At 33.3% G+C, this 57,671-nt stretch carries 60 protein-coding genes, 2 tRNA genes, 2 pseudogenes, 2 riboswitches and 1 other annotated feature (2 of these 67 cut by a window edge); of the genes and pseudogenes, 34 read left to right on the top strand and 30 right to left on the bottom strand.

What is annotated here, in order from left to right; genetic code table 11:
- The 7 genes from EDD62_RS07015 to EDD62_RS06985 all read right to left on the bottom strand — a co-directional run.
- A protein-coding gene (locus EDD62_RS07015; RefSeq protein WP_077141055.1) for a primase alpha helix C-terminal domain-containing protein crosses the window boundary here: on the bottom strand, positions 1-218 show its 5' portion. It extends 643 nt beyond the left edge of the window; 218 of the gene's 861 nt are visible here — the first part of the coding sequence; its start codon is at positions 216-218; its stop codon lies beyond the left edge, outside the window.
- Between the two features lie 139 nt (positions 219-357).
- Positions 358-609 carry a hypothetical protein gene (locus EDD62_RS07010; RefSeq protein ID WP_077141056.1) on the bottom strand — a complete coding sequence of 84 codons (252 nt, stop codon included), beginning with the start codon at positions 607-609 and terminating at the stop codon, positions 358-360.
- Position 610: 1 nt separating this feature from the next.
- Positions 611-955 (bottom strand): hypothetical protein, encoded by a 345-nt coding sequence (locus tag EDD62_RS07005; protein ID WP_123808068.1) that lies wholly within the window; start codon positions 953-955, stop codon positions 611-613.
- Between the two features lie 19 nt (positions 956-974).
- Positions 975-1,202, bottom strand: coding sequence for a hypothetical protein (locus EDD62_RS07000; RefSeq protein ID WP_077141058.1), 228 nt, complete (start codon positions 1,200-1,202; stop codon positions 975-977).
- A gap of 13 nt (positions 1,203-1,215) precedes the next feature.
- The gene (locus EDD62_RS06995) at positions 1,216-1,491 is read right to left on the bottom strand and encodes a helix-turn-helix domain-containing protein (protein WP_123808067.1); all 276 of its coding nucleotides are present in this window, start codon (positions 1,489-1,491) and stop codon (positions 1,216-1,218) included.
- A 173-nt stretch (positions 1,492-1,664) separates the two neighbouring features.
- The gene (locus EDD62_RS06990; RefSeq protein WP_282957927.1) at positions 1,665-2,264 is read right to left on the bottom strand and encodes a BRO-N domain-containing protein; all 600 of its coding nucleotides are present in this window, start codon (positions 2,262-2,264) and stop codon (positions 1,665-1,667) included.
- Between the two features lie 77 nt (positions 2,265-2,341).
- Positions 2,342-2,569 carry a helix-turn-helix transcriptional regulator gene (locus tag EDD62_RS06985; RefSeq protein WP_211329117.1) on the bottom strand — a complete coding sequence of 76 codons (228 nt, stop codon included), beginning with the start codon at positions 2,567-2,569 and terminating at the stop codon, positions 2,342-2,344.
- Positions 2,570-2,680: 111 nt separating this feature from the next.
- Here EDD62_RS06985 and EDD62_RS06980 point away from each other — a divergent pair, with 111 nt between their 5' ends.
- Genes EDD62_RS06980 through EDD62_RS06970 form a run of 3 tightly spaced genes read left to right on the top strand, consistent with a single transcriptional unit; the run spans position 2,681 to position 5,690 of the window.
- On the top strand, positions 2,681-3,451 hold the full coding sequence (locus tag EDD62_RS06980) for a helix-turn-helix domain-containing protein (protein ID WP_077141061.1): 771 nt from the start codon (positions 2,681-2,683) through the stop codon (positions 3,449-3,451).
- A 3-nt stretch (positions 3,452-3,454) separates the two neighbouring features.
- Positions 3,455-4,696: a tyrosine-type recombinase/integrase gene (locus EDD62_RS06975; protein WP_077141062.1), complete on the top strand. Its 1,242-nt coding sequence runs from the start codon at positions 3,455-3,457 to the stop codon at positions 4,694-4,696.
- A 1-nt stretch (position 4,697) separates the two neighbouring features.
- Positions 4,698-5,690 carry an Abi family protein gene (locus tag EDD62_RS06970; protein ID WP_123808066.1) on the top strand — a complete coding sequence of 331 codons (993 nt, stop codon included), beginning with the start codon at positions 4,698-4,700 and terminating at the stop codon, positions 5,688-5,690.
- A gap of 215 nt (positions 5,691-5,905) precedes the next feature.
- Here EDD62_RS06970 and guaA read toward each other — a convergent pair whose 3' ends face one another.
- Both guaA and guaB read right to left on the bottom strand, forming a co-directional pair.
- Entirely contained in the window at positions 5,906-7,447 is a 1,542-nt protein-coding gene (guaA, locus tag EDD62_RS06965) for a glutamine-hydrolyzing GMP synthase (protein ID WP_123808065.1), read from the bottom strand.
- A 19-nt stretch (positions 7,448-7,466) separates the two neighbouring features.
- Entirely contained in the window at positions 7,467-8,936 is a 1,470-nt protein-coding gene (gene guaB, locus EDD62_RS06960; RefSeq protein ID WP_123808064.1) for an IMP dehydrogenase, read from the bottom strand.
- Positions 8,937-9,049: 113 nt separating this feature from the next.
- Positions 9,050-9,151: riboswitch (purine riboswitch) on the bottom strand.
- Between the two features lie 305 nt (positions 9,152-9,456).
- Here guaB and EDD62_RS06955 point away from each other — a divergent pair.
- The gene (locus EDD62_RS06955; RefSeq protein WP_170152795.1) at positions 9,457-10,371 is read left to right on the top strand and encodes a DUF2382 domain-containing protein; all 915 of its coding nucleotides are present in this window, start codon (positions 9,457-9,459) and stop codon (positions 10,369-10,371) included.
- 96 nt (positions 10,372-10,467) lie between these two features.
- On the opposite strand, the gene EDD62_RS06950 is transcribed toward EDD62_RS06955, so the two are convergent.
- From EDD62_RS06950 to rpmH, 14 genes are all read right to left on the bottom strand, one after another.
- A complete protein-coding gene (locus EDD62_RS06950) occupies positions 10,468-11,022 on the bottom strand; it encodes a YfbU family protein (RefSeq protein WP_123808062.1) in 555 nt (184 codons plus the stop codon).
- Between the two features lie 215 nt (positions 11,023-11,237).
- Positions 11,238-11,477: a 30S ribosomal protein S18 gene (gene rpsR, locus EDD62_RS06945; protein WP_077141067.1), complete on the bottom strand. Its 240-nt coding sequence runs from the start codon at positions 11,475-11,477 to the stop codon at positions 11,238-11,240.
- 31 nt (positions 11,478-11,508) lie between these two features.
- Positions 11,509-12,093 (bottom strand): single-stranded DNA-binding protein, encoded by a 585-nt coding sequence (gene ssb, locus EDD62_RS06940; protein WP_123808061.1) that lies wholly within the window; start codon positions 12,091-12,093, stop codon positions 11,509-11,511.
- 28 nt (positions 12,094-12,121) lie between these two features.
- On the bottom strand, positions 12,122-12,412 hold the full coding sequence (gene rpsF, locus EDD62_RS06935) for a 30S ribosomal protein S6 (RefSeq protein WP_077141069.1): 291 nt from the start codon (positions 12,410-12,412) through the stop codon (positions 12,122-12,124).
- 157 nt (positions 12,413-12,569) lie between these two features.
- Positions 12,570-13,664 carry a redox-regulated ATPase YchF gene (ychF, locus tag EDD62_RS06930; RefSeq protein WP_123808060.1) on the bottom strand — a complete coding sequence of 365 codons (1,095 nt, stop codon included), beginning with the start codon at positions 13,662-13,664 and terminating at the stop codon, positions 12,570-12,572.
- 30 nt (positions 13,665-13,694) lie between these two features.
- Complete coding sequence (locus EDD62_RS06925) at positions 13,695-14,609, bottom strand: mechanosensitive ion channel family protein (protein WP_170152794.1); 915 nt, start codon at positions 14,607-14,609, stop codon at positions 13,695-13,697.
- Positions 14,610-14,624: 15 nt separating this feature from the next.
- Positions 14,625-15,533 carry a ParB/RepB/Spo0J family partition protein gene (locus EDD62_RS06920; RefSeq protein WP_123808059.1) on the bottom strand — a complete coding sequence of 303 codons (909 nt, stop codon included), beginning with the start codon at positions 15,531-15,533 and terminating at the stop codon, positions 14,625-14,627.
- Positions 15,526-16,287: a ParA family protein gene (locus EDD62_RS06915; RefSeq protein ID WP_077141071.1), complete on the bottom strand. Its 762-nt coding sequence runs from the start codon at positions 16,285-16,287 to the stop codon at positions 15,526-15,528. Before EDD62_RS06915 ends, EDD62_RS06920 begins: the two co-directional genes overlap by 8 nt.
- Positions 16,288-16,304: 17 nt before the next feature.
- On the bottom strand, positions 16,305-17,138 hold the full coding sequence (locus EDD62_RS06910) for a ParB/RepB/Spo0J family partition protein (RefSeq protein WP_123808058.1): 834 nt from the start codon (positions 17,136-17,138) through the stop codon (positions 16,305-16,307).
- Between the two features lie 26 nt (positions 17,139-17,164).
- Positions 17,165-17,875, bottom strand: coding sequence for a 16S rRNA (guanine(527)-N(7))-methyltransferase RsmG (rsmG, locus tag EDD62_RS06905; protein ID WP_123808057.1), 711 nt, complete (start codon positions 17,873-17,875; stop codon positions 17,165-17,167).
- On the bottom strand, positions 17,868-19,751 hold the full coding sequence (gene mnmG, locus EDD62_RS06900) for a tRNA uridine-5-carboxymethylaminomethyl(34) synthesis enzyme MnmG (protein WP_123808056.1): 1,884 nt from the start codon (positions 19,749-19,751) through the stop codon (positions 17,868-17,870). Before mnmG ends, rsmG begins: the two co-directional genes overlap by 8 nt.
- A gap of 12 nt (positions 19,752-19,763) precedes the next feature.
- Entirely contained in the window at positions 19,764-21,143 is a 1,380-nt protein-coding gene (mnmE, locus tag EDD62_RS06895; protein ID WP_123808133.1) for a tRNA uridine-5-carboxymethylaminomethyl(34) synthesis GTPase MnmE, read from the bottom strand.
- A 137-nt stretch (positions 21,144-21,280) separates the two neighbouring features.
- Positions 21,281-21,649, bottom strand: a complete 369-nt coding sequence (gene rnpA, locus EDD62_RS06890; RefSeq protein WP_077141075.1) for a ribonuclease P protein component — start codon at positions 21,647-21,649, stop codon at positions 21,281-21,283.
- A gap of 138 nt (positions 21,650-21,787) precedes the next feature.
- Positions 21,788-21,925: a 50S ribosomal protein L34 gene (rpmH, locus tag EDD62_RS06885; protein ID WP_000240855.1), complete on the bottom strand. Its 138-nt coding sequence runs from the start codon at positions 21,923-21,925 to the stop codon at positions 21,788-21,790.
- Positions 21,926-22,506: 581 nt separating this feature from the next.
- Here rpmH and dnaA point away from each other — a divergent pair.
- The 14 genes and pseudogenes from dnaA (at position 22,507) to EDD62_RS06815 (ending at position 41,534) form a co-directional block, all read left to right on the top strand.
- On the top strand, positions 22,507-23,889 hold the full coding sequence (gene dnaA, locus EDD62_RS06880) for a chromosomal replication initiator protein DnaA (protein WP_077141076.1): 1,383 nt from the start codon (positions 22,507-22,509) through the stop codon (positions 23,887-23,889).
- A gap of 175 nt (positions 23,890-24,064) precedes the next feature.
- The gene (dnaN, locus tag EDD62_RS06875) at positions 24,065-25,195 is read left to right on the top strand and encodes a DNA polymerase III subunit beta (protein WP_077141077.1); all 1,131 of its coding nucleotides are present in this window, start codon (positions 24,065-24,067) and stop codon (positions 25,193-25,195) included.
- A gap of 117 nt (positions 25,196-25,312) precedes the next feature.
- Positions 25,313-25,534, top strand: coding sequence for an RNA-binding S4 domain-containing protein (locus EDD62_RS06870; RefSeq protein WP_192843528.1), 222 nt, complete (start codon positions 25,313-25,315; stop codon positions 25,532-25,534).
- Positions 25,531-26,661: a DNA replication/repair protein RecF gene (gene recF, locus EDD62_RS06865; protein ID WP_077141079.1), complete on the top strand. Its 1,131-nt coding sequence runs from the start codon at positions 25,531-25,533 to the stop codon at positions 26,659-26,661. Before EDD62_RS06870 ends, recF begins: the two co-directional genes overlap by 4 nt.
- Entirely contained in the window at positions 26,654-28,573 is a 1,920-nt protein-coding gene (gene gyrB / locus EDD62_RS06860) for a DNA topoisomerase (ATP-hydrolyzing) subunit B (RefSeq protein WP_077141080.1), read from the top strand. The genes recF and gyrB overlap by 8 nt, the downstream gene beginning before the upstream one ends.
- Positions 28,574-28,594: 21 nt before the next feature.
- Positions 28,595-31,084: pseudogene (gene gyrA / locus EDD62_RS06855) on the top strand (DNA gyrase subunit A); the annotation flags it as partial.
- A gap of 142 nt (positions 31,085-31,226) precedes the next feature.
- Positions 31,227-32,894 (top strand): acetolactate synthase AlsS, encoded by a 1,668-nt coding sequence (alsS, locus tag EDD62_RS06850; protein WP_123808054.1) that lies wholly within the window; start codon positions 31,227-31,229, stop codon positions 32,892-32,894.
- Between the two features lie 10 nt (positions 32,895-32,904).
- Positions 32,905-33,606: an acetolactate decarboxylase gene (gene budA / locus EDD62_RS06845; RefSeq protein ID WP_123808053.1), complete on the top strand. Its 702-nt coding sequence runs from the start codon at positions 32,905-32,907 to the stop codon at positions 33,604-33,606.
- A gap of 70 nt (positions 33,607-33,676) precedes the next feature.
- Positions 33,677-33,875, top strand: a binding site (T-box leader).
- 45 nt (positions 33,876-33,920) lie between these two features.
- Complete coding sequence (gene serS, locus EDD62_RS06840; RefSeq protein WP_123808052.1) at positions 33,921-35,198, top strand: serine--tRNA ligase; 1,278 nt, start codon at positions 33,921-33,923, stop codon at positions 35,196-35,198.
- A gap of 141 nt (positions 35,199-35,339) precedes the next feature.
- Entirely contained in the window at positions 35,340-36,263 is a 924-nt protein-coding gene (locus EDD62_RS06835; RefSeq protein ID WP_123808051.1) for a DUF2232 domain-containing protein, read from the top strand.
- Positions 36,264-36,272: 9 nt separating this feature from the next.
- The gene (locus tag EDD62_RS06830; protein ID WP_123808050.1) at positions 36,273-38,243 is read left to right on the top strand and encodes a DHH family phosphoesterase; all 1,971 of its coding nucleotides are present in this window, start codon (positions 36,273-36,275) and stop codon (positions 38,241-38,243) included.
- On the top strand, positions 38,240-38,686 hold the full coding sequence (rplI, locus tag EDD62_RS06825) for a 50S ribosomal protein L9 (protein ID WP_123808049.1): 447 nt from the start codon (positions 38,240-38,242) through the stop codon (positions 38,684-38,686). Before EDD62_RS06830 ends, rplI begins: the two co-directional genes overlap by 4 nt.
- A 22-nt stretch (positions 38,687-38,708) precedes the next feature.
- A complete protein-coding gene (gene dnaB / locus EDD62_RS06820) occupies positions 38,709-40,103 on the top strand; it encodes a replicative DNA helicase (RefSeq protein WP_123808048.1) in 1,395 nt (464 codons plus the stop codon).
- A 141-nt stretch (positions 40,104-40,244) separates the two neighbouring features.
- The gene (locus tag EDD62_RS06815) at positions 40,245-41,534 is read left to right on the top strand and encodes an adenylosuccinate synthase (RefSeq protein ID WP_123808047.1); all 1,290 of its coding nucleotides are present in this window, start codon (positions 40,245-40,247) and stop codon (positions 41,532-41,534) included.
- 49 nt (positions 41,535-41,583) lie between these two features.
- On the opposite strand, the gene EDD62_RS06810 is transcribed toward EDD62_RS06815, so the two are convergent.
- Positions 41,584-42,450, bottom strand: a complete 867-nt coding sequence (locus EDD62_RS06810) for a YitT family protein (protein WP_123808046.1) — start codon at positions 42,448-42,450, stop codon at positions 41,584-41,586.
- A gap of 118 nt (positions 42,451-42,568) precedes the next feature.
- Between EDD62_RS06810 and EDD62_RS06805 the strand changes: the two genes are divergently transcribed.
- The 8 genes from EDD62_RS06805 to rlmH all read left to right on the top strand — a co-directional run bounded on the left by EDD62_RS06805 (position 42,569) and on the right by rlmH (position 48,979).
- Positions 42,569-42,643: transfer RNA gene (locus EDD62_RS06805), tRNA-Glu, on the top strand.
- 7 nt (positions 42,644-42,650) lie between these two features.
- Positions 42,651-42,723 (top strand) — tRNA-Asp (locus EDD62_RS06800).
- A gap of 96 nt (positions 42,724-42,819) precedes the next feature.
- Complete coding sequence (yycF, locus tag EDD62_RS06795; RefSeq protein WP_077141090.1) at positions 42,820-43,533, top strand: response regulator YycF; 714 nt, start codon at positions 42,820-42,822, stop codon at positions 43,531-43,533.
- Between the two features lie 23 nt (positions 43,534-43,556).
- Positions 43,557-45,392, top strand: a complete 1,836-nt coding sequence (gene walK, locus EDD62_RS06790; RefSeq protein ID WP_123808045.1) for a cell wall metabolism sensor histidine kinase WalK — start codon at positions 43,557-43,559, stop codon at positions 45,390-45,392.
- Positions 45,382-46,701: a YycH family regulatory protein gene (locus tag EDD62_RS06785; RefSeq protein ID WP_123808044.1), complete on the top strand. Its 1,320-nt coding sequence runs from the start codon at positions 45,382-45,384 to the stop codon at positions 46,699-46,701. Before walK ends, EDD62_RS06785 begins: the two co-directional genes overlap by 11 nt.
- Positions 46,701-47,495: a two-component system regulatory protein YycI gene (locus tag EDD62_RS06780; RefSeq protein WP_123808043.1), complete on the top strand. Its 795-nt coding sequence runs from the start codon at positions 46,701-46,703 to the stop codon at positions 47,493-47,495. The genes EDD62_RS06785 and EDD62_RS06780 overlap by 1 nt, the downstream gene beginning before the upstream one ends.
- A 6-nt stretch (positions 47,496-47,501) precedes the next feature.
- Positions 47,502-48,287 (top strand): MBL fold metallo-hydrolase, encoded by a 786-nt coding sequence (locus EDD62_RS06775; RefSeq protein WP_414731062.1) that lies wholly within the window; start codon positions 47,502-47,504, stop codon positions 48,285-48,287.
- Positions 48,288-48,499: 212 nt separating this feature from the next.
- Entirely contained in the window at positions 48,500-48,979 is a 480-nt protein-coding gene (rlmH, locus tag EDD62_RS06770) for a 23S rRNA (pseudouridine(1915)-N(3))-methyltransferase RlmH (protein ID WP_123808042.1), read from the top strand.
- 49 nt (positions 48,980-49,028) lie between these two features.
- Here rlmH and EDD62_RS09210 read toward each other — a convergent pair whose 3' ends face one another.
- Entirely contained in the window at positions 49,029-49,166 is a 138-nt protein-coding gene (locus EDD62_RS09210; RefSeq protein WP_170152793.1) for a hypothetical protein, read from the bottom strand.
- A gap of 203 nt (positions 49,167-49,369) precedes the next feature.
- Here EDD62_RS09210 and EDD62_RS09390 point away from each other — a divergent pair, with 203 nt between their 5' ends.
- Positions 49,370-49,501: a hypothetical protein gene (locus tag EDD62_RS09390; RefSeq protein ID WP_282957924.1), complete on the top strand. Its 132-nt coding sequence runs from the start codon at positions 49,370-49,372 to the stop codon at positions 49,499-49,501.
- Positions 49,502-49,528: 27 nt separating this feature from the next.
- Complete coding sequence (locus EDD62_RS09350; protein WP_331463355.1) at positions 49,529-49,900, top strand: cyclic GMP-AMP synthase DncV-like nucleotidyltransferase; 372 nt, start codon at positions 49,529-49,531, stop codon at positions 49,898-49,900.
- A gap of 189 nt (positions 49,901-50,089) precedes the next feature.
- Here EDD62_RS09350 and EDD62_RS06760 read toward each other — a convergent pair whose 3' ends face one another.
- On the bottom strand, positions 50,090-51,004 hold the full coding sequence (locus EDD62_RS06760; RefSeq protein ID WP_123808041.1) for an Abi family protein: 915 nt from the start codon (positions 51,002-51,004) through the stop codon (positions 50,090-50,092).
- A gap of 374 nt (positions 51,005-51,378) precedes the next feature.
- Here EDD62_RS06760 and EDD62_RS06755 point away from each other — a divergent pair, with 374 nt between their 5' ends.
- The 3 genes from EDD62_RS06755 to EDD62_RS06745 all read left to right on the top strand — a co-directional run bounded on the left by EDD62_RS06755 (position 51,379) and on the right by EDD62_RS06745 (position 53,103).
- Positions 51,379-52,005 (top strand): DUF4004 family protein, encoded by a 627-nt coding sequence (locus EDD62_RS06755; RefSeq protein WP_170152792.1) that lies wholly within the window; start codon positions 51,379-51,381, stop codon positions 52,003-52,005.
- Positions 51,983-52,705, top strand: a complete 723-nt coding sequence (locus tag EDD62_RS06750; RefSeq protein ID WP_123808039.1) for a hypothetical protein — start codon at positions 51,983-51,985, stop codon at positions 52,703-52,705. Before EDD62_RS06755 ends, EDD62_RS06750 begins: the two co-directional genes overlap by 23 nt.
- Positions 52,706-52,896: 191 nt before the next feature.
- Entirely contained in the window at positions 52,897-53,103 is a 207-nt protein-coding gene (locus EDD62_RS06745) for a Fic family protein (protein WP_249037347.1), read from the top strand.
- Between the two features lie 79 nt (positions 53,104-53,182).
- Here the strand turns inward: EDD62_RS06745 and EDD62_RS06740 are convergent, their stop codons facing one another.
- Positions 53,183-53,413: a hypothetical protein gene (locus EDD62_RS06740; protein ID WP_123808038.1), complete on the bottom strand. Its 231-nt coding sequence runs from the start codon at positions 53,411-53,413 to the stop codon at positions 53,183-53,185.
- A 70-nt stretch (positions 53,414-53,483) separates the two neighbouring features.
- Positions 53,484-53,588, bottom strand: a riboswitch (SAM riboswitch).
- Positions 53,589-53,689: 101 nt separating this feature from the next.
- Here EDD62_RS06740 and EDD62_RS06735 point away from each other — a divergent pair.
- Positions 53,690-54,034, top strand: a complete 345-nt coding sequence (locus EDD62_RS06735) for a DoxX family protein (protein WP_123808037.1) — start codon at positions 53,690-53,692, stop codon at positions 54,032-54,034.
- A gap of 53 nt (positions 54,035-54,087) precedes the next feature.
- Here the strand turns inward: EDD62_RS06735 and EDD62_RS06730 are convergent, their stop codons facing one another.
- Both EDD62_RS06730 and EDD62_RS06725 read right to left on the bottom strand, forming a co-directional pair.
- The gene (locus EDD62_RS06730) at positions 54,088-54,918 is read right to left on the bottom strand and encodes a CatB-related O-acetyltransferase (RefSeq protein WP_249037346.1); all 831 of its coding nucleotides are present in this window, start codon (positions 54,916-54,918) and stop codon (positions 54,088-54,090) included.
- Complete coding sequence (locus EDD62_RS06725) at positions 54,902-56,437, bottom strand: glycosyltransferase (RefSeq protein ID WP_123808036.1); 1,536 nt, start codon at positions 56,435-56,437, stop codon at positions 54,902-54,904. Before EDD62_RS06725 ends, EDD62_RS06730 begins: the two co-directional genes overlap by 17 nt.
- Before the next feature lie 215 nt (positions 56,438-56,652).
- Here EDD62_RS06725 and EDD62_RS09435 point away from each other — a divergent pair.
- A pseudogene (locus tag EDD62_RS09435) lies at positions 56,653-56,772 on the top strand (KxYKxGKxW signal peptide domain-containing protein); the annotation flags it as partial.
- Between the two features lie 212 nt (positions 56,773-56,984).
- Here the strand turns inward: EDD62_RS09435 and EDD62_RS09345 are convergent.
- On the bottom strand, positions 56,985-57,248 hold the full coding sequence (locus EDD62_RS09345; RefSeq protein ID WP_123808035.1) for a hypothetical protein: 264 nt from the start codon (positions 57,246-57,248) through the stop codon (positions 56,985-56,987).
- Positions 57,249-57,381: 133 nt separating this feature from the next.
- Here EDD62_RS09345 and EDD62_RS09430 point away from each other — a divergent pair, with 133 nt between their 5' ends.
- Positions 57,382-57,671 carry the beginning of a beta strand repeat-containing protein gene (locus tag EDD62_RS09430; RefSeq protein WP_462476953.1) on the top strand. 6,571 nt of this gene lie beyond the right edge of the window, so the window shows 290 of its 6,861 coding nt (coding positions 1-290); the start codon lies at positions 57,382-57,384; the stop codon falls past the right edge of the window.

The following is a 57,671-nucleotide window of genomic DNA, read 5'->3' as shown; positions in this document are numbered from 1 at the left end:
TCAATTACAAGACAATGTTTATTAATGATATTACTGTCTTGCCTATGACTATCCGACATCTCACCTAATATAAATAAACCACCTTCATACTTATTACTTGATACCGTACTATATTCTAAATACTTTACTAACTCATCAAAGGTAAATGCTTCACTACCTATATATGATTGGGCTTTTAAGCTACCGTAATGATTTACTACAAACTTTGTATTTTCCATAATTCCACACGCCCTACACATGTTATAATTAATACAAAGGGCTTCCCCTTTCTGATAAAATACAAGTAAGGACTATATAAAATAGTCCTTGTTTTGATTGTCCTGGTTACATATTCGCTTTGGTCGGTTGATTATGTAACTAGGCTTTTTCTTTATTAATTTCTTCATCTAAACGCTCTATATCTTTTTGAATATCACTTATTAATGTAGTCGATATATATAAATCTTGGTTAACTTCCTTCATGTATTCATATGCTAATCTGTTTTGTTGGCACCATGTTGTCCCTAATGAAGTTTCAATACTTTCTAAGTGATTATGTTCATGGTGGTTTAAAGCATTTAATTTCATTTTTAATTGTTCAATCATAATTTTTACATCTTCGTTTATCATTTTATTCTTCCTCCCATAAGTCATTCATTGATATATAATTGCTTAATTCCGTATTAATCATAGAAAGTACCCTACCTATGTTATATGTGGCATTAATACGTTCTATTTCCATGCCTTTATTTGTATTGTTCATCTCTTTAGGTACTATGAAGCTTATTACCTTACATATTTCTTCAATCGCTAAATATATTTCTTTTATTGTCAAATCGCTTTCTATTGTTTTTTCTTGATACATTCTTATGTTATCTGTTGTTTTAATAAACTGCTTAACCGCTTCTAATTCAGTTGTTACATCTGAAAACATTACCATTTTGCTAAACTCAATCATGTTATTTACTTCTTGCATTGTATTAGCCCTCCGTATATTAAATTTCTAGTCTTTCTAACGTACTTCTTATTTGTAATAAAATATTTTCATTCACTAACTTTAGGTATTCATTTTCCGATACAACCTTTGTAAATTCCATTCCACCTGGTAGGTTGAATTTGATATGATATTCACCATTTAAGTGGCTAGATTGATAAGCTACATCACTTAAAACATTACTTATTAATGATTTAATATCTCTTAAAAGTTCTTCTTTTTTATCCATTTCTTACTCCTCCTTATAAGTATTTTTTGTGCTTACTTCTTAAAAACTCTACAAATGTATCTATATGTACCAGGGTCATTGTTGCGGACACATCTACACATATACGTCCTTTAAACTCCGGCATTTCTTCGGCTTCTTTAATGAAGCGGTAACATGTTGCTTTACTTACATTGAATAGCTTAGGTAAAGTACTAATCTTGCAATAAATCATCTTTACCGGTGCTACTTGCTCATCTTTTAATACTGTATTGCTAGGGTGTGGTGTCGGTAGTTCAATTACATTAGTCATTTAATGCACCTCCATTGTATTTTTTATATGCTTCATAAGTGAAAAAAGCTAACATACAAAAATATATGATCGTGTATTGATTGTTTATATCTTTGCTTAATGTGTCGCTAATACAAATAGATATGAAGCAATACATAAATAATTTAAGTATTAATATCATTTCTTATACCTCCTTATGCGGTTTTAACTTGATTAAGAATACTATCGTAAATTGTCTTTGAAATAGATAAGTTCAATTTATATTTTTCATTCATAATCATTAAGTTGGTTACTTCATCAAGTAATTTCTGTCTATCCTGTAACATGTCCGGTGTCATATCTTCTTTACTTATCATCTTAGGAAGTCCATATATGATACTGATAGCTTTATTAGTGATTGAATTAGCTTTGATACTGTTGTACTTTACCGCTTCTTTATCATCACTTCTAAGGGCTTCATACAAGTGTTTCATGGCTTCTTTTTGATGTTCTTTGTCTAACATTCTGAACACCTGGAATCCTTCTAAACCGTTGTTATGGCGTAAAGATTTAATGACTTCAAATATCCAATTTTGAAATTCTACCGCTTCATCTTTATTACTTCTCATTACTAACCTGTAGATACCTTTTTCGCTTAAAGTATTTACTATTTGAGTACCGCCAGGGGTGTCGTGTTTCGCTACCCCCTTATCATCATCACTTACATGGCGTTTAATTGCGTCATTATGGTTAGAATATCCCAAAGCTTCTGTTACGTCTTTAGCTACCGCCCACCATTCAGAATTAACTTCAATGAAGCGGATAGAATGACCGTTTCATATTTCTGTTTTCATTAGTTAGCCTCCTTTATCTCAAAATGAGATATTGATATTCAAAAAAATAAATCTTTAATCTCTGTATTAAAATTTTGAGATAATATTTTCATTTCATAATCATGGAAAGGGTATCTCCCTTTTTCTTTTAATTCATATTGCCTTCTCTCAAGACCTATTAATTTTGCCACTTCAGTAGTCGTCATTTCTTTTTGTAACCTAATTTCTCTTAACTTCTTTTTAGCTATAAGATTTTCAGTTTTTAAAACTTTCTTATTTTTAATCAATAATATCCCTCCTCAGAACAAATTATCTCAAAATGAGATATATAAGTCAATAGAAATATCTCATATTGCGATATTTATATCTAGGTGTTAAAATTATGAAGAGGTGTATATATGGAAAATAAATATTTGGGTAATGTCATAAAATCTTTTAGGACAGCTTTGAAAATGACTCAAAAAGATGTTTCTCAAAAAACTGGATTTAGTCAAAATACAATTTCTAACCATGAAAATGGTAATAGATCAGTAGGTATTAATGAATTAAGTAAGTATTTAAATGCTTTGACAGTTAACGATTTTAGGTTTTCACAATCAACTTTTTTTGAAATTGCTGAAGATTTAAAAAAGAATGGTTCAAGTGTTATTTTAAATAATATTAAATTGTTTTTAAAAATTTATGAATACGTAACTTATGCTAGAAATAATGATTCAGATATTTATTATTATCATGATGATTTAGATAGAGAAGCAATCAAGATTTTTAACATTATTTTAGGAACTAAATACAATGAAGACAATATTACTTATGAGTTTATTTTAGATATATATAAACAAATTTTATCCATAGAAATAAATAAAAGTGATCCTAAATTAGTGGAAGATAATAGAAATTTAGCACTAATTAAAATGACAAAGTTTAATAAAGAATTTTTAAATTTTGGATTTAATGAGCCTAAAACACATAACGAAATTATTAATGCTATTGGTAAGACATTTGATTTAGAAGAACAGTCTTTAGAACTTGGTAAATTGTTAAAGGATATTCCTAATTATACTTATGATTATTTAAAAGGGCGACCAATGTATAAAACATATACTGAAAAATTTCCGCAAGAAATAAGAGAAGCTAGAGAATATCTTAAAAGTTTATTAAAGGAGGACTAGCCTATGTGGTGTGAGGAGTTCCAGGATAAGCATGGCGTTACTAAGTACCGCTTCATTGAGAAATACAAAGACCCTTTAACTGACAAGTGGAAGCGTACTAGTGTTGTAATGAATAAGAACACTAAGCCATCACAAAAAGAAGCGGAAAAGCGTTTAAATGAGAAGATACAAGCTAAACTAAATGACAAAACACCATCAAAGCTTAAAACTCTTACTTTCCACCAAGCATGTGATGAGTGGTTTGATAACTATAAAATCATATCGGGATCTAAACAATCGACTATATCAACTAAGTATTACAAAGTAGAACATATTAAGCGTAATATTGATAAAGATATTTTAGTTAAAAATATGAACACTAAGACCTTCCAGGACTTCATAACTTCCGCTTCTAAAGATGATTTAAGTCATAAAGTAATTAAAGACGCTATGAGTATTATTAGAAATATCATGAAACATACACAAAAACGTTATAAACTTGATGACATATCATATTTAGATGATGTTGTAATACCTAAACAAGCTAAAACTAGAGATGAGATAAAAGCAAAGCGTGAAAATTATTTAGAAATATCAGAGATACAATTAATTGTGGATAAATTAAACGATATAGCCACTTCTAAGCGTACTGGATACATGAAGCTATCATTTATTATGACTGCTTATATCGTTGAGTTTATGGCCTTAAATGGTATGCGTATTGGTGAATGTTTAGCAATACAACCAAATAATATAGACTTTGATAAATCTACTTTAGAAATAGACGGTACAATCCATTGGATAGATGAAACAGATGGAAGCGGTCATGGTGTGAAGGATACGACAAAGACGGAAGCGTCATATAGAAAAATACTTCTTACAACTAGAAGCCTGGATATATTGCGTAAAGCTATGTTAGAAAACAAGAAGGCTAAACAGTGGGATAGCAATTACAACGATAGAGGGTTTGTATTTACTAATCATTATGGTAACCCTATGGCTCTATCATCTGTAAACCGCAATATTAAATTAGCAGTAGAAAGCATAAAGGATAAAGACGGTAAACAAATCATTACAAAGCACATTACCACTCACACACTAAGACATAGCCATATATCATTACTTAGTCAATTAGGTGTATCACTCAAAGCCATTATGGAACGTGTGGGACATACAGATCATAAAACAACATTACAAATATACAGTCATGTTACTGAACAAATGGATAAAGACATGATGAGTAAATTAGAAGCGGTGGGAAGGTAGATTGGGAAATAAGCCTAAAACAACAGATGGACTCATGCGACATATGAGGGATAATAAAAAATTAAATATCGGTGGTAGTAAACAGAAAAGACAATTGAGAAATATAGGGTACTTCCATGGGTATAAAGGCTATAATTTTTATCAACGTAAAGAAAATGATTTATCTTATAGTGAGTTTACAGAGTTACATGCATTGTATGAGTTTGACACCGAAATTAAGACTTTATTCTATAGACATGTTATGTTTTCTGAAACTGCTATAAAAAATCGCATTCTAGAAATTATACATAAAGAATCGGGATATGATTTGGAGCCACTATTCGAAAAAGTCCTAATTGATTACAAAAAACATGCACCAGGGCATAAAGAATACAAAAAGAAATTAGCACAAACACTTAGACTAAGAAAAGATATTTATGAAAAAATCCATGAAAATTGTAATACAAAACCTTATATTTCTCATTATATTTATGATGATCGTCCTGTACCAGTATATGCAGTATTTGAATTACTTACTTTAGGTAACATGGTATTTCTAACAAGATGTTTAAAAGACACTATGAAAATTAACCTTCTTAAAGACTTAGATTTATTTATTACATCATTTGAAAAGAATGAAAAAATTATTGGTGATTTGATTGATTGTTTAAAAGGCCTTAGAAATGCTATTGCCCACAACGGAGTTTTATATGATTGCCGTTTTAAAGATAATAGTACGGGAAAGCAACTTACAGAGTATTTTAATGTTAAAATGAAAGTGAAAAACCTTGAATTTAATAGAATTGTAGATTATCTAGCTGTAATCATATTAATATGTTCCTCTCTTGGTTATTCAAAGACGGAATTAAAACGTATCGTTAGAGAATTTGAAACTAGTTTAAACAAGTTAAGGAATGAACTAAAACACAATATCTCTGTATATGATAAGATAATTGGTACAGACGTCAGAACCAAAATTAATCAAATTAACACCTATATTAATAATATCTCTTGATTTAATATTTAAGAATGATATATAATGATAAACAAATAGCGGTGCATATCTGCGGAATGCACTTGAGGTTGACTGTTGCGACGGTCACCTCTTTTTTTATGTCTGTATATCTGCTTTTCTCACACTTTGCCCATTTTCTGCCCATTTTTTAATTTAATAAGCACAAAAACAACCCTATAACCATTGTGGTTAAAGGGTTTCTTGTTTTTATACTTCTATTCCCACTCAATCGTTGCGGGTGGTTTTGAAGTAATGTCGTAGACGACTCTATTAATATGGTCAACTTCATTTACGATTCGGCTTGAAATGCGTTGAAGGACTTCCCAATCGATACGCGCGAAGTCGCTTGTCATTCCGTCAATGGATGTGACGGCTCGGATACCGACTGTGTAGTCATACGTTCGGTAATCTCCCATCACACCTACACTTCTGATGTCAGGTAATACCGTGAAGTATTGCCAAATATCACGTTCTAAACCTGCTTTAGAAATTTCATCGCGTAATATTGCGTCACTCTCACGAACGATCTCTAATTTCTCTTCAGTAATTTCACCGAGTACACGAATCCCGAGTCCTGGTCCTGGAAATGGCTGTCTCCATACGAGGTGCTCTGGTATTCCGAGTTCGATACCTAGCGTACGCACTTCATCTTTAAATAATGTATTTATCGGTTCGATCAATTCAAACTCCATATCTTCCGGTAAACCTCCGACATTATGGTGTGATTTGATCGTTTGAGCAGTCTTCGTTCCAGATTCAATAATATCAGTGTAAAGAGTTCCTTGTGCTAAAAATTCAACACCTTCTAGTTTAGCCGCTTCATCATCGAATACATATATGAATTCATTTCCGATGATTTTACGTTTCTTCTCTGGATCAGATACGCCTTTAAGTTTTTCCATGAATCGATCTTTCGCATCTACGCGAATGATATTCATGTTAAATCCTTCAGCGAAATGTTCCATTACCATGTCACCTTCACCTTTACGCAGTAAGCCATGGTCAACGAAGATACATGTCAATTGATCACCAATTGCTTTATGAAGTAATACGGCAACGACACTTGAGTCAACTCCACCACTCATCGCACACAATACTTTTTTATCTCCTACTTGCGATCTGATCTTATCAATTTCAATATCAATGAAATTCTCCATCGTCCATTCACCTGTACAGTTCGCGATATTTCGAATGAAGTTCCTTAACATATCGTTCCCATACTCGGTATGTCTTACTTCTGGATGGAATTGAACACCGTAAAATTGTTTGTCACGATGAACAACTGCTGCATTCTCACAATGTGGATTGTGTGCGATCACTTCGAATCCTTTCGGAATGTCGATGACTTTGTCACTATGACTCATCCATACAGTCTGTTCTTGAGGTAGCGCTTTGAATAGTGTTTGATCATTGATAGAAATCGTTGCTCGACCGTATTCACGTTCATTGGCACGTTCTACTTTACCTCCAAGCTTATGCATCATTAACTGCATCCCGTAACAAATACCTAAAATCGGTATATTTAAATCAAAAATTCCTTCATCAATATCAAACATATCATCAGCATAGACTGAGTTCGGTCCACCTGATAATATAATTCCTTGTGGATTTAATTGTTTGATTTCTTCTACTGTAATTTCATGGTCATGCAGTTCACTATATACACCCATCTCACGAATACGTCTCGTGATGAGTTGGTTGAACTGACTACCGAAGTCCAACACTAAGATTAATTCTTGCTCTTTTGCCATTTCCATTTAACAGGCCCCCTATCAATTATAATGAGTAATTCGGTGACTCTTTTGTAATTTGAACATCATGTGGATGTGATTCTCTAAGTCCAGCACCTGTCATTTTAATAAATTGTGCTTCTTCACGTAATGCTTCTAAGTTTGAACTACCAGTGTATCCCATACCGCTTCTTACACCACCGATTAATTGATAAATTGTATCTGCCAACGGCCCTTTATATGGTGTTCTTCCTTCAATACCTTCTGGTACGAATTTCTTTGCTTCTTTATCTTCTTGGAAATAACGATCTTTACTGCCTTGTTCCATCGCACCAAGTGATCCCATGCCGCGATATACTTTAAACCTTCTACCTTGGAATATCTCCGTTTCACCTGGTGATTCTGTTGTACCTGCTAATAAGCTTCCTAACATCACTGCATGCCCTCCAGCAGCAAGTGCTTTTACGATGTCACCTGAATATTTGATTCCACCATCTGCGATAATCGCTTTACCATGTTTACGCGCTTCAGTCGCTGCATCATACACTGCTGTAATTTGAGGGACACCGACCCCAGCGACAACACGAGTTGTACAAATTGATCCTGGTCCAATCCCAACCTTTACGACGTCAACACCTGCTTCGAATAATGCTTTCGTACCTTCTTGTGTTGCAACATTTCCTGCAATTAAGTTCACTTGTGGGAACTTCTCACGAATATCTTTAATCGCATCTAATACACCTTTACTATGACCATGAGCAGTATCAATCACTAATGCATCAACACCTGCTTCGACAAGCTTAGACGCTCTAAGTTCTGTATCTTTACTAATACCAATCGCAGCGGCTACAAGTAATCGACCTTGTTCGTCTTTTGCTGCATTTGGAAATTCAATCACTTTCTCGATATCTTTAATCGTTATAAGACCTTTTAATTTATTTTCATCGTCAACAAGAGGAAGTTTTTCAATTTTATGTTTTTGTAAAATTTGTTCTGCTTCTTTTAATGTTGTGTTTTCTTTTCCAGTGATTAAATTTTCACTCGTCATGACATCTTTAATTTGCATTGAGAAATCTTCAATAAAACGCAAATCACGGTTTGTTAAAATGCCAACCAGTGTCATTGATGATTCATTATCAACGATTGGCACACCTGATATACGGAATTTTGACATTAAATGTTCTGCAGCATACACTTGTTCATCTGGCGTTAAGAAAAATGGATTCGTGATGACACCATTCTCACTACGTTTTACCTTTAACACTTCGTCCGCTTGCTTCTCAATAGACATATTCTTATGAATGACACCTAATCCACCTTGACGCGCCATTGCAATTGCCATTTTGGCTTCAGTCACTGTATCCATGCCCGCACTAATAACAGGTAGATTCAATTTTAGAGACGGTGTTAATTCAACACTTAAATCGATATCCTTTGGTAACACTTCGGAATGAGCAGGAACTAATAATACATCATCGAAAGTTAAGCCTTCTTTTTTGAACTTATTTTCAAACATTTTGTATCCTCCTTTTAATATGACTCATTTAAATAAAGTTGATCTCACTACTTATTATAATGAATAAAAGCATTTACTATAAACAAAAAGAGCATCACACCAAATAAAACGTTGTGACACCCTAATTTACTCATAGTCATCTAATTTACGGTTAGATGGTAGAAACGTCTTAGCCTTATTCTAAGGATTATATGAGTATCACATGATTAAAAATGATTACTAATGAATATAGCATTTCACCCCTACATTTTCAACCGTATATTGTAAACTCATTGATTAAAATTCAATAATATTATTGAAAAATTTAAAGAAAATAATTGTATTGAAATAGTGTGCTAAAGTGCACCATTATAGATTTTTTTCAATTTTAATCTAATTTTCATATTGACAAATTTGAAATTTTATTGTTTATCTATTCAGTTGTTGGGTATCTATATAAGCAAGTTAGCAAAAATAAGATTCAATAATTAAGCTAACAGCTCGAATATACAAATAAATCAAATCTATGGAGGTTATATTTATGGAACGTTATATTCAAAGTTTTAGTGACAAAGAAAGTTTATCAAGAGCTATCGATACATTACTTGGGAACAAAACGAATACAAATAATATAAAAGTTATTACTCCGAACAACGACATTGATACGTTGAACACTCAAGGCATTCAAGTTGAGAAAGCTGAACCAGCATCATTCGGAGATAAAATAAGTGCCTTCTTTACTGGTGAAACACCAACAACAGGTACATTAGATAACATTGACTTATCTCGTGAAAAGCAAGAACGTTACGAAAATGAATTAAACCAAGGTCATTATTTACTAATCAACAAAAATGGTTATGCAGATGACAATCGTCATGAATCAAATGATGTTGGTGTAACAGCTCATGATTCTCGTATTAACAATGGTGAACGTCACGACTTCGATCGTGTGGATGAACAAGATCACCGTCTTACAGATGACACAATCAATACACGTAATGAGTATGATAATGGATTCGGTCGTGAAGAAGTTCGTCATAACAACACTGACTTAGATCGTGACCGTCATGTTGATCATTCTAATGAAGAATCTGTAACTTTACATGAAGAAGAATTAAATGTAGATAAAGATCGTGTGCAAACTGGTGAAGTTCATTTAGACAAAAACGTTGAAACACGTCGTGAGCAATTCGACGTACCTGTAGAACGTGAAGAAGTTATAGTAGAACGTCGTTCAGTAGATCCTGACCGCGATGCAGGTCATACTTCATTCGATGAAGATGAAGTGACAATTCCAGTTCATGAAGAGCGTGTGAACGTTGAGAAAGAAACTGTCGCGAATGAAGAAATCGTAATTCGTAAAGAAAAGCATCAAGATACAGTACATGTTGATGAAGAATTACGCCGTGAAGATGTAGACGTTGATGATGAGCAAAATCATAATCATCGTAGATAATCACATCACCATTAATGTTTCATTATAAATAATCAATTGTGTGTAAATTAACTATAAAAATCGCCAAGAAACCATACTGAGTTTCTTGGCGATTTTCTATTGTGCCCTTTCTATCGTTTGATTAATCATAGAATACTTTCCACTTAAAATATATATAATCCACTCAATCGATAACGATTGATCAATTCCTTTATATCGTATATATCGCCGATATATTGATATATAATCAGTTAAACTCATATTGTTACCATTGAATACTTTGGCAAAATCATTAATATTCAAAGCTTTATCATGGTTAAATTTCAATAAATATTGGTAATATGTATTGTATGCAATTTCGTCATGTCGACTGAATCCATTAAATGCATATTGATTAAATAATGCATAGTATTCTTCCATGACGATTGCATGATTTGTTAAATATCTATAGATATCATCATACATATTGACTATATTTAGTACCTCTTGACTCACGTCTGTAGTGACCACTTCGTCATCAGGTGTAATTTCAGCAAAAATATCATTATAATGATATTCAATACCCTCTTTTAGAATATAAGCACACTCTTCATAATAGTCTTTCTTAGTTTCATCAAGCTTAGACAATAATTCATAACACAACATCTTTGTATGTCTTTGAATTAATTCCACCGGACTACTTCCCTTCTATTATATATGTAAATATACATGTAAAACACCAAATAAAACGAATGTCACCCCTTCCATATCTGACTAAAACAATCATATATTTATAATAAATACATGTCAAGCAAAATAATTATCCTTACATGTTTTACATAATATAGGTGAGAACCAATAAAAATAAAAAGGCTATCCTTAATAAGGATAGCCTTAAAAAATAAATATTATGCCTCATCTTTAACATACGGTAATAAAGCCATATGACGAGCACGTTTGATTGCTTTCGTTAATGGACGTTGATACTTCGCTGAAGTACCTGTTACACGACGTGGTAAAATTTTACCACGCTCAGAGATAAATCTCTTTAATAATTCTGTGTCTTTGTAATCGATATGGGTAATTCCGTTTGAAGTGAAATAACATACCTTTTTACGACGACGTCCGCCTCTTCTTGGACCTGCCATTTGAATTCCTCCTTACGTATAAAATTGATTTTTAGAATGGTAAATCATCATCTGCAAGGTCTACTGGACCTCCGCTATTTTGATTTGATGCATTGAAGTTGTTATTCGAATTGTTTGCTTGCTCTAGATCCTTAAATGGATTTTGAACGGGTGCATTGTTATTCTGTTTGTTCTGATTGAATGCATTGTTTTGGTTATTATAATTATTGTTATAATTATTATTTCCATTATTGTAGTTATTATTATAATTGTTGTTGTATTGACCATTATTAGATTGACTTGAGTTATTATTAGAACCTTTAGGCTCTAAAAATTGAACACTATCACATACAACTTCAGTCACGTACACACGTTGACCTTCTTTATTATCATAACTTCTAGACTGCAATCTTCCATCTACACCGGCAAGACTTCCTTTAGAGAGATACGTGTTAACATTCTCTGCTTGTCTTCTAAAGACTACACAGTTAATGAAGTCCGCTTCTCGTTCACCTTGTGCATTTGTAAATGTTCTATTTACAGCCAAAGTAAAGTTTGCAACTGATACACCAGATTGAGATGTTCTAAAATCAGGATCACGTGTCAGACGACCAACAAGCACAACTCTATTTAACATTTCAGCATCTCCTGTTCATTCATGTTTATTATTTTTCTTCTTCGCGTACAACGATGTGTCTTAACACGTTATCGTTGATTTTGATTAGACGATCGAATTCATGAGTTGCTTCAGGCGTTGCGTTAACTTTAATGATTCTATAAAAACCTTCTTTATAGTCATCAATTTCATAAGCTAATTTACGCTTACCCCACTCTTTAGACTCGATGATCTCCGCATTGTTATTTGTTAAAACATTATCGAAGTATTCAACAACTTCTTTCATTGTTGCTTCTTCAACATCTGGTTTAATGATGTATAAAATTTCATATGCGTTCATCTCTTTACACCTCCTTATGGACTTAAACGGCATACATCTCTATGTATGCAAGGAGTAACATTACATTACTCACAATATAAAATTATAACATCTAAACAATGTTAGTTCAATCTAAAATTTTATTATTTCATTATTCGTATTCTTATAAATCGTTGACTTAAACATTAAACCTAAAGTGAACTACATCTCCATCTTTCATAATGTATTCTTTCCCCTCAAGTCTAACTTTACCTGCTTCTTTCGCCTCAGCTTCACTACCATGTTCTAATAAATCATCGTATGAAACAACTTCTGCACGGATAAATCCTTTTTGGAAGTCTGTATGAATAATACCTGCACATTCTGGTGCAGTCATACCTTTTTTAAATGTCCATGCTCTAACTTCTTGTACACCTGCAGTAAAGTACGTTGCAAGTCCTAACAAGTTATAAGAAGCATTAATCAACTTATCTAACCCTGATTTATCTAGCCCTAAATCTTCTAAAAACATATCTTTCTCATCATCTTCAAGTGTTGCAATTTCTTCTTCTATCTTTGCACACACTACGATAACTTCTGATCCTTCGTTGCTTGCAAATGCTTTTATCTCATCTAGATATTTATTCCCTTCTAGTAAGTCTTCCTCACTGACATTCGCAACATAGAGCATCGGTTTCATCGTGAGTAAATGCATATGTTTAATGATTTCTTTATCATCATCATTCAACTCGATAGCACGTGCTGGTGTGTTATTTTCAAAGGCTTCTTTTAGCTTTGTTAACGTTGCCACTTCTTTCATCGCATCTTTATCTTTTTGTCGCGCCATTTTTTCAACTCTTGGAATTCTTTTATCCACCGATTCCAAGTCAGCAAGTATTAATTCTAAATTAATAACTTCAATATCATCAATCGGATTCACTTGGCCTGAGACGTGTGTGACATTGTCATCTTCAAAGGCTCTGACAACCTGACAAATCGCATCGACTTCACGAATATGTGATAAGAACTTATTCCCAAGTCCTTCGCCTTTTGATGCACCTTTAACGATCCCCGCGATATCAGTGAATTCAAAGCCTGTTGGTACTGTTTTTTTCGGTTGTACGAGTTCTGTTAATTTATTCAAACGCTCATCCGGTACGTCTACAATACCGACATTTGGGTCAATGGTTGCGAATGGATAGTTTGCTGCAAGCGCTCCTGCTTTTGTAATAGCGTTAAATAACGTTGATTTTCCTACGTTCGGTAATCCGACAATTCCTGCTGTTAGTGCCATAATATTCTCCTTTGTTCTCTCTTATATTCTTTATTTTATATGCTGATTTAATACCATCTGTTGTAGTGGTTTTTTGAACCCATTTTCTTCTAAATGTTTCTTAGCATCTTTACGTATAGCACGCTCTATTCCATAATGTTGATTTGGTAAACATTCTGCAATGACTTTAATAGTACTCACACCATAAGAGATATCATCTACCCCTAAAATTTCTGGAGGAGCAACAAGTTCATGATAATGATTTGGCATCTCTGCAAATAATTCTTCCAAACTTTTCATCGCTTCATCTATATCATCATCGGTATTAACTGGTATCTCAGAAACAGCAATGATGTTAGACATTGAATAATTTACAACTTCCATTATACTCCCGTTTGGTAATATTGTGATTTCACCTGTGATGGATTTTACTCTAGTCGATCTAAGTCCTAATGATAATATTGTGCCTTCCGCAATCAATGAACCGCTGCTATTGATTTTAACATAATCTCCGACCGAAAACTGATTCTCAAATAAAATGAAAAAACCTGTAATAACATCCTTCACTAAACTTTGTGCTCCAAACCCAACGGCTAAACCAATAATTCCTGCTCCGGCCAAAAGCCCACGAATCGGTACACCAAAAATGTCAAATATCGCTGTAATTGCAATAAACCAAACTGCATAGATAGATATATTTCGTAATAACTCTACCAGTGTTTCATCGCGTTTTTTTGCGGATAAATTTTTATTCTTATTACCTATATTGAATACTTTCTTAATCATAGTTTGAAGAATTTTAATAATAATAAGTGCTGCAATAATGATCATCAACGACCAGACAACATTCATAAATACTCCAACCCAAAATTCGCTATCTTTAAATGGTGCGGTGAGCCTTTGCAATATCGATAGACTCTCTTTAACTTCATCTTTTGTATTTTCAACAGCCTCATTTGCGGTCAAAATTGTATACATTTCTTATTGTTCACTTCCATTCATAAATGTATCAATTAATCTTTTGAATTCCTCTTCATTTTTGAAAGAAAATGAAATTTTACCTTTTTTATTTTTATTGGATATTTCAACATCTGTTCCAAACTGTTTCTTTAATATCTCTTCTTGCTTTAAGATAAATTGAGGCTTAGTATTATTTACGCTTCTATTGTTTGATTCTCTGTCTTTATCCTTATCTTTTGGTGATACAAACTTAGGTCCTTGGTGTTCATTAAGTTCCTCATTCAACTGTTTCACGTGAAACTCTAACTGCCTGACACTCATCTTTTCTTCAATAATTTGTTGTGCAACTTTAGATTTATCGATTTGATTATTCAATGATAGTAATGTCCGACCATGACCACCACTTATTTTGCCTTCATTAATTAACTTTTTTACGTCATTAGGAAGTTGTAGTAGTCTAAGCATATTTGCGATATATGATCTACTTTTACCAAGACGTGTCGCAACTTCTTGTTGTGTAATATTAAGTTTATCCATTAATGTTTCATAGCTTCGTGCTTCCTCTAACGCTGTTAAATCTTCACGCTGTAAGTTTTCTATGACTGCTAGTTCCATCATTTGTTTTTCACTCAACGTTTTAACAATCGCAGGGATTGAATTTTTCCCAGCAAGTTTGGAAGCTCTGAAACGTCTTTCTCCTGCGACAATTTCAAATCCTTTAACTGATTTTCTCAAAATAATCGGTTGTAGTACACCATGAGTTTTTATTGAGGATGCAAGATCATTTAATGCGTCTTCATCAAATTCCGTTCTCGGTTGATAAGGGTTTACTCTAATTTCACTTAGTTTAACAGTCTCAACAAGTTCATCATCATGTTTATCCATAATGATTGCCCCTAGACCTTTCCCTAATCCTCTTGGCTTAGCCATGATTAATGACCTCCTCAGCTAATTGCATATAATTTTTTGCACCGGTTGAATTTGAATCATAAACGTGTATTGGCTGCCCGAAACTTGGTGCTTCACCTAATCTGATATTTCTTGGAATGACTGTATTATAGACTTTTTCACCAAAGTAAGCTTTAACTTCTTCTGTCACTTGAGTTCCTAAATTTGTTCTAGCATCAAGCATTGTCAGAAGTACACCTTCTATTTCAAGTGCTTTATTCAAATGTCTTTGAACGAGTTTAATCGTGTTTAATAGTTGACTTAACCCTTCTAATGCATAGTATTCGCACTGTACAGGAATTAAAATTCCATGAGATGCTGTAAAAGCATTAATCGTTAATAATCCTAACGAAGGCGGACAGTCAATAATAATGTAGTCATATGATGTTGACAATTCACTAATTGCTCTTTTTAATCTGACTTCTCTACTCATCGCAGAGACAAGTTCTATCTCAGCACCTGCTAGATTAATATTCGCTGGTACACAATCTAATCCATCTATTTCAGTGGATACGATTGCATCATTCATCGAATAATCATCAACCAACACATCATAAATTGATAGTTCTACTTCTTCTTTATCGACACCTAAACCACTTGTTGCATTTCCTTGTGGATCGGCATCAATCATCAGCACTTTTTTATTTTTTGCAGCAAGAGAAGCACTCAAGTTGACTGCCGTAGTTGTTTTACCAACGCCACCCTTTTGGTTTGCAATACTCATTATCTTCGTCATAATTTAAACTCCTTAAATTAAGAATGATAAATTTTATATGTAACTTCTGTATACTCCGGATGTTCAATTGATGATTTCTCTATTTGAACACCTTGATCCTCATATTTTTGGACTGAACGCTCTATTTTACTAACAACATCTTTAGAAGTAATCTCATTTTTGTCGTTTTGAGTTCTTTCCTCATCATCTATTGTATCATTTTTTGTTTCATGTGAAACATTAATACGTTGTTCTAACTGTTTTACAGTAAGACCCTCTGTGATAACTTCGTTCAAATATTGTATTTGTAGCGGCTCAGATAGTGAAATCATTGCTCTAGCATGACGTTCACTAATTTTAAATTCATTAAGTGCTTGTATTACTGGTGTTGAAAGCTTAAGTAGTCTCACCTTATTTGCAACGAAAGATTGGCTTTTCCCAAGACTTAATGCAAGCTCTTTTTGTGTAATCTGACTTAAACTCATTAAGCTTAAATAGGCTTTTGCTTCTTCTATTGCAGATAAGTTCTCGCGTTGAATATTTTCTATTAATGCAATTGCTGCTGTCTCTTGATCATCTAAATTTTTTATAATACATTGTACTTTTGTAGCTCTGTTCATTTTAGATGCTCTAAACCTACGCTCACCAGCAATAATTTCGAACATGTCTTCTTCAATGGGTCTAACAACTATTGGTTGAAGTAAACCGTGCTCTTTAATACTGTCAGCAAGTTCACTTATTTTCGTTTTATCGAAATGAACACGTGGTTGATATCGGTTTGGAACGATTTTTTCTATTGCAATATAAGTAACTTCTTCTTGGTCATTTGTTTGTTGTTTTAAGTTAAATAACTTTGAGAATGGTTTTTTCATTCAATCACTCCAGAATGCTTCTAAAACTATAGTGGTTTTTTATTCGGTGTTCCTGCTTTACGAGGATATTTTTTTGGTGTTTCATATTTCTTTTTTAATAATCCAATCATTCTATGATCTTCTATAACAGGTAAAGTGTCATCATATACCGAATCAACTTCAATACCTAATACTTTAAATGCATGTTGACTATCTTTTAGTTCATCCTGTCCTTTATCACCTTTTAATGTGATAAAATATCCACCTTTTTTAACAAACGGTATGCACAATTCAGAGAGCACTGATAATCGAGCAACCGCGCGAGCAGTGACTGCATCAAAACTTGCTCTTAATTCAGTATGAGCAATATCCTCTGCTCTGCCATGAATAAATCTTACTTTTTCTAATTCTAATTCCATCGCAACTGTATTTAGGAAGTTAATTCTCTTATTTAATGAATCGACAACTGTTATTTGTAAATGTGGAAATATGATTTTTAGAGGGATGCTCGGAAACCCTGCACCGCCTCCAATATCACATAATGATTGAATCGTTAAATAATCAAAATACTTAGCACTTAAAATGCAATCATAAAAGTGCTTTAAATAGACTTCTTCTCGTTCAGTAATCGACGTTAAATTGATCTTTTCATTCCATTCTACGAGAAGTTCAAAATATCTTTCAAACTGATTCAATTGTTCTTCATTGATTTCTATATTGATTTCTTTAAGTTGATTAACAAATTGTGTTTCATTCATGATTGTTAACCCTCGCAATTTTACCTTGTTCTAAATAAACAAGTAATATTGATATATCTGCTGGATTTACACCAGAAATTCTTGCTGCTTGAGCTAAATTTATCGGTTTAACTGTTTTTAGTTTATCTCGTGCTTCAGTCGCCAAACTATGAATTGCATCATAATCTATATTATGTGGAATAGATTTCTCTTCCATTCTTTTAATTTTATTGACTTGAGCAATAGATTTTTCGATATAACCAGCATATTTTGTCTGTATTTCAACTTGTTCTACAACTTCTTTATGCAGCTGAATATCTTCGCCTAAAATTTCAACAATAGATGTATAATCCATCTCAGGTCGTTTCAATAAATCAATCGCTAAAATACCATCTTTTAATGATGTTCCTCCACGTTGTTCGATGACAGCTTGAGTTTTTTCATTTGGTTTAATCCGAATCTCACTCAATCTCTTTTTCTCATCTTCAATCGCTTGTTTCTTATCATTAAACTGAGTATACCTTTCATCACTGATAAGACCTTCCTTATATCCTAATTCAGTTAATCTTAAGTCAGCATTATCGTGTCTTAATAGTAATCGATGTTCAGCACGACTCGTCAATAATCGATACGGTTCATTCGTTCCTTTAGTGACTAAGTCATCAATTAAAACTCCGATATACGCATCCGTCCTACTTAAAATTAATGGATCTTTACCTAGTACTTTATTTGCAGCGTTGATCCCTGCTACTAATCCTTGACCTGCCGCTTCTTCATATCCACTTGTTCCATTGATTTGACCCGCAGTAAATAAATTATGAATCGTTTTCGTCTCAAGAGATGGCCATAACTGTGTTGGTACAATCGCATCGTATTCAATCGCATAGCCTGCTCGCATCATATTCGCTTGTTCTAATCCCGGAATTGTTCTAAGCATATCTCTTTGGACATCTTCTGGCATCGATGTCGATAACCCTTGAACATAAACTTCTTGTGTATCTCGACCTTCAGGTTCTAAGAATATTTGATGTCTCGGTTTATCATTGAATCGAACAATTTTATCTTCAATTGATGGACAATATCTTGGTCCTGTTCCTTTAATCATCCCTGAATACATTGCAGAACGATGTAAGTTATCATCGATAATTTTATGTGTTTCTTCATTAGTATAAGTTAACCAACAAGGTAATTGATCAGTAATGTATTCCGTTGTCTCATAACTAAACGCTCGTACTTCATCATCCCCTGGTTGTATTTCAGTTTCGTCATAATTAATTGACTTTGAATTAACACGAGGCGGTGTTCCTGTTTTAAACCTTACTATTTCAAAATCTAATGCTTTAAGTTGATCAGCAAGTTTAATCGATGGCATTTGATGATTTGGTCCACTTGAGTATTTCAAATCACCAAGAATGATTTCACCACGTAAAAATGTTCCTGTAGTTAAAATAACAGCATCTGCTAAATATTCTGTTCCAATATTAGTCTTCACACCATATACAGTATCATTTTCAATGAGTAGTTCATCAACCATACCTTGTAATATATCTAAATGATCTTGCTGTTCCAATACAGACTTCATTTCACTTTGATATTTAATTTTATCTGCTTGTGCTCTGAGTGCTCTTACTGCTGGTCCTTTACCTGTATTCAATAAACGCATTTGTATATGAGTCTTATCAATAACCTTGGCCATTTGACCACCAAGAGCATCGACTTCTCGTACAACGATACCTTTAGCCGGTCCACCGACACTTGGATTACATGGCATAAAAGCAATACTATCCAAGTTTATTGTAAGCATTAATGTTTTTAACCCTTTGCGACTTGCTGCAAGCCCTGCTTCTACACCAGCATGTCCAGCACCTACAACAATTACATCATACTTTATTGACATAAATTCTTCACCTTACTTTCCTAAACAAAATTGACTAAATAGCTGATCAATTAATCCTTCATCCGCTTGAGCACCAATTACTTCACCAAGTAATTCCCATGTTTTAATTAAATCAATTTGCACTAAATCGATTGGAACACCTTCTTCTGCAGAACTCAGTGCATCTTCTATTGATTCTTTCGCTTGTTCAATTAACTGAATATGACGAGCGTTAGAAAGATACGTTGCATCTTGCATTTCAACAGAACCATCAAAAAATAGTGATGCAATACTTTCTTCTAATTCATCAATTCCTTGATCTGTTGTAATTGATGTGTACACAAATTCTGCATTAGATAGAATTGATTTAATTTCATCAATATTCACACGTTGTTCTAAATCCACTTTATTGATAATAACAATAACTTCCTCATTTTTTAAGTAATCCATTAATCGATAATCATCTTCATTTAAAGTTTCATTTTGATTGATAACATACAAGACAAGATCTGCTTGTTTTAATGCTGTATGACTTCTTTCCACACCAATTTTTTCAACGATATCTTCTGTCTCTCTGATGCCAGCAGTATCAATTAATCTTAGTGGAACACCTCTTATATTAACAAACTCTTCTAATACATCTCGAGTTGTTCCAGCGACATCTGTCACAATCGCTTTATTATCTTGAATCATTGCATTCAACAATGAACTTTTACCAACGTTTGGTCGTCCAACGATGACGGTCGATAGTCCATCTCTCATGATTTTACCTTGACTCGCTGTCTGAAGTAATGAAGTAATTTCACGTGAAACATATTGCGCATTTGTCTTTAATAACTCTGTTGTTGCTTCTTCAACATCATCATATTCAGGATAATCGATATTGACTTCCACTTGAGCGAGAATTTCTAATATATATTGTCTCAACGTTTCAATTTTCATTTTTAATCGACCATTTATTTGTTGCAAAGCAACTTTAGAAGCTTTTGACGTTTTTGCATGAATAATATCCATTACACCTTCTGCTTGTGTTAAATCAATTCGACCATTTAGAAATGCCCTCTTCGTAAATTCACCTGGTTCAGCCAATCTAGCACCATGCTTTAAAGTTAATTGTAAAACTTGCTGTAGCGAATGTATTCCACCGTGACAATTAATTTCCACTACATCTTCTGATGTATAAGTTTTCGGAGCCTTCATTACAGCAATCATAACTTCATCTATTGCGTCATGTGAATGAGGATCAATGATATGACCATAATTCATCGTATGTGATTCCACTTCTGTTAATCGAAACTTTCCTTTATATAAAGTGTCAGCAATTTTTATAGCATTAGTCCCTGATAACCGTACAATTCCTATAGCTCCTTCACCCATCGGTGTAGATATACTTGAAATCGTATCAAATTCCATCATTTAGTCATCACCTCTCTTATTAATATGTGCCGATATGAGAATTTTAGTGTTTAATTTAATGATATACATAAATGTATTATACCGTATTGTTTCATGTGAAACATAAAATGAATCTTATTCATTATCTTTGATTGCTATCCACTTTTATTTTTATTCGTACGCTTGGCTTCTTTCTTAAAAGAATTTGCGACAGAAAATACATGATATAATGATTTTTCCATCTCTTGCTGGGTCATATTAATCACTGGATGCCTTGCAATAATAATGTAGCGTCCATATTTCAATTCGTGCTGCAACTTTTGGCAAATAACTCTAACACGACGTTTTATTTTATTGCGCATCACAGCATTTCCTAATTTTTTAGAAATTGATAATCCAAATTGATGGCCTCTATCAATATCCTGATCTAAATATATGATAAATTGCCTATTCGCGAACGACTTTTTCTTTTTATATACTGATTGAAAATCACTGTTTCTCTTTAATCTTAATGACTTCTTCATTTTATACACCTTATTACCATATATTTTGTACTATTATATGTTATCACATATCTTTAGATCATTTTATTTAAAGCTTATATTCTAAGAAATATAAAAAATAGACTGCTGACAATATCAGCAGTCTTATTTTATCTGACTTTAAGCAGAAAGTACTTTTCTTCCTTTACGACGACGACGCGCTAATACTTTACGTCCATTTTTTGTACTCATTCTCTTACGAAAGCCATGTACTTTACTATGTTTACGTTTGTTTGGTTGATACGTACGTTTTACCATGAATAGACACCTCCATTAAATATTGTTCATCTATAGTGAATATCACGGATTTACTTTCTTTCAATCTTAATACATATAATATGCATATATAGAGTACTCTAACTCATCAATATGATTCACTATGATGTTCTACCTCTTGAACAGTAACTATTAAAGAATAACAAAATAGAGTCAATAAAGCAATAGTTTTTTAATGCTTATGTTTACTAATATTGTGGATAACTTATATGTTTTTTTGAAATTTTGTGGATAATACTGTGAACTACATGATTATTTTATGAATGTTATACCCAGAATTATAAACATTTCTTTAACTTATTCACATATGTGATATAAAAAGTGAGTTATCCCCTGAATATGTGGATAACTTATTATAATGTGTGTAACTCTAGTCATTATTATTCAGTATTCCTAGAAAAATATTGTGGATAAGTGTATAATGTTTCTATGTTATGCATAGTTTATACACATATGTGGATAACTTTTTTATTAAGATGTTATTATTGTTATTCACATGTGCAAAACTTTAAGCTTTTAAAACATATAAAACAATCAATTATCATCAATAGAGGAGACATATTATGACAAGATCAGACTCGTATGAAAAAGGGCTGAACTCGATATGGGATAATGTTTTATCTTATGTAGAGAAAAACCTTGAACCTGTCAGTTTTAAAAACTGGTTCGAACATTCTAAAATTAAAGAATTTAACAATGAAAAATTGAAAATTGAAGTGAAAGACGATTTTAATAAATATTGGATTGAAAACAATTATGTTGATTTAATTAAAGAAGCTGTTAAAGAGACGACTGGTGCTGATGTTTCTATTGAGGTGAATGCAATCTCTGAACAAAAAGATACTTCACTTTATGATTCAAATAAGACTCGAAATGATGAAGCTCAAAAAGATGAACTTCCAACACCTAATAAATTGTTAGACGGCATATTAAATGAAAATAATACGTTTGAAACATTTGTTACGGGAAGTGGAAATCAATTTGCTCATGCAGCGAGTTTGGCCGTTGCAGAGTCTCCTGCAAAAGCTTATAACCCTTTCTTTATATACGGCGGTGTTGGATTGGGGAAAACGCATTTAATGCAAGCGATTGGTCACTATGTGAAGAAGACAAAGCCTGATGCAAACATCGTTTATCTATCCAGTGAGAAATTTACAAATGACTTCATTAATTCAATACGTGATAACAAGACCGAGCAATTTAGAAACAAATATCGAAACGTTGATTTATTACTTATTGACGATATTCAGTTTTTAGCAGGTAAAGAGCAAACTCAAGAAGAATTTTTCCATACATTTAATGCATTGCACGAAGCGAAAAAACAAATTGTCATGACAAGTGATCGTACACCTAAAGATATCCCTACCTTAGAAGATCGACTAGTCAATCGATTTGAATGGGGACTCATTACAGATATTACACCACCAGATTTAGAAACAAGAATTGCGATTTTAAAAAAGAAGTGTGCTGAAGATGGACTTAATATTCCAAGTGATTTATTAAGCTATATCGCAAACCATATTAGCACCAATGTTAGAGAACTAGAAGGTGCATTAAATCGAGTCATTGCGTATAGTAATATTGTAAACGAAGAACTTACATTAGACATTGTCAGCGAAGCACTTAAAGATATCGTCAGACAACCTGCAATGAAAAGATTATCAATTCAAGATATACAAACTGCTGTCGGTGAGCATTTCAATATTGACATTGAAATGTTTACGAGTAAAAGTCGTAAAGCTGCCATTGCATTGCCAAGACAAATTGCGATGTACTTATCTCGTGAAATGACAGAGTACTCATTACCGAATATCGGAGAAAAATTTGGGGGACGAGATCATACTACTGTGATTCATGCATATGATAAGATTAAAAAACTTGCTAAAGATGACCCAACAATGAAGCGAGATCTTGATGCAATTAAGCAAAAACTTATCGACAATTAAAAAATAACTGTGGATAACTTTTTTATCTTTAGTCACATGTTATCCACAGCGTTTAAGTATAGAAATCTACTATTATTTTAAAGTTTTACACAAATCCACAAGCCCTATTACTTTTACTACGATTTTTATATATAATATAATTAAAATAAATAATATATAGAAGAGGAGATTTTTCATGAAATTTACAATTGATCGTTCTTTATTATTTGAACATTTAACCAATGCTATAAAAGTAATTTCACCGCGCAATACAATGCCTGTTTTATCAGGAATTAAATTAGAAATCTCTAATTCACAATTAACAATCGTTGGTAGTGATTCTGATATGTCTATAGAACTTACAATACCAACTCAAAATGAAGAAGAACAAATCATTGAAGTGACTACTCCAGGTGCAATTGTATTACCTGGTAAATTTTTTGTAGACATTATTAGGAAATTACCTGGTGATGATGTAACGATTGAATCTAAAGAAAATAATCATGCGATTATTAAATCAAAAAGTGCTGAATTTAATGTGACAGGAGTCGATCCTGATCAATATCCATTATTACCAGAAGTGTCTAAAGAAGAATCGATTGAATTACCAATTAGCTTACTTAAGAAGATAATCAATCAAACAAGCTTTGCTGTGTCATCATCAGAAACGCGACCAATATTGACTGGTGTTTTATTTGAAACATCAGGTAACACATTAAAATTTACAGCAACAGATTCACACCGATTAGCTTATCGTGAAGTTACTATTGAGCAATCTTTACCTGAGTTAAAGCATGTCATTCCTGGTAAAGCATTCGTTGAATTAAGTAAGGTTATTGATGAACATGATGATCCGATTCAAATTTCATTTGCGAACAACCAAGTTTTATTTGAATACAACGAGTTAAAGTTTATTTCAAGATTACTTGAAGGAAATTACCCAGATACATCAAGGTTGTTCCCTGATCAATATGAAACTAAGATAGACGTCAATAAAGATTTATTATTAAAGTCAACAGAACGTGCTAGCCTATTAGCAAAAGAAGCAGGCAATCATGTCACTAAAATCTCTGTTAAAGATCAAATCGTTGAAATTAGTGCAAATTCACCTGAAGTAGGAGAGACTAAAGAAACGGTTGATGTCAATTCAATTGATGGTGAAGAAATCAAATTAAATTTCAATTCAAAATATATGATGGATGCATTAAAATCTGTTGATGATGATCATGTCGTTATTGAATTCTCTGGTACAATGAAACCATTTATTATCAAACCTCAATCGACTGATGATTTAAAACAATTAATTTTACCAATTAGATCATATTAATCTCATATATGAAGCATATAAAGGGCTTAAGGAAAATCATTCCTAAGCCCTTTATTTAATGCATTTATTCACAATTAATAGTATAATGAATAAGTAACATATTAGTGAGGTGAGATCATGGAAATCGTTCATTTACCTGACTTTATGACATTAGGTCAATTCCTGAAATATGAAGGAATTATTGATACAGGTGGACATGCTAAATATTTTTTAGCGGATTATGAAGTGCTATTGAATGGTGAAAGAGAGCATCGTCGCGGTAAAAAATTAAATCATTTAGATGTTGTCACAATCGAAGATGTTGGAACTTATCAAATTCAATACGAACAAGACGCATGATTATTGAATCCATTAAGCTACAACAATTTCGTAACTACGAGCATCTAGAAGTTGATTTTCATCCTAAGATGAATATTTTTATCGGTCAAAATGCGCAAGGTAAGACGAATTTATTGGAGTCTATATATCATATTGCGCTTGCTAAATCGCATAGAACATCTGTTGATCAAGAACTTATTCGATGGGATGCACAACAATCTAAAGTAGAAGCAAAGATGACTTATCAATATGGACACATCCCTTTGTCTTTAGAACTTTCTGCTAAAGGCAAAAAAGCTAAAGTGAATTATTTGGAACAAGCTAAGTTATCACAATATATAGGTCATTTAAACGTCGTCTTATTCGCACCTGAAGACTTAACAATTGTTAAAGGATCTCCTGCGTATAGAAGACGTTTTATTGATATTGAATGCGGTCAAATGTCACATATTTATTTGAACACATTAAGCTCTTTTGTGAGAATTCATAAACAAAAGAATGCGTTATTAAAACAGCTTAAATATCAATCTAGTGAAGCCTTAAAGATACAGCTTGAAGTAATGAATGAACAATTTTCGAAACTTGCTATTGAATTGACTGAACGACGTCACTTATTCATTCAAAAATTACTCGAATATGCGAAAAAAATTCATTGTGATATTTCCAATCAAAGCGAGCAATTGTCAATTAAATATGTATCAAATATTGATGGACATATCGAAACAGAAGAAGCGTTGAATCAATTTTTAAATGATCATCAGCATAAAGAAATTGAACGACAAACCTCGTTATATGGACCTCATCGTGATGATATTACATTCCATATTAATGGCTATGATGTCGGTAAATATGGCTCACAAGGACAGCAGCGCTCAACAGCATTGAGTACGAAACTTGCTGAAATCGAATTGATCAAAGAAGTTGTAGGAGAATATCCAGTATTATTATTAGACGATGTGTTAAGTGAGTTAGATGATCATCGACAATCTCACTTGTTAAGTTCAATTCAAAACAAAGTCCAAACTTTTGTCACGACGACGAATATCCATGGCATTAATCACAGTATACTGGATGATGCGAATATATATACCATTGAAGCAGGACAATTAGCCTTAACGAATGAAAGAGAGCGTGAAAACAATGACTGAAAAGAATAATCAAGAATATGGTGCGAGTCAAATACAAGTATTAGAAGGCCTTGAAGCGGTCCGTAAAAGACCAGGAATGTATATTGGATCTACAGCGAGTAAAGGATTACACCATCTCGTATGGGAAATTGTAGACAATAGTATTGATGAAGCACTTGCTGGTTATTGTGATGAAATACATATTACAATCGATCAAGATAATTGGATAGAAGTAAGTGATAATGGACGTGGTATCCCAGTTGATATGCAAGAGAAGATGGGAAGACCTGCTGTAGAAGTAATCCTTACAGTCCTGCATGCCGGAGGAAAATTCGGTGGCGGAGGATACAAAGTGTCAGGTGGTCTACATGGTGTAGGTTCATCAGTTGTAAATGCTTTAAGTGAAGATTTAGAAGTATACGTTAAACGTGACGGAAAAGTACACCACCAAGCGTATAAACGAGGTGTTCCTCAATTTGACTTGAAAGTTATTGATACAACAGAAGAAACAGGCACAATGATTCGCTTTAAAGCAGATGAGACGATTTTCACTGAGACAAGTGATTATGAATACGATACTTTGAAGAAAAGAAGTAAAGAGTTAGCATTTTTAAATAAAGGGATTACGATTCATCTATTAGATAAAAGAACTGAAGAAGAACAATCTGATACGTATTACTTTGAAGGTGGTATTAAATCGTTCGTCGAACAATTAAACGAGACAAAAGAAGCAATTCATGATGAAGTAATTTATTGTCATGACGACAAAGATGACATCGAAGTTGAAATTGCACTACAATATAACGATGGATTTAATTCAAACCTACTGACGTATGCAAATAACATTCACACATATGAAGGTGGAACGCATGAAGAAGGTTTCAAACGGTCATTAACTCGTGTGATTAATAATTATGCAACGCAGCAAAATATTTTGAAATCAGGTGATGATCGATTATCAGGTGAAGATGTAAGAGAAGGTATGACTGCAATTGTGTCAATCAAACATCCAGATCCTCAGTTTGAGGGACAAACGAAGACTAAACTTGGTAACTCTGAAGTTCGAGCAATTACTGATACACTATTTTCAAATTTATTTGAAACATTTCTAATGGAAAATCCAACCATCGCAAAGATTATTGTTGATAAAGGGATTATGGCTCAACGTGCAAGAATGGCTGCTAAAAAAGCACGTGAGGTGACACGTCGTAAATCAGCATTAGAAGTGACAAGTTTGCCCGGGAAATTAGCAGATTGTTCGTCTAAAGATCCTACTGAATCAGAATTATTTATCGTTGAGGGTAACTCAGCGGGCGGTAGTGCAAAATTAGGTCGAGATAGCCGAATTCAAGCGATTCTACCTTTACGTGGTAAAATCTTAAACGTTGAAAAAGCTAGGCTTGATAAAATTTTAAATAACAATGAAATCCGTTCAATGATTACAGGGCTTGGTACCGGAATTGGTGATGAGTTCGATATTTCAAAAGCTAGATATCATAAAGTCGTTATCATGACCGATGCTGATGTTGATGGAGCACATATAAGAACGTTATTACTGACGTTCTTCTACCGATTTATGAGACCTTTAATTGAAGCGGGATATGTTTATATCGCTCAACCACCACTATACAAAGTAGAAGTTGGTAAAAAAAGTGAATATGTATTCGATGATCGAGCTTTACAATCAATGCTTGACAGTATGAAAGAGAATACGAAGTATCAATTGTCACGATTTAAAGGTTTAGGTGAGATGAAGGCTGATCAACTATGGGATACGACAATGAATCCAGACTCAAGAACATTGTTACAAGTGACGTTAGATGATGCGATAGAGGCAGACCAAACCTTTGAAATGTTAATGGGAGACGTTGTAGAAAATCGACGTAAATTCATTGAAGACAACGCACAGTATGTAGAGAATCTAGACGTATAATCGATTAAGGAGGTATGATGGATGGATAATACACCGAATGAACAACGTTCGAATATTAATATTTCTAAAGAAATGAAACAATCGTTTTTGGATTATGCCATGAGTGTTATCGTATCTCGTGCATTGCCGGATGTGCGTGATGGATTGAAACCAGTACATCGTAGAATACTATATAGTATGCATGATAATGGAATGACAGCAGATAAGGCTTATAAGAAATCTGCAAGAATTGTTGGGGATGTAATGGGTAAATTTCACCCTCACGGAGATTCATCGATTTATGATGCGATGGTGAGAATGGCTCAATTTTTCAGTTACCGATATATGTTAATTGATGGCCAAGGAAACTTCGGGTCAATGGATGGCGATGAAGCAGCGGCACAACGTTATACAGAAGCACGCATGAGTAAAATTGCGATGGAATTAATGCGTGATATTAACAAGGATACGATTGATTTCGAAGATAACTATGATGGAAATGAAAGAGAGCCGTCTGTTCTACCGGCAAGATTCCCAAATCTATTAGTCAATGGTGCGAGTGGTATCGCGGTTGGTATGGCAACAAATATCCCACCACATAACTTAAATGAAGTGATTGATGGTGTAATTAGCTTATCGAAAAATCCTGATATTACAATTCAAGAATTGATGGAAGATATTCAAGGTCCTGACTTTCCAACGAGTGGTCTTATTCTTGGAAAATCTGGTATTAAGAAAGCATATGAAACTGGACGTGGCTCTGTCATTATGAGAGCAAAAACGGACATTGAAGAACAATCGAATGGAAAAAGTCGTATTGTCATTACTGAAATTCCGTACCAAGTCAATAAAGCACGTCTCGTTGAAAAAATTGCAGAACTTGCACGAGATAAAAAAATTGACGGTATTACAGATTTACGAGATGAAACATCGCATAAAGTCGGAGTAAGAATTGTTATCGAGTTAAGACGAGATGTGAATGCCAATGTTGTGTTGAATAACTTATACAAACAAACACCATTACAAACGAACTTTGGAATGAATATGCTCGCCCTTGTGAATGGTCAACCTCAAGTATTAAATTTAAAGGAAATACTATTTCATTACTTAGAGCATCAAAAACAAGTCATTTATCGACGTACGAAGTTTGAATTAAAGAAAGCAGAAGATCGTGCCCATATTTTAGAAGGTCTTCGTATCGCACTAGATCATATTGATGAAATTATTAAATTAATCCGTGGATCTGAGACAGATGAAGAAGCAAAGAATGGCTTGATTAACGAATTTAGCTTAAGTGATAGACAAGCACAAGCAATTTTAGATATGCGGTTACGTCGTTTAACTGGGTTAGAACGTGACAAAATTGAAGATGAATATCAACAGTTAATGGAGCGTATTAAAGAGTTAAGAGCCATTTTAGAGGATAGTGAGCGTATTTTAGAAATTATTAGAGAAGAATTATTAGAGATCAAAAATAAATTCGGTGATGAACGTAGAACTGAGATTACGTTTGGTGATACTAACTTAATTGAAGATGAAGATTTAATACCAGAAGATACGATTGTTGTCACATTAAGTCATAATAACTATATTAAGCGATTATCGTCTTCAACATATCGTTCACAAAACCGTGGCGGCCGTGGTATTCAAGGTATGAATACTGCAGATGAAGACTTTGTTTCTCAACTTGTGACAATGAATACTCATAGTCATCTATTATTCTTTACGAATAAAGGAAGAGTATACAAAATCAAAGGTTATGAAATACCTGAACTGTCTAGACAATCAAAAGGAATTCCGATCATTAACGTCTTAGAACTTGATAAAGATGAAACAATTAGTACGATGATTGCGATTGAAAACTTAGAAGAAGATAATGAATACTTAATCTTTGCAACAAAAGATGGTATTGTGAAGCGTTCTTCTTTAAATGATTATGCACGAATTAACCGTAATGGTAAGATTGCAATTAACATTCGAGAAGAAGATGAATTAATTGCAGTAAGGCATACAACAGGAAATCAAGAGATTATACTTGGGACAAAAAATGCATCATTAATTAGATTTAAAGAAGATCAGCTGAGACCAATTAGCCGAACAGCAACTGGAGTTAAAGGAATCTCACTTCGTGAAGGTGATGAAGTCGTTGGATTGGATATATTAAGGCCTAATTCGAATGAAGAAATATTGATTGTAACAGAAAAAGGTTATGGAAAACGAACACATGAAAGTGAATATAGACTCTCAAATCGTGGTGGTAAAGGAATTAAAACGGCTAACATTACGGACAAAAACGGACCTATCGTAAGAGTCACAACGGTTACTGGAGAAGAAGAGTTAATCATTGTGACCGATCAAGGTGTGATTATTAGATTGCACGTCGAAGACATTTCTCAAACTGGTCGTGCAACACAAGGTGTAAGATTAATTAAACTTGGTGAAGACCAAAAAGTTGCAACATATGCCAAATTGATTGAATCAGATGAAGATGATGAAGACGAAAGCAATAATGAAGAAGATGATGAATCAACAATTGTTTCACATGAAACATAACATTAAGATAAAACCATTTTTATGGTTTTATCCTTTTTTTATAAACAAAAAAGTTGAAGGAATATTTTAATCATATTAACATAGTAGGAGTAATAAATATTTAAGTAAAGGGGATTATATAATGAGTAAAACTGGTGGAGATTTATTTGTAGATACGCTAATAAATCACGGGGTTACACATGTATTCGGTGTACCCGGAGCGAAAATAGACAAAGCATTTGATGTTTTAGAAGAAAGAGGTCCGGAAGTAGTCGTGACACGACATGAACAAAATGCGACGTTCATTGCACAAGGTATTGGACGAATTACTGGAAAACCGGGTGTTGTGCTTGTTACAAGTGGACCTGGGATAACGAACTTAGCAACTGGACTTGTTACAGCTAATTCAGAAAGTGATCCCGTTGTTGCGATTGGTGGTAATGTGAAACAAGAAGATAGTCTTAAGAGAACGCATCAATCATTAGATAATGCAGGGTTGATGAGTCACATTACGAAGCATTCTGTTGAAGTTCAATCACCAAACAGCATATCTGAAGCAGTAACGAATGCATTTCGGGCAAGTGTTGAAGGCCGTAAAGGAGCAGCTTTTGTCAGTATTCCTCAAGATATTATCTCATCAACTAATCTTGATGTTGATGCATTGACAGTTAAAGAACCACCTATTCTTGGTCCAGCTCCATCTTATGAAATTGATACATTGGCCCAAAAAGTGAAAAATGCTAAGTTGCCAGTATTCTTACTTGGGATGAGGGCTTCTTCTGAACAAAATACAGAAGCAATTCGAAAGTTTATGACAAATAATCCTATCCCCGTCGTTGAAACTTTCCAAGGATCAGGGATTATTTCACGTGAACTTGAAGAACACTTTTACGGTCGTATCGGGTTATTTAGAAATCAACCAGGAGACGAATTATTAAAGCATTCAGACTTAATAATTACGGTTGGATATGACCCGATAGAATATGATCCAGTTATTTGGAATAAAGAAAATGATAAAAACATTATTCATATCGATGAAGTACAAAGTGATATAGATAATCATTATTCACCAATGACTGAACTTATTGGAAATACCGCTTTAACGATTCAACGCTTAGATGAGAAGCTCGATGTTGGAGATGTTGAAATCGATAATGATGGTAAAGCATTATTATCTCGTATTACTCAGCTCATACATGATAAGTATGAGTTACCAGCTGATATTTTAGAGTCAGAGCGCGTTAACCCTAAACATATAATAAAGACAGTACAAGAACTAATTGATGATGAAACAACAGTTACAGTTGATGTGGGTTCGCTATATATTTATATGGCACGTTACTTTAGAAGTTATTCCCCACGACATCTACTATTTTCAAATGGTATGCAAACACTGGGTGTTGCGCTACCGTGGGCAATTGCAGCTTCTGTAGTAAGACCTGGTAAAAAAGTTGTCTCAATGGCTGGTGATGGTGGATTTCTATTCTCTGGTCAAGAGTTAGAGACTGCTGTCAGACTAAAAGCACCAATCGTACAGCTAATATGGAATGATGGTTATTATGATATGGTTAAATTCCAACAAGTTGATAAGTATGGTAAAAATGCAGCTGTTGAATTGGGTCCAGTGGACTTTGTAAAATATGCCGAGTCAATGGGCGCTAAAGGATATAGAGTAAATCATTCAAAAGAGTTAGAAGATGTATTGAAGAAAGCATTAAATGAAGAAGGTCCTGTAGTGGTTGATATTCCAGTAGATTATAGTAATAATGCTGAATTGATGGCTGATTTATTACCTGACTCTACAAATTAGGAGGGATTTTATGAATAAGGTTACACAATTTTCTACAATGGGAGCACTCGTAGGAGGTCGTTTTGAAGGTGCATTCCCGATAAAAAACATTATTGAATCTGGTGATCATGGTATAGGTACATTGGAAGGTTTGAATGGTGAACTTATAATATTGGAAGGTAAACCATATGTAATTGAAAGTACAGGGTTAGTCCGAGAAGTTTCAGAAGATGAGATGTCACCTTATGCAAGCGTCATGGATTTCCAACCAACTAAAACTTTTAATTTAAAAGGTAGTTACAATAAATCTCAATTAGATGAAATAATGACTAAGGAAATTAATGGGGAGAACCATTTCCATGGTGCGAAAATTACTGGTAAGTTTAAAGTCATTAATGCAAGATCTGCAAAGAAACAACAACAACCGTATCCTAAATTAGTCGATGCGGTTAAAGAGCAAGGATATTTTGATTTTGAATCAACTGAAGGGACATTATTTGGATTTTATACACCTCATTTCATACAAGGTATTGGTGTAGGAGGATACCATGTACATTTCTTGAGCCATGATTTAAAAAAAGGTGGCCATGTATTTGATTATGAAATTGAAGATGTTAAAGTTGAGTTAGCTTTACAACAAGACTTTCTGATGAAAATGCCAAATACAGATGAGTATTTCTCAACGGATTTAAATGATCCAGAAATGTTGCAAGATATTGAAGCGAGTGAATAAATCAATTAAAATTATAGTGAATTAGTTGTCAGTTACATTCTTGTATGTTAATATATTGTCAAATTTAAATATTTGTTTGTTATTTGGGATAAGTAGTGTATGTGTTATATAAAGAGACATAGTGGTTGGTGGAAACTATGATATAACATACATGAAATTCTACCCATACAATTTAACAAACCGACGTATAGTCGTTAATCATTGAGTGAATAGTAACCGTATTCAGTTATTATTAATTAGGGTGGCAACGCGTTTACCACGTCCCTTGTATTTATAGGGACGTGGTATTTTTTTATTATAAAGGAGGAAATATTATGTTAGATGTTAAATTATTACGTGAACAAGAACAGTTACTAAAAGACAAATTAAAAGCTCGACAAATGGATCCATCTGTTGTTGATCAATTAAGAGAAGATGATAGTTATCGTCGTGAACTCATTCAACAAACAGAAACATTGAAAGCTGAGCGTAATAAAGTATCTGGTCAGATTGCAGAATTGAAACGTAATAAAGAAAATGCAGATGATGCAATTCAAGCAATGCGTGAAGTCGGAGACAAAATTAAAGAGATTGATGAGCAGTTAAATACTTTAAATGAAAAATTTAACGAAACATGGGCAGGTCTACCAAACTTAGTTCATGACGATATACCACACGGCGAATCAGAAGATGATAATGTTGAAATTAGAAAGCATGGTGAAGTGAGATCATTTGATTTTGATCCGAAAGCACATTGGGATATTATCGATGATTTGGGTATGGCTGATTTTGAACGAGCGGCTAAAGTGAGTGGTGCACGATTTGTCTTCCTAACGAAAGACGGTGCACGTTTAGAACGTGCACTAATGAACTTCATGTTAGATGTGCATACAGGAGAGCACGGTTATGAAGAAATGGTCACACCTCAGCTTGTGAACCCTGATAGTATGTATGGTACTGGACAATTACCTAAGTTCGAAGAAGATTTATTCAAAATTAACAAAGAAGAACTATATACTATTCCGACGGCTGAAGTGCCACTCACTAACTTTTATCGTAATGAAGTATTATCATCTGATCAACTTCCTACTAAATTTACTGCTCAAACAGCATGCTTTAGAAGTGAAGCAGGATCTGCTGGACGTGATACACGAGGTTTGATTCGATTACATCAATTTAATAAGGTGGAGATGGTTCGTATTGAGCATCCTGATCAATCAATGGACGCATTAGAAGAAATGACAACTCATGCTGAAAAAATTCTTCAATTATTGAAATTACCTTATAGAGTCATTGAACTATGTGATGCAGATATTGGATTTGGTGCAGCTAAGACGTATGATATAGAAGTATGGTTACCAAGTTATGATGCATATAAAGAAATTAGTTCATGTTCTAATATGACAGATTTTCAAAGTAGACGATCTAATATGCGCTTTAAAGCAACGCATGATGCAAAACCTGAATTTGTTCATACGCTGAATGGTTCAGGACTTGCAGTCGGTCGAACATTTGCGGCAATCGTTGAAAACTATCAAAACGAAGATGGCTCTATTACGATACCGGACGCATTAGTTCCTTATATGAACAATAAGACGTATATCGAAAAATAACGAACAATAATACGATAATCTATTAAGCTCTTAATTGGATGATGTCCATTTAAGAGCTTTTAATTCTATTTGTTTGAGGTTTGAACCTATTACATATAGAATAGTAGTATTGTGTAATTTACATTGGAAGGAAGGTTTCACGTGAAAACAAGTGCATTAGACCATATTAAATTTATAGGAGCAGTTACATTTTTTATATTATTAATTATGTTTGTTCCAATCATTTCATTTTTATTCATACCGATTATGGTTGGTATCGGGTTAATGTATATTAATAGAAATGTCATTAGCTATTATTATACTTCTATGATGCTATTTATTATTTTATACTTATTTTTTAGTCCATATGTCTTTATTATATTTGCTGCAACGATGTTTAGTATATTATTTATTCATCGATTGATTCAAAAGAGAGAATCATTTGAAAAAATTACACTTGCATCAGGTAGCTTATTTGGTGCATATGTTCTTATGTTTATTTTAATTTTGCAAGGGTTTAAAGAAATCCCTCTATTTGATCAGTTATTTGAAACATTACATCATTCATATTATGATGCGTTAGAGCAATATGAAAAGATGGGTATGGCAATCCCAGATGCAGTGGTTGATGTTCAATTAGACGCAATCAATATGTTATATGTTAGTATACCGAGTTACATTATTTTTGGTGGTATTATACTGTTTTGGATTTCTAATATGATTGGTTTTGTCATTGCAAAGAAACACGGAGTGATTGTACCGAAGATGAAGCCAATATGGGCATGGAATTTCTCTAAATCTTTAGCGTATATCTATTTAGTTCTAATGCTAATGAATATCATGAATGAAGATCATCAAGGAAGTTTCTATAGTGTAGTCACTAATAGTATCAATATGGTAGAATGGTTTATGATAGTTCAAGGGATTACAGTCATTGTATTCTTTTTCGCCTATAAGAAAATTCCACATATTATTACCGGGATAGTCGTAGTGATCGCGTTACTGTTTAACCCAATTACTATGTTAATCGGTTTAATTGACTTGTTATTTAAGCTAAAAGAAATGATTGTCAAATCTAAGAGGTGACTTAAAACAATGAACCCAATTTATTCTAAGAAAGTCCTAACGGTTCCGTTTATCGTCTTGAGTATATTCATATTGTTTTTATGTGGGTATATCGTATCGAAGCATTTTTATTACGGACTCATTATTTTAATCGTTGGAATATTGCTTATTTTGACTTTAGCGTTTGTCATGTTTAAGCAATTGCAAAGCAATGAGCAAGCGATACAGCATATTCATACTAAAGTTGAAGAGCATCATAACTATGCCATTAGCCATTTACCGTTTGGATTAATACTTTTATCAAAAGATCAGAAAATTTATTGGATGAATGATTTTATGAAATCATATTTGAATGAAGAATACTTAAATCATGATATTAATGAAGTCTTCACAAATATTAATTCAAAATTAAAACTATCAGAAGACCGTAGAGTAGATGTTAATTACGGTGAGCACAATTTTGAAATTATACAATCAACGGATGAATTCGCGTTATATATATTTGATCGTACGAATGAATTTAATTTAAGTGAGCAATTAGAACATCATATGCCGATCATCGGGACGTTGTTTTTGGATAACTACGATGATGTCACACACAATATGAGTGATTCAGAGCGGTCACAGTTGAATAGTCGCGTGACGAATGAAATCAATCGATGGGCGAGTGAGAATAATACGTATGTAAAGCGATTTTCTAATGATCGTTTCTTACTTGTATTAAATGCACTCAGATTAAAAGATATTGAACATGTAAAATTTAATATTTTAGATATTATTCGAGAGCAGACGACTTGGAATAACCAAGTGACATTATCCATCGGAATTGGTGAAGGAACGACAGACTTGGTTCGATTAGGAGAACTTAGTCAATCAGCACTTGATTTGGCACTTGGTCGAGGTGGTGACCAAGTTGCGATCAAAAATGATAACGGTAATATTAGATTCTATGGGGGTAAGACAGACCCAATGGAGAAGCGAACGCGTGTCAAAGCTCGAGTCGTATCTCACGCATTACGAGATATATTGCTTGAAGGAGATAACGTGTTAATTATGGGACATAAAGGCCCTGATATGGATGCGATTGGTGCAGCGATTGGTGTTAGCAGAATCGCAAGGTTGAATGATTTAGATTCGTATATCGTATTAAATGATGAAGATATTGATGCGACATTATCTCGGGTTATGGAGGAGATTAATGAAAAAGAAGAGTTAAGCTCACAATTTATTACGAGTGATAGAGCGAGCCAGCTCATCAATGATCGTACAACATTAGTCATCGTCGATACGCATAAACCTGACATGGTGATAGATCCGAAATTGTTGAAAAAAGCGAAGCGTAAAGTAGTCATTGATCATCATAGACGTGGTGAAGAGTTTATTGACAATCCATTGCTCGTATATATGGAGCCTTATGCAAGTTCGACTGCAGAACTTGTCACTGAATTGTTTGAGTATCAACCGAAAGATAAGAAAATTTCACGTCTCGAAGCGACAGTAATGCTTGCCGGTATTATCGTTGATACGCGTAACTTTACGTTAAGAACGGGATCTAGAACATTCGATGCAGCAAGTTATTTAAGAAGTCATGGGGCAGATACGATATTATGTCAAGAATTCTTAAAAGATGACTTAAAAACTTATATGAGACGTTCAGAAATTATACAAACCGTTGATGTTCATGATAATGGTGCAGCGATTGCACATGGTGACGTAGAAGAAATATACCATCCTGTAACAGTCGCACAAGCTGCAGATGAATTGTTAAGCATCGATGGTGTCAAAGCATCATTTGTTGTGGCTAAACGAAGTAACAATGTAGTCGGTATATCAGCAAGATCTTTGGGTGATGTGAACGTTCAATTGATCATGGAAGATTTAGGTGGTGGCGGACATTTAAGCAATGCTGCTACACAGATGAAAGATGTAACGGTTGAAGAAGCTATCGAATCACTTCAAGAAGTTGTTTTGAAACATTTAGAAGGAGAGGAAGAAGAATGAAAGTAATATTTACAGAAGATGTGAAAGGTAAAGGTAAGAAAGATGAAGTTAAAGATGTCCCTGTAGGATATGCTCAAAACTTCTTATTGAAGTTTAATAAAGCTGTTGAAGCAACACCGCATAACCTTAAGATGTTAGAGAAAAAACAACAGAAAAAAGAAGAAAATTTACAACAAGAACTAGACGATGCGAAAGCATTGAAAGAGAAGTTAGAAGCAATTGAAGTAGAAATTGCGCATAAAGTAGGTCAAGATGGACGAATCTTTGGTTCTGTATCATCAAAACAAATTGCAGATGGGTTGAAATCACAACATGATATTAAACTTGATAAGCGTAAAATTGAACTTGATGAACCAATTAAAGCGTTAGGTTATCGTAACGTTGACGTTAAGCTTCATAAAGATGTGAAGGCGACATTAAAAGTACACACTGTTGAAGAATAATTAAAAGAATGGAGGCAATGAGATGTTTGAGCAAAATCAACATATCCCGTTTAGTATAGATGCTGAGAAATCTGTTTTAGGTGCGATATTAATTGATCCTGAACATGGTTTGCAACGTGCTCAAAACTTATTGCCTCAAGATTTTTATTATCAAAACCATCAACATATTTTCGAATCGATGCTTAAGCTTTATGATAAAAATGAACAAGTTGATACGACAACATTAGTTAACGCTTTAACGAAAGAAGGTGTCTTGCAAGACATAGGAGGCCCTTTATACATCGCTGAATTAGCACAGTTCGTACCAACGAGTCGTAATATTGATTACTATATAGAGATTGTAGAAAATTATAGTTTGAAGCGACAATTAATTTATGCCGCGCAAGATATAGCACGCGATGGAATGAATGAAGAGATTGATTTAGACGATTTGTTATCAGAAGCTGAAAAAATGATTTCATCCATTGGCCAAGGACGTGGCAGTGAAGGATTTAAAGACATTAATTCAGTGATGCATGAAGTGTATGAAATGATCGAACAACGTACACGTTCGAATGGTGAGACAACTGGAATTCCGAGTGGTTACGCATCCCTTGATCGAATGACATCAGGATTTGGTAAGAATGACCTTATTATTTTGGCGGCTAGACCATCTGTCGGAAAGACAGCTTTCGCATTAAATATCGCTCAAAATATTGCCTTGAATAAGCAAGATGATTATAGTGTTGCAGTGTTTTCATTAGAGATGGGAGCAGATCAACTTGCAACCCGTATGGTGTGTTCAGTCGCAAACTTAGATTCTAATAAGCTACGAACAGGGCAATTTGATCAAAGTGACTGGGATCGATTTATCTTTGCAATTGGTGAATTAGGAAAGTCAAAGATGTTTATCGATGATACACCAGGTATTAAAATCAATGATATTCGTGCCAAAAGTCGTGCGTTAAAGCAAGAGCATGGCCTAGACATGATTATTATTGATTATTTACAGCTCATTCAAGGCTCTGGCCTTAGAAAAGGTGAGAACAGACAACAAGAAGTATCTGAAATATCTAGAACATTGAAAGAAATTGCAAGAGAGCTTGAAGTGCCCGTCATTGCATTGTCACAGTTATCACGTGGTGTTGAACAACGTCAAGATAAACGACCTATGTTGAGCGATATTCGAGAATCAGGAAGTATCGAACAAGATGCGGATATCGTTGCATTCTTATATCGTGATGATTATTATCAACGTGAAGCAGAGGATGAAGATGGTAATGTAAGTCAGAATGATCAAGAAGACAACGGTATCGTTGAAGTTATTTTAGCAAAGCACCGTAATGGACCGACGGGTACGGTACCATTAATCTTTGTTAAAAAACATAATAAATTTAATTCAATCGATGAGCGATATGCCGAACAATATATGGGTTAATGCTCCTATTTTGAACATAAATAACATTTATTTACGAATGTTATTTATGTTCTTTCTTTGTTTGTTCGTGTATGTATTGCAAATTGATCTAATCATTGGTAAACTATCATTGCTTTGTAAAACAAAATTGGAGGCTATAACATGAGTGGTATTGTAGTTGTTGGAACACAATGGGGAGATGAAGGTAAAGGGAAGATCACTGACTTTTTAAGTGAACAAGCAGATATGATTGCGAGATTTTCTGGCGGCAATAATGCTGGTCATACAATTAAATTTGATGGTGAAACGTATAAATTACACTTAGTTCCTTCAGGAATATTTTATGAGGATAAGACGAGTGTCATTGGAAATGGCGTCGTGATTGACCCAATCTCTGTATTAAAAGAGTTAGATCAATTGAATGAACGTGGTATTAAGACAGACAATTTAAAAATCTCAAACCGTGCACACGTTATATTCCCATATCACTTATTGCTAGATGAGTTAGAAGAAGTGGCACGCGGTGACGATAAAATTGGGACGACAAAAAAAGGAATTGGCCCTTGTTACGTTGATAAAGTTCAACGTGTAGGAATCCGTGTCGGTGATTTATTAGATCAAGAAGTCTTCAAAAAGAAATTAATGAAATCAATCGAAACTAAAAATAAAATATTTAAAGCATTATATGATCATGATGGTGTATCATTTGATGATATTTATGATCAATACGTTGAAGCAACAGATCGATTAAGACCTTATATTACAGATACAGCGAAAGTATTAGATGATGCATTCAAGCGAGATGATAATGTGTTATATGAAGGTGCGCAAGGTGTTATGTTAGATATCGATCATGGTACGTACCCATTCGTCACATCAAGTAATCCAATCGCCGGGAATGTATGTGTTGGAACAGGTGTTGGACCAACATTAATTGATCACGTTGTAGGCGTATGTAAAGCATATACTTCAAGAGTTGGAGATGGTCCATTTCCGACAGAATTATTTGATTCAGATGGTGAACATATTCGTGAAGTAGGACGAGAGTATGGAACGACGACTGGCCGTGCAAGACGCGTCGGTTGGTTTGATTCTGTTGTTGTTAGACATGCAACACGTGTATCAGGTATAACCGATTTGTCGTTGAATTCGATTGATGTGTTGAGTGGATTGAAAGAAGTTAAAATTTGTACAGCGTATGAAGTAGATGGTGAACATATTACTGAATACCCATCAACGTTAGAAGAATTAGAGCGTAGTACACCAATCTATGAAACAATGCCAGGATGGGAAGAAGATATTACTGCATGTCAATCGTTAGAAGAACTTCCAGAGAATGCATATAATTATGTGAAGCGCATTAGCGAGTTATGTAATGTTGAAATATCAATCTTTAGTGTAGGACCAGATCGTAATCAAACGGTGATGTTGAAGGATATGTGGAACCAATAAAAAATAAAAACTGCGGAAGATAATCAATTTATCTTCCGCAGTTTTTCGATTAATGGATATCCCTCTTCTTAAAACGTCCTCCTCTTACTTCTGTAATGTTGCCAAGTGCGATAAAACATGAAGGATCTATTTCAAGGACGATATCTTTAAGCTTTGCTTCTTCTAATCGAGTAATGACACAGAACACTACTTTCTTGTCATCACCGGTATATGCGCCTTCCCCACTCAAGTAGGTTACACCACGACCCAAACGATCATTAATTGTATCACCAATTTCTTCGTACTCATCACTAATAATCCAAACGCTCTTCGATTCATCAAGCCCTTGTACGACGATATCTATAGACTTATACGCAATAAAGTATGAAATCATTGAATAAAGTGCTGATTCCCATGTAAATACAAATCCAGCAGCAATGAAGATAAATAAATTAAAGAGCATTACAATTTCACCAACAGAGAATGGTGATTTTTTGTTTAATAAAATCGCTAATATTTCCGTACCATCAAGTGACCCTCCATATCTAATGACAAGTCCTACACCTATGCCTAGAATCACACCTCCAAATATTGTAGCCAAAAAGACTTCACTAACAAATGGCTCGATCGGGTTTAATAAGGCAGTTGAAATCGATAAGATTGTAATACCGTATAATGTTGATAGTGCAAACGTTCGACCAATCTGTTTGTAGCCTAAAAAGAAGAATGGAATATTTAGTAGGAAGATAATAAGCCCTAATTTTATTTTTGTTAAGTGACTTGTAATGATTGAGATGCCTACAATCCCACCATCTAATACATTATTTGGAACGAGAAATAACTCAAGGGCGACAGCCATTAAAATGGCACCAAGGGTAATAAAGAAGAATCGCTTAAGTTTCTCTTTAAGCGGCATTTTGCGATGTATTTTTTTCATTTTGACAAACCTTTCCTGTATATTATAAGTTTATTATAATAAAATAAAGTAACTTTTGTAAAAATATATTGCAATATATATTATTTGAGTGATATAATTTATCTTGTGTTAAAAATTAGGCCCCTTGGTCAAGCGGTTAAGACACCGCCCTTTCACGGCGGTAACACGGGTTCGAATCCCGTAGGGGTCACCATTTAATTGGTCCTGTGGTGTAGCGGTTAACATGCCTGCCTGTCACGCAGGAGATCGCGGGTTCGATTCCCGTCAGGACCGTAATGAAGTTTAACGTCATCTTATTTTATAAGATGACGTTTTTTTAGTATAATAGAAGATGGATAAGAATATGAATATGAAGTGGAGTGTTATCATATGGCGAAGTCTATCGTAGTAGTTGATGATGAAAAACCGATTGCTGATATTCTGGAGTTTAATTTAACAAAAGAAGGTTACGATGTTCATGTAGCATACAATGGGCAAGATGCTGTGGATATGATCTATAATGTTGAACCGGATATCGTATTATTAGACATTATGTTACCAGGTATGGACGGTATGGAAGTCTGTCGTGAAGTACGAAAAAAATACAATATGCCAATCATTATGTTGACAGCTAAAGACTCAGAGATTGATAAAGTATTAGGTCTTGAACTTGGTGCAGATGATTATGTCACTAAACCGTTCTCTACTCGTGAGCTCATCGCAAGGGTTAAAGCGAATTTACGTCGTCATTATGCTAAGCCACAAGATGCAGATGAAAATGAATCGAATGAAATTAATATACATGAAATTACTGTTTTACCAGATGCTTATACAATTCAAAAGCGCGGAGAAACGATTGATTTGACACATCGTGAGTTCGAACTATTCCATCATTTGGCGAAGAATCCGAATCAAGTAATGAGTCGTGAGAATTTACTTGAAACGGTATGGGGTTATGATTATTTCGGAGATGTGAGAACGGTTGATGTAACAATTAGAAGATTACGTGAAAAAATCGAAGATGACCCATCACACCCTGAATATATCGTAACAAGAAGAAGTGTCGGATATTTCCTTCAAGACCAAGCCCAAAAAGAAGAATAGATAAATAAGGGAGCGGAATGTGAATGAAGCTTTTCAAAGTATTGCAATCGCTTCATTTAAAATTGGTCATTGTCAACGTCTTGTTAATCGTTGTAGGGATGCAAATCATTGGTCTGTTCTTTACGAATAGTTTGGAACAAGATTTGACTTCAAAGTTTAAAGAAAGCATCGATGCCCAAGTTCAAATGGAGTCGATGCAAATAAAGGAAGTCTATAAGAAAAATCCAGACAATCAAACAAAAATCAAAGACGAAATACAAAGTTTAATGGCTGATTTTAGAGAACGTGAAGAAATTGAAGAGATACGATTCATCAATGAGAATCGTATCATGTTAGCAACATCAAAGGTAAACAATGAACCGAACATCGGACGTCGGGTGACAGATGATTCGATTGATGAAGCACTATCGACAGGGGAATCATATCGACACGTCTTAATGAATGAAGAGTCTAACGAACGGATATACGTTCAAGCAGAACCTGTCAAAGTAGGTCAAGAAATCGTTGGTGTAATCTATGTTGTCTCAAATATAGAGACAGTCTATGCACAGTTAAACCAAATTAATAATACATTCATCATCGGAACTGCGATTTCATTATTAATTACAATTATACTGGGTACATTTATCGCACGAACAATAACTAAACCGATCTCTGATATGAGAAATCAAGCATTAGAAATGTCTAAAGGTAACTATACACAACGTGTTAAGATTAACAGTAGTGATGAAATTGGTGAACTTGCTTTATCGTTTAATAACTTGAGTAAAAGAGTTCAAGAAGCACAAGCAAATACTGAGAGTGAAAAGCGTCGATTAGATAGTGTTATTACTCACATGTCAGATGGAATCATCGCAACAGACAGACGAGGTAGAATTCGTATTATTAATGATAAAGCACTGAATATGTTGAGAGTGGATAAAGACAATATTGTTGGACAACATGTTTTAACGGTATTGAATATGGAATCAGAAGTGAATCTTCAAGATATTAAGAATGAGACAGAGACCATCGTTACACAATTTAATCATATTGATGAAACAATTTATGTAAGAATCAACTTCACAACGATTATTCAAGAGACTGGCTATATAAATGGTTACATCGCCGTACTCCATGACATTACAGAACAACAATTAACAGAGAATGAACGACGTGAATTTGTGGCTAACGTAAGCCATGAATTAAGAACACCTTTAACATCGATGAGAAGCTACATTGAAGCGTTGGAAGAAGGGGCGTGCAAAGACTCTAATATTGCACCGAACTTCTTAAGTGTAACAAGAAATGAAACAGATCGAATGATAAGGCTTGTGAATGATTTACTACAGTTATCAAATATGGATCGTAAAGATGAAGTATTGAATAGAGAAATTATTGACTTTAACTTGTTTATTTCACAAATTATCGAACGTTTCGAGATGAGTTATAAAGAGGTGGACTTTGTTAAAGATTTGGCCAATGATAGTATCTTTGTAGAAATTGATCCAGACAAAATGACACAAGTGTTTGACAATATTATTTCAAATGCTATCAAATATTCACAGAAAGAACAAAAACGTGTCGAGTTCCACGTGAAACAAAATGTATTTTTCAATCGAATGACGATATCTATTAAAGATAATGGCCTTGGGATTCCGAAAGGTAAAGTCGATAAAATCTTTGATCGATTTTATCGTGTAGATAAGGCGAGAACTCGTCAAATGGGCGGTACTGGATTAGGCCTCGCAATCAGTAAAGATATTGTTGAAGCGCATGACGGTAAAATATGGGCAACATCTTGTGAAGGGCATGGCACAACAATTTATGTGACATTACCTTGTGAGCTATTAGAAGCAGGTGAATGGGATGCAAACTAGTCCTCTTGAAATTCTCAAAATAATCATTTTAACTGTATTAGTTATTTCTAGTATGTATTTAACGTTCTTAATATGGAGTTTTAAACCAGAATTCAAACCTATTGAAACCGAAATCCATTCAGGTTTTGTACTCGATGGAGATCATAAAAAGCCGACGATTCGACAACTCACATTACCGTACCAAATGATAGAAATATCTCCGACCAATAGTAAAGGTACGACGAAGAAGAAATCATTACAAAATACTTTAAACACTTTGAATCAATCTAAAGAAATACAGCATAAAGAATTTAACGGAAATGCAAATGTTGCTCTACACTCTTTAGATTCAAGTGGTGCGGTAGATAATTATATTTATGATTTTTTAGGAGAAATCAGTATTCAAACGTTTTTGAACGCATACAATATTGAAATTGAAGCACCAGTGAATGAAGTCTTTGATCGTTTAATTGTGAATACGAATGCCAATCATTTATATTTATACTTTATGAATCAAGAGAGAGACTACATTTATATGTTAGAAATTGATCAGTCTAGTAAGACATTTAAGAATAATGTTTCAAAAGAAGCGCTTAAAAACTATAGTGCGATTATTACGAATGAGTTTTCAATTAATAACAAAACAGCGCTGTACGCACCAACAGAAGTTTCAACAGAAGGTCGATTTAAATATATTACAGAGGTCATCAATGTTAATCAATTGAATAATGTAGTATTTATGGGAGATGTCGGTTTATCTAAAGTAAGAGATGGAGATGTAATTAAATATCATAACGCAGAAGGTATTGCTCAAATGAATCAAGATACGATGTATTATCAATATACACATTTTAAGGGTGAAATTGATGAGTCAATGTCACCTCAAGAAGCGTTTAACCGAGCAAATGACTATTTAACAAGCCATAATGGTTATAGTCAACTGAGTCGATATACAGGATATGATGAAGATACAAAAGAGGTTCAGTTTAGATCTTTTGTAAAAGGTTTACCTATATTTAACATGAATAATATCTCTAGAATGGATTTAACATTTGGTAAGGATGATATATTGTCATACTCACGTGGACTAATCACACTTGGCGCAACAGTGCCAAGTAAATCTGATCCAGTAGATTTAATTAATCTTGAGGAATTAAGACATGAACTGGCCAAAAGTAAATCTATCGAGTTGACTAAAGTTGAGAAGATCGTCATCGGCTACAATATCACATACAATAAAGGCGTCAACACGGTTGAATTCGAGCCGAATTGGTTTATTCTATATGAAGGTGAATGGAAGCAATATGACGCACAAGGAGGCATAAAATAATGGATTGGAAGTTAACAAAGTCATTATTTATTGCTGTGTTTTTAATCATGAATATTATATTGCTATATATATATTATGATAAGACTACAGAGAGCACATACACTCCATATTCACCGGATGAACAAATCGACTTATCTGATGCAAACGTTGAAGTTCCGACGTATAAAACAATTGAAGAACGCTATAATAACATCACGGCGTTCTTCTATTCTTTTACGAAAGATGATATAGAGTCTATAAAGCACGCAAAAGATATAAAAAGAAAAGATCATAAAATCGAAGTTACACTAAAAAATCCATTACCTATTGGTAATGATTACAAAACATTAAGTACATTCGTAGAAGAAGAGATTTTATATGGTGAGGAATATCATTTAGCAATACTTGATGAACATGGTGAAACAATTGAATATGGTCAAATCTATGATGATTATCCTATATACGATAATGACCAAGGAGAAATAGTATTCAAAATAAAAGATAATAAAGTGATCAGTTATACACAAACACGATTTAACCCATTTGAATCAGGTGAAGAGGATAGTGGTTCTAATATTATTTCTGCCAAAAAAGTGATCGAGTCACTCTATGAAAAACAAAAGATAAAAAATGGTGATAGAGTTGGGAATCTTAAATTTGGTTTTAAACAGTATATAACAGATTCAAAAGGTCAGATTCTCTCACCGAGTTGGAAAGTAACAATTGAACGAGATGAGGAAGTATTCATATATTATGTTGACGCAATACATTCTGAACTGAAAATATTAGATGAACAACAGCAGCAAAAGGAGTAATGTTTTATGCGCATGAGCGTTTTGGCCAGTGGAAGTACAGGGAATGCTACATATATCGAACATGATCAACAAAGCATTCTAATAGATGTTGGATTAAGTGGCAAAAAATTAGAAGGACTTATGCAACAAATTAATCGTAAAATACAAGATGTTAATGCAATTCTCATCACCCATGAACACGTCGATCATATTAAAGGACTCGGTGTCATCGCAAGAAAGTATCATATTCCAATCTATGCAAATGAACAAACATGGCAACAGATTGAATTAAAAGATCAAAGAATTCCAAATGAGTTAAAGTATCTTTTTAATCCATATGAACATCAAACGATTGCAAACATTGATATTGAGAGCTATAACGTTAGTCATGATGCTATTGATCCACAATTTTACGTATTTCATAAGGACGGTAAGAAGTTTTCAATGATCACAGATACAGGATATGTATCTGATCGAATGAAAGGATATATAGAGCGAAGTGATTGCTATATCTTTGAATCGAATCATGATGTGAATATGCTGAGAACAAGTCATTATCCATGGAAGACACAACAACGTATTTTAAGCGATCTTGGACATATATCGAACATTGACGCAGGACATGCAATAGCAGATGTTATCGGCGAACAGACGAAGCGGATATATTTAAGTCACTTGAGTCAAGATAATAATATGCAACAACTCGCATATGATAGCGTCAGTGAAATTTTAGAACAACGAGATGTCGATACAAATATTGTTGAACTAAAGCATACGTATAAAGATAAATCCACAATGTTATATGAAATATAAACAACTTATCCACAGTTATCCACAATGTTATCCTATATCATGTGGATAATGTTGTGGGTATTTTTTAATTCTATAAAATACTGTTATAATAAGGTTTGAAGGAAATTGAAAGTAAATTATAATCAATATAAAAAATGTGAAACTACTGGTACAATAGGGAATTGTGCATAGCCTGTGGATAAGTGGATAACTCTAACTAAAGGGGGATTATTGTGAATATTACAATACTGACAGTAGGGAAAATTAAAGAAAAATTTTTTAGACAAGCCATTGATGAATATGCGAAGCGGTTATCAGGGTATGCGAAAGTAGAACAAATTGAAGTGAAAGATGAGAAAGAACCGAATAACGCCAGTCCGAAAGACCTAGAGTTGATTAAAGAAAAAGAAGGCCAAGCGATCTTAGCTAAAATTAAAGCACAGCAATATGTCATCACGTTAGAAGTGAACGGTGAAGCATTGACGAGTGTTGGACTGAGTCAAAAGATCGAGACATTAATGAACAGAGGCTCTAGCGATATCGTATTCGTCATCGGCGGCAGTAACGGCCTAGGCCAAGCCGTCAAACAACGCAGCAACTACGAACTCAGCTTCAGCAACATGACCTATCCACATCAACTGATGAAAGTCATCTTATTAGAACAAATTTACCGAGCGTTTAAGATTATGAAGGGGGAAAGTTATCATAAGTGATGGGTTTTTTGGAGTGATAAAATCTTATGATTTTGACGACACACTGAGATTATTCTTGAGGATATTCTAATTTTTGAAAATCAATTTTTATATCAAATTCATCTGGTAATGTTTCAATAGCATCGTTAATATATCCAATGGCATTAGTAATAAATGAAAAATCACAGTTAACAGTTGTTATCATCATTTTGAATCATCCCCCTAGTAATTCTAACTAAGATATTAATTTTACAATATCGTACAATCTAAAGCTACAGAGACACGCCTAAGTTCACAAGACATAAAAATTAGTATATCTAAATCGAATATATTTTTGATTATAAGACCAAAATATGGAATAATAAAGCGAATGTATGTTTGTATATTATGCTATATAAAGGGGTGTTTAAAATGTATGATTGTTCAAAGGAATTCAATAATTTTTATCGTAAAAAGGTTGTACTTTCTGCCAAAGAACAGAATGAATTAAGACTAAGACGCAAACTGAATATTAGAAGGATGAAAGATGGGTTAAAGGAATAGAATGAAGAGAAGAAAACAAGTTACAAAATTGCAGAGGATCGTATTCAAGGTAGCATGGCTATGCATACCATTACGCAGAATGACAAGAAGGATTATGACATTGATGTAGGTATAGTATTTGAAGCAGATTGTCTTAATAGTTTAGGTGCACAAGCTACTCGTAATATGGTAGCAAACGCTCTTGAAAGAAAAACTAGGCAATTTGCACAACCTCCTGAAGTAAAAACTAGTTGTGTACGTTTAAAGTATAGTTCTCTTGGTTATCATATGGATTTTGCTGTATTCCAACGTAGTAAAGAATATGAATGGGACGATAATTATATATATGAGCATGCAGGAGCAGAATGGACAAAAAGGCACATCAAGGCATTAGAAGAGTGGTTCATTGATCGGATATAGTATTCTGGCGATGATTTACGTAAAATAGTGAGATTATCCAAGATGTTCTGTAAATCAAGAGATTGTATAATTTGATATCTATAAAAAACTCAAGCCGAAGTATATTATTATATACTTCGGCTGTCTACAAATCGTTATGATTTTTCCGTTAGAAATAATTTTATTGGTTTGATATAGTATTGTCAAGTTTTATTTTGATTTTTTCAGTATTAATTTAATGAAATATAAATAAACTGTTTCTAGTTGAATGTGTTTAGAGTAATAATGAGAATTTTTTTTGACACGCTTTAAAAATCCGATTATTTCTTTTTTTCGTTCACGTTTTAGTCTACTATTCGGCATGAGATACTCATAAAGAATAATTAATGAAGTTAAATCATATATTTTTTGGACTCTCAATTTATTTCGTGTGCTAGTTTTACCAATATATCTATTTACATATTGAGTAACTGTACGGCTATGATCATAGAAATTTTTTTCAGTAATCTGATTTAATATTGGTGAACTATGAGCTGCATTATTTCTCAAATGCCGAACGGAATAAAGAAGTGGATGTAGAGCTTTAATTGATGTATTAGGATAGTGAGAAATATAAAAATCAGTAAAATCAATTAACAAACCAAAAGACATAGATTCAAATGCAACCCATATTGGTGGATCAGTGTGGTATTTTTCATAAAATTGTTGATTATATATAGATTTCTTATTGTTAATCATTAATTGTTTTTTTGTGTTGGTAGGATCCTTACTTGTAGCTATAAATTTATAAATAATTGAATAGCCGTCTTCGCTTTTATTTTTAGTGATTTCATTCATAATAATAGTTTTTAATTGATGTTCAATGTCTAAAGACATTTTAATTACTAAATATCGTAAATCTACATCTATACTTGCTAAATCTTGTAATATTTCAAATGAAAGATTAATATATTGATTATTTTCTTTCTTATCAAAATTTTTTCGATAACTTATAAATTTGTAAAAATAAGTTTTTGTAGAAAGTTGATATATCATTTGAGAGTTGGTTAGTTCACTTGTAATACCTTTTGTATGAAAGTAATTTATCATTTCATTGTAATCAAATTTAATTTTTTGGGTATTCATAAATTACAACTCCATTGTATTAAAATTATAGATTATTCTATCGTTATTAAATTAATAATATTTTATAAGATAAATTATATTTGTTAATTGATAAAAATGAAATACTTTGTTGAAGTGTTCATAAATGAAATATATTCTACCCCATTTAACTTCGAATTTAGAGTATCTTTAAAATTAGTATTAATAATACCCTTATTAATATTCTAACGTAATAGACTTTATTTTAAAGTATGAGTTTCATTGAAGAAGAGAAATTGTCTAGCTTATTTTGACAAACGAAAAAAATTAATTGATATTTATGCAACAGCTTTGGGAAATGTGTAAATATTTTTATAACGAAACAGTGTTATGTTATAATGTGTTCAGGTGATGATATGGAAGATTTAATCTCTAAAAAAGAGTTGCTTCAAAGGTGTAATATTAGTTATGGACAGTTGTATCGATGGAAACGAAAAAAACTTATTCCTGAAGATTGGTTTATTAGAAAGTCTACATATACAGGGCAAGAATCATTTTTCCCAAAAAATAAAATGATTGAGCGTATTGAATTAATTAAGACTTTGAAAGAAGACCATTCTTTAGATGAATTGTACAAAATACTTGAAGAAGGTTATGAAGCTATTCAATCTGAGGAGTACAGTAGTAGTTTATTTGCTGAGCCCTATTGGAACATTGCACAATCAATTATTAATTATTGTAACAATGTTTCGCGTAATGAAGTGATGACGTTAATGTTCATAGAACTTGCTTTAAGCTCAGGATATTTTTCAAAAGAAGAAGTGTTAGAAAGCGCAGAGACTTATTATCATAACGACAAACATGATGTAAATTATTATTTTGTAAGATCGATGGGTGTATTTATACTTGTTTGCGCCAAAGAGGTAGTCAGTTTAAGTAAAAATTCAAAAATTGTATATGAGTTAGATGATACAAAGATTCAATTAGCCTTAAATCAAAAATTGAAACGAGGTAATCATAATGACGATAAATCTAAATATTAATTCGATAAAAATGGTAACTGCTGGTGAATATGATGAAATTAATGTATCCGGGATATGTTCAATTACTGGAGATATTAAAGCTAACTTAATTAATGTTAGTGGAAAAATGGATGCTGAGGGGGATATTTCAGTCGAGCATTTTAAATCTTCAGGAATGTCTACTATCGAAGGTTCATTGAAAGCAAATACGATGAAGTCTAGTGGGAAAACGAATGTTGAAGGAAAGGTCGAAGGCAATGATCTTGAGATTTCAGGTATGTTAGACATTGATGGAAATATTACTGGTGAAAGATTAAAACTTTCGGGCTATTCAATGGTTGATGGCGATATAGAGGTTGATTATTTTGAGTGTAGTGGAAAAATTGAAAGCGAAGGTTTAATTAATGCAGATTCAGTAAATATAACATTGAGGAATCATTGTTCAGCACAAGAAATTGGTGGTAAAACAATTGCGATATTAGAAGATCAAAAAACTGAGAATAAAGGATTGTTCGCCTCTTTATTCACGGAAAATAGAAAGGGTACATTGAGTTGCAATTTAATTGAAGGTGATGAAATCCATTTAGAAAATGTGTTATGTGAAACGGTAAGAGGAAAGAACATCTCCATTGGAAAAGGTTGTATTATAGAGAAAGTAGAATATACAGATACGATCGAGATTATTGAAAATGCAAAGGTTAATGAACAAATAAAAATTTAAGTTATCGTAAATCACTTCTCAAAGTAGAGGAGTGATTTTTTAATTAAATGTATGTATTATATCTTCGGATGAGTAGGAGATACTAAATGTAGTATAAATTCAGATCCAACCATAGTAGCTTAAAGGGTGCTCCAAAATTAGGATATACTTTACGAGATCAAAATACTGATCCATTAATTAAAATAGCAATTATGCATGCACAATTTGAATCAATTCATCCATACTTAGATGGAAATGGAAGACTTGGTCGTATTTTAATTGTGTTAAATATGATAGCAGAAAGTGCAATTGATTCACCGATATTTTTTGTAAGTGAAGAACTAGAAAGAGAGAGAATACGATATTATAATTTACTCAATAGCGTAAGAAGTGAGAATCCAGATTGGTTTAAAATGTAGAAAATTTAATAAATAGTTATGTAACGAATATATCTTAATAAATAAATTAAGATATATTCTAAATAACTTTTTTAAAATTTTAATTATCTAACTGTTGCTGAATCATTTTAATTTCTGACTTGATTTCATCTTGGATGATTGGGTTGACTGGGCTAAGTGTAGTTAAGAGGTCAATGTGTTGTTGCAGCTCGCTTTTAATTTCGTTCAATTTCCCATATTTCAACATCGAAGCGGCGTAATGTGTTGGTGTGTATTCAGTCCAATACTTCAGTGACTCAATCAGTTCCTGCGTTGATAATTTGTTTGACATAACAATCTCTCCTCTATAATATGATACAAACAAAATAGCCCTCCTGAATTCAGAAGAGCTTCAACGAGACTTCTTATCATTCAGGCGTACCTGTTGGAATTAGCACATCGCTATCAAAAATAGCTGTTGCTGGAGTTTCATAGGGCCAAGTCCCTCCACTCACTCTATATAAGAGAACTATTTTATTTGATTCTATTATAACAAAGTTTATTCAAAATTCATATCTTAATTGATATAATATAGATATACGTTTTATATAAAAAGGAGTCAAATATTATGGGCAGAAGAATTATAGGTATTTTATTTACAATGATTGGTTTATTGCATTTTATTCGTGAACCTAATTTCAGAAAGATTATTCCGATGTACTTACCGTTTAAGAAAAGTTTAGTTTATATTTCCGGTGTCATCGAAATATTGATAGGGGTTATGTTGATCATCAAAAAGCCGTCACAATGGACAAAACGATTGATTAATCTATTTTTACTTGCTGTATTTCCAGCTAATATTTATATGGCTCGAAAAAAGCTTCCACTAGGAGATAAAACATTACCATCGTGGGCATTATACGCAAGATTACCGCTGCAGTTTGTGTTGATGTGGGTGATTAAGAGGTTGTAATAAAACCGAAGTATATTAAGTTTTTACTTCGGTTTTTATGTCTCAATATGTATTCAATTATTTAATTTGATAAAGTCATCTTTAGTTACAACAGATGGAGTAAAAGGTGTTAATTGTTTATTGAATGTTAGTGATTTAATTTTATCAATAAAGGATTGGATTGAATCGGTTGCTTTAATCGTTTCGAATTGACCAAAATCATATTGCCACCACTTTAATTCCATCAATTGTTCTATAATATGCTCATCAAATCGGTATTTTATTACACGCGCAGGTATTCCACCAACAATTGCATATGGAGGAACATCTTTTGTAATAACCGATTTAGCAGCAATAACAGCCCCGTCATGTATTGTGATTCCATCAGACGCAATTAATACGTCTTGCCCTATCCATACATCATTTCCAATGACTATGGGAGATTCTTCAATAAAAGGTGAAGGAGTCTGTTCAAAACGTGACTCATTATTGTTTAAATAATGACGTATTCCATTACTTTCACTTTCATAAGTAATCGATGATGAAGAAAAACGGTCTATTGGATGGTTTATACCCATTCGACTAACCGAATGCGCGATAGATGTGTACCTACCTACGATTGTGTTTAATGGTAATAAACTTCTTGTGTAGCTAAAGGCCCCCATTGTAAAGAAGTAGTTAGTGCCTCCAAATGTTGTATAAGGTTCTATAATAGCATGATCAGCAATATAGATTGGATCGTTTACGCGCATAATATGTCCACGGTCTGATATTTTCGTTGAAATATAATGATCGTCTAAAAATTGAAGTACATTATTTGTAGTGTAAACAGTTGAATGGTGATGTAGTTGTTGTAAGTGAATGTTATCAGTATAATAAACAATACCATTAATTGTTGATGTCATCATGTTTCTCCTTATGTTCCAAATATTGAATCAGTTTCATCCAGTGGTCAAAATTCTGAGAAGCACTATATTTTTTCTGTGTCAAAATGCAGTTTTCATAATATCGATTGCTTACCGAGTCATCGCTCAAAAAATTATGAACTACTTTATATAATTGTTCTTCATCGTTTAACGGAACTAAATTTCCATTGACATTATCTTTAATAATTTCATTAGGACCGTATTTAATATCATAGCTGATTACTGGTGTATTATGTCTATATGATTCAAGTAATACTAACGCAAACCCTTCTTCTTTACTCGTCAAAAGGAACAATCCACTATTTTGATAGGCTGAATTTAAATTATTTGAATACCCCTTAAGATGAATATAATCATTTGCATTTAAATCATTAATTAATTGCTTTAGTTCTTCTTCAACACCACCTAGACCTCCAAAACCATAAATATCTAGACTCACTAATGGAAACTCTTTTTTTAAGCGATGTACAAGTCTGATTTGGTGATCTAATTGTTTACTACTAATATATCGAGCGACGCTAATAATTTTGAATTTATTTTTATGATTAAATTGATTTGTCGTCATAAGTTGGTTATCTTCTATAAAACCGACTGGAATATTAAATGCTTGTCCTGTAAATTGATCGTAAGATAAATCGTTACATTGTGCTTCTGTAGAACAAATTAAAGCTTTAAAGCGATTGAGGTGGTCACCTAAAAAATTAAAAGGCCATTTGAACATTCGACCTTCACTATATTCATCTGCTAAATGTGTTGTATGCATAAATACAGCCGCTGTGATATAAGGGTGGGTATTAGCAAAAGGTTTAATGTATTCATAAGGTCGATCAATAATAAATATATCTCCTGCTGAATAAATTGACTCTATAAAGTAACTAATGAGTTCATCTTCATTTTTAAATCGAACAGTAGAGCCATTTGATTTATGAAGTAAAATCATAATCGGCAGATGCTGGTTTTCGATTTGATAATACTTTTCAAGAATGATATCCCCTTGCACGTTATAAAACTGATGTAAATAACATTTTTCGTGTGGTCCATAATATTGAACAGAGCTTAAAAAACCACGATGATCATATTGTTCATGTTTAACAATTGTTCCATTATCACTAATATGATTTACAAAATCCAGTTTTTTTCTCTCGGTAGATGTGAATCGTGCATATTGAATAAATTGGTTATCTTGATTTTTTATAATAATATCAAGTTGGTGAGAAACAACCTCTAATTTGTAATTTAAAGATTCTTCCCAATAACGTTGAATGTTAAAAGGTTTTGACGGTTTTAAATTCACAGCATTTTGGAAGTAATCGTACATGTTAATCGTGTCATATTCTACACCATACTTAACTAAAGTATCGTATGCCATATGATTATACTCTATAGTAATAATCTTGGCAGGAATATTGTTGGACTTAAATAAGTTGAGTCGAGATAGATACGCTCTATCGACACCAGTTATATGTTCGGGCACATTTAAACAAGCAAAATAATACATTTTGATCCTCCGCACTCTAATTGTATCGTCATTATATATTATAACTAGTAAATATCCTAGTACATAAAAAACGAATTATAAGAATATTTTGTAAAAAAATTGACTTTATGGTAAAGAGTATTTATAATTTAGTAGTATCTTAAGACACATTATGACTCATAAAATGTAAAGTTTAAAATTTTTATTGATATTTAACGAAGGGATTAATTAAAAGTATGAATCAAAAGAATAGGCGTTTAAATTGTAGTGTAACAAAGGAAAAAGTTCGGTTTAAGCTTTATAAGTCAGGAAAACATTGGGTGAGGGCCGGTATTAAAGAGATGGCGCTCTTAAGGTTAATGGGTTTACCACTAATCTCAAATCAATTTGAAAAAACTCAGGATAACAATACAACATTAAAAAACATGACATCGACTGTTTCAAAAGGATCCACATTTGCAATAGGTGGATTATTGGCGGCAAATGTTTTAGATGTTAATAAAGCTTTTGCAGAATCAAATTTACCAATAACATCAGAACTTACTACAACTAGCGAAGTTATGGCGAATCAAAATTCGACAATTTTAACTGATTCTACGACATCTATTGATAATACAACAACTAATTCTGGAAGTTTAACAAACGTTGATGAAAGTTCAGAAAGTGAATCGTTATCCCTAAGTGAAAGTGAAAACATCATGGAAAGCGCTTCCGTTTCAACAAGTTTAAGCGCTGAATTATCCCTAAGTACATCTACTTCGACATCAATAAATGAAAGTGAAGAACTATCAGAAAGTATTTCGACCTCAGAGCAAAAAAGTGAAACTCCCACAGAAAGTGAATCTACATCAATAAGTCAAAGAGAAGGACTATCAGAAAGCATTTCAACTTCAGAGCAAAAGAGTGAAATCCCTACAGAAATCGAATCTACATCAATTAGCGAAGAGCTGTCCGAAAGTATTTCAATGTCAGGCGATATGAGTGAGAACCCGTCCGAAAGTACTTCAGCCTCATTGAGTGAAAGCGAAGAGTTGTCTGAAAGTATTTCAACGTCAGAGCATATGAGTGAGAACCTGTCCGAAAGCACTTCAGTCTCACTGAGTGAAAGCGAAGAGTTGTCCGAAAGTATTTCAACGTCAGAGCATATGAGTGAGAACCCGTCCGAAAGCACTTCAGTCTCACTGAGTGAAAGCGAAGAGTTGTCCGAAAGTATTTCAACGTCAGAGCATATGAGTGAGAACCCGTCCGAAAGCAC

The organism is Abyssicoccus albus (genome assembly GCF_003815035.1).
GTDB classification, from domain to species: Bacteria; Bacillota; Bacilli; order Staphylococcales; family Abyssicoccaceae; genus Abyssicoccus; species Abyssicoccus albus.
This window is presented reverse-complemented; position numbering and strand designations above follow the sequence as displayed.

Excerpts from the sequence above, each read along its gene's own strand:
- alsS (WP_123808054.1), top strand. The coding sequence starts at position 31,227 with ATGAGTAAAACTGGTGGAGATTTATTTGTAGATACGCTAATAAATCAC.
- EDD62_RS06750 (WP_123808039.1), top strand. The coding sequence starts at position 51,983 with ATGACGATAAATCTAAATATTAATTCGATAAAAATGGTAACTGCTGGT.
- rnpA (WP_077141075.1), bottom strand. The coding sequence starts at position 21,649 with ATGAAGAAGTCATTAAGATTAAAGAGAAACAGTGATTTTCAATCAGTA.
- EDD62_RS06975 (WP_077141062.1), top strand. The coding sequence starts at position 3,455 with ATGTGGTGTGAGGAGTTCCAGGATAAGCATGGCGTTACTAAGTACCGC.
- EDD62_RS06810 (WP_123808046.1), bottom strand. The coding sequence starts at position 42,450 with ATGAAAAAAATACATCGCAAAATGCCGCTTAAAGAGAAACTTAAGCGA.
- EDD62_RS06920 (WP_123808059.1), bottom strand. The coding sequence starts at position 15,533 with ATGGCTAAGCCAAGAGGATTAGGGAAAGGTCTAGGGGCAATCATTATG.
- rpsR (WP_077141067.1), bottom strand. The coding sequence starts at position 11,477 with ATGGCAGGTCCAAGAAGAGGCGGACGTCGTCGTAAAAAGGTATGTTAT.
- EDD62_RS06980 (WP_077141061.1), top strand. The coding sequence starts at position 2,681 with ATGGAAAATAAATATTTGGGTAATGTCATAAAATCTTTTAGGACAGCT.
- rsmG (WP_123808057.1), bottom strand. The coding sequence starts at position 17,875 with ATGAATGAAACACAATTTGTTAATCAACTTAAAGAAATCAATATAGAA.
- mnmE (WP_123808133.1), bottom strand. The coding sequence starts at position 21,143 with ATGGAATTTGATACGATTTCAAGTATATCTACACCGATGGGTGAAGGA.
- EDD62_RS07000 (WP_077141058.1), bottom strand. The coding sequence starts at position 1,202 with ATGGATAAAAAAGAAGAACTTTTAAGAGATATTAAATCATTAATAAGT.
- rpmH (WP_000240855.1), bottom strand. The coding sequence starts at position 21,925 with ATGGTAAAACGTACGTATCAACCAAACAAACGTAAACATAGTAAAGTA.
- serS (WP_123808052.1), top strand. The coding sequence starts at position 33,921 with ATGTTAGATGTTAAATTATTACGTGAACAAGAACAGTTACTAAAAGAC.
- recF (WP_077141079.1), top strand. The coding sequence starts at position 25,531 with ATGATTATTGAATCCATTAAGCTACAACAATTTCGTAACTACGAGCAT.
- EDD62_RS06995 (WP_123808067.1), bottom strand. The coding sequence starts at position 1,491 with ATGACTAATGTAATTGAACTACCGACACCACACCCTAGCAATACAGTA.
- EDD62_RS06815 (WP_123808047.1), top strand. The coding sequence starts at position 40,245 with ATGAGTGGTATTGTAGTTGTTGGAACACAATGGGGAGATGAAGGTAAA.
- EDD62_RS06870 (WP_192843528.1), top strand. The coding sequence starts at position 25,313 with ATGGAAATCGTTCATTTACCTGACTTTATGACATTAGGTCAATTCCTG.
- dnaA (WP_077141076.1), top strand. The coding sequence starts at position 22,507 with ATGACAAGATCAGACTCGTATGAAAAAGGGCTGAACTCGATATGGGAT.
- gyrB (WP_077141080.1), top strand. The coding sequence starts at position 26,654 with ATGACTGAAAAGAATAATCAAGAATATGGTGCGAGTCAAATACAAGTA.
- ychF (WP_123808060.1), bottom strand. The coding sequence starts at position 13,664 with ATGGCACTAACAGCAGGAATTGTCGGATTACCGAACGTAGGAAAATCA.
- guaB (WP_123808064.1), bottom strand. The coding sequence starts at position 8,936 with ATGTTTGAAAATAAGTTCAAAAAAGAAGGCTTAACTTTCGATGATGTA.
- EDD62_RS06910 (WP_123808058.1), bottom strand. The coding sequence starts at position 17,138 with ATGAAAAAACCATTCTCAAAGTTATTTAACTTAAAACAACAAACAAAT.
- EDD62_RS07005 (WP_123808068.1), bottom strand. The coding sequence starts at position 955 with ATGCAAGAAGTAAATAACATGATTGAGTTTAGCAAAATGGTAATGTTT.
- budA (WP_123808053.1), top strand. The coding sequence starts at position 32,905 with ATGAATAAGGTTACACAATTTTCTACAATGGGAGCACTCGTAGGAGGT.
- rplI (WP_123808049.1), top strand. The coding sequence starts at position 38,240 with ATGAAAGTAATATTTACAGAAGATGTGAAAGGTAAAGGTAAGAAAGAT.
- EDD62_RS06775 (WP_414731062.1), top strand. The coding sequence starts at position 47,502 with ATGCGCATGAGCGTTTTGGCCAGTGGAAGTACAGGGAATGCTACATAT.
- EDD62_RS06780 (WP_123808043.1), top strand. The coding sequence starts at position 46,701 with ATGGATTGGAAGTTAACAAAGTCATTATTTATTGCTGTGTTTTTAATC.
- EDD62_RS07010 (WP_077141056.1), bottom strand. The coding sequence starts at position 609 with ATGATAAACGAAGATGTAAAAATTATGATTGAACAATTAAAAATGAAA.
- EDD62_RS06730 (WP_249037346.1), bottom strand. The coding sequence starts at position 54,918 with ATGACATCAACAATTAATGGTATTGTTTATTATACTGATAACATTCAC.
- EDD62_RS06785 (WP_123808044.1), top strand. The coding sequence starts at position 45,382 with ATGCAAACTAGTCCTCTTGAAATTCTCAAAATAATCATTTTAACTGTA.
- walK (WP_123808045.1), top strand. The coding sequence starts at position 43,557 with ATGAAGCTTTTCAAAGTATTGCAATCGCTTCATTTAAAATTGGTCATT.
- EDD62_RS06740 (WP_123808038.1), bottom strand. The coding sequence starts at position 53,413 with ATGTCAAACAAATTATCAACGCAGGAACTGATTGAGTCACTGAAGTAT.
- mnmG (WP_123808056.1), bottom strand. The coding sequence starts at position 19,751 with ATGTCAATAAAGTATGATGTAATTGTTGTAGGTGCTGGACATGCTGGT.
- guaA (WP_123808065.1), bottom strand. The coding sequence starts at position 7,447 with ATGGAAATGGCAAAAGAGCAAGAATTAATCTTAGTGTTGGACTTCGGT.
- EDD62_RS06745 (WP_249037347.1), top strand. The coding sequence starts at position 52,897 with ATGCATGCACAATTTGAATCAATTCATCCATACTTAGATGGAAATGGA.
- EDD62_RS06915 (WP_077141071.1), bottom strand. The coding sequence starts at position 16,287 with ATGACGAAGATAATGAGTATTGCAAACCAAAAGGGTGGCGTTGGTAAA.
- EDD62_RS06760 (WP_123808041.1), bottom strand. The coding sequence starts at position 51,004 with ATGAATACCCAAAAAATTAAATTTGATTACAATGAAATGATAAATTAC.
- ssb (WP_123808061.1), bottom strand. The coding sequence starts at position 12,093 with ATGTTAAATAGAGTTGTGCTTGTTGGTCGTCTGACACGTGATCCTGAT.
- rpsF (WP_077141069.1), bottom strand. The coding sequence starts at position 12,412 with ATGAACGCATATGAAATTTTATACATCATTAAACCAGATGTTGAAGAA.
- EDD62_RS06955 (WP_170152795.1), top strand. The coding sequence starts at position 9,457 with ATGGAACGTTATATTCAAAGTTTTAGTGACAAAGAAAGTTTATCAAGA.
- yycF (WP_077141090.1), top strand. The coding sequence starts at position 42,820 with ATGGCGAAGTCTATCGTAGTAGTTGATGATGAAAAACCGATTGCTGAT.
- EDD62_RS09210 (WP_170152793.1), bottom strand. The coding sequence starts at position 49,166 with ATGATGATAACAACTGTTAACTGTGATTTTTCATTTATTACTAATGCC.
- EDD62_RS06830 (WP_123808050.1), top strand. The coding sequence starts at position 36,273 with ATGAACCCAATTTATTCTAAGAAAGTCCTAACGGTTCCGTTTATCGTC.
- dnaB (WP_123808048.1), top strand. The coding sequence starts at position 38,709 with ATGTTTGAGCAAAATCAACATATCCCGTTTAGTATAGATGCTGAGAAA.
- EDD62_RS06755 (WP_170152792.1), top strand. The coding sequence starts at position 51,379 with ATGGAAGATTTAATCTCTAAAAAAGAGTTGCTTCAAAGGTGTAATATT.
- EDD62_RS06725 (WP_123808036.1), bottom strand. The coding sequence starts at position 56,437 with ATGTATTATTTTGCTTGTTTAAATGTGCCCGAACATATAACTGGTGTC.
- EDD62_RS06735 (WP_123808037.1), top strand. The coding sequence starts at position 53,690 with ATGGGCAGAAGAATTATAGGTATTTTATTTACAATGATTGGTTTATTG.
- EDD62_RS09390 (WP_282957924.1), top strand. The coding sequence starts at position 49,370 with ATGTATGATTGTTCAAAGGAATTCAATAATTTTTATCGTAAAAAGGTT.
- dnaN (WP_077141077.1), top strand. The coding sequence starts at position 24,065 with ATGAAATTTACAATTGATCGTTCTTTATTATTTGAACATTTAACCAAT.